Source organism: Clostridium aquiflavi (assembly GCF_031344075.1).
Classification (GTDB): Bacteria; Bacillota; Clostridia; order Clostridiales; family Clostridiaceae; genus Clostridium; species Clostridium aquiflavi.
The window spans coordinates 1-57,056 of record NZ_JAVJAN010000005.1 but is presented as its reverse complement, the minus strand read 5'-3'; the positions used below and the strand labels follow the sequence as shown (position 1 = coordinate 57,056).

Sequence of the window (57,056 nt, the reverse complement as noted above, 5' to 3'; positions counted from 1 at the left end):
TATTTGCATCTTCATGTCCTAATGTTGGTACTGCCCCCATTCCAATCATTCCATTTTCAGATTGAAAAAATACATTTTTGTCCTTTGGTACATAATTTGCAACCAATGTTGGAAGTCCTATTCCAAGATTTACAAGTTGTCCTTCCTTTAATTCCTTTGCAACTCTTTTTGCAATTATTTGTCTTGCCAATTTACTATCTGTAATCATTTAAATTGCCTCCTTTATTATATAATTTACTAATACACCTGGAGTCATTATATCTTCCCTATTTAATTCTTCAAATTTAACTAAATTTTCAGCTTCCATTATTACAGTATCAGCTGCCATTGCAATATAAGGATTAAAGTTTTTTGTAGTTCCTTTATAACAAGTGTTTCCGAATTCATCTACTATACTTCCCTTTACTAGTGAAACATCTGCTTTTAATGGAAGTTCTAATAAATATTCTTTATCATCAATTAAAATCTTACGTTTTCCCTTTTCTACAATTGTTCCTATTCCTGTTGATGTTAGTACTCCACCTAAACCAGAACCTGCCGCACGTATTCTTTCAATTAATGTTCCTTGTGGAGAAAGTTCCACTTCCATTTCACCACTATTCATTCTTCTCCCAGTCTCAGGATTTGTCCCTATATGAGAAGCTATTACCTTTTTTACCTGACCATTTACAACTAATTTACCTATGCCTTTATCTGGATATCCGGTATCGTTTCCTATTATAGTTAAATCTTTTACATTTAAATTTACCAACATATCAATTATGGTTTCAGGACTTCCACAATCTAAGAAACCACCAATCATAATTGTCATTCCATCTTTAAAAATAGACTTTAGATCTTCAAGCTTAACTATTTTATTCATGTTAATATCTCCTTCTTTTTTTTAGAATATATAATACTTCATATAAAACTGCTAAATATATTGAAATGATTGTATTGATCTATCATCTAACCTGCAAGTACACATCTTCTTTGTTTTGTAAAATTCCTTGCAGAAGCTATAACTTCACCTGTAGGTCCTGCAATAGTAAAAGTTGTAAAGCCTTCTGTACCTGGAGTATATTTATCTACCAATTCATGCTTTAATATTTTATCTTCATATCTTCCCATGTGTGTTTCATCTACAATCATTTTTGCTAATATTTCTTTATTCTCCAATGTAGCCTTTCTTATACCTTTTATAATTCTTTCCCTATCTTCTTTTGTATAATAAAGACTTAATTTCTTTTGTACATAAATTGCCTTTGTAATAGGATTTTCAACTTTTTTAAATACTCCTAAATATGATTCTTTATTATTAGATTTGTCACCTTCAGTTCTTTTTGTAATTTTTAAATCTTTTGTTTGCGATAATACTGATAAGTTTCTTTCCATATTGCTCCTCCTCATAGTTATAAAATTTTCACACAAAAACCCATAAGAGCTTTTGATTTCTATCTTTTATTAATTAGACTATATTTTTAAACCATGTAATACTGTATTATAATGGCGAGTTGGCATTTGAATTTAATTAAAACAAATCATTAATTAAAGCTTTTATTAATTTTCACTATATTGAACGACTTTAGTAAAAATTTCTATAAGATTAAAAAATTTAAGTTATTTGGATGTAGGGTACTACTTGCAAATGGTAAGATATTATAAAAAAGTTTTATTAACTCTAAAAATACGGTAGTTGTTTTATTTAATTATCACTCTGTAAATTTATTGAAATATTTGTATAAATAGTATATTATCACTAAATTATCCAAAATCAATATTTAAATTCCATAAAATTACTCACAGCTAGATAAAACGTTAACAAAACGAGAGTTGGTTATATATTTTGATATCATAAATTCTAAAGAACAATTATAAGAAAATTAAAAATAATATCGAATTTTTCTATTTTTTCTGAAAACCTTTTAATAGATATTAATAATTTTAAGAATTCTTAGTATAAATTGTAGTTTGATAATACTTTGTTATTGTTATTAAAAATGGCTATATTTTAAATATTTATTAAAATTTCTCTAATTTTGTAAATACTAAAAAAAGAATATGATCTCTATACTAAATAGAAATCATATTCTTAACTTAGATTTTTTAATTATTTATAACAGTTTGCAATTTATTTTATTTATTAATATATTAAACTACTTTTTAAGATAATCATATATAACATCGGGAGATGGAAGTGTTAAGTCTGTGAGAATATGAGAACTTGAAACTATTTCTTTTACAGGTAAGTCATTAAATGGTGCCATAGCATGATCAAATAATTGTAATCTTGCAGGACCAGTCCATGCCTCATGTACAGTAATGTCTTTAATTTGTGCAGATATTAGCTCACATATTCTTGGAGTTCCATCATAGTTAGGTATAATTTTTAACATAAAATTAGGACGACAAATTTGTTCCTTTGCTTCATTTAAATCTAATTGTTTATGCTTATATCCCATAGTTGCTATTGCTACTCTTAATTTTCCATAGTCTAATGTACCAACTAGTGTGTCTGAATCAACAAATAGCTTAGGATAACCAAGTTTTTTAGGATACGCACTAAGTTCTCTTCCAACGGCAATAGCTGGCTGATTATCTAAATACATCATATGCAAATAGTCACCCTTTTTACCATTATAGCTTACTGGTATAGCCTGTCCACATTCTGTATAAGATCCTAATCCACTTGTGTCAGGCATAGCCATCATTTCAAATCTAACTAAAGGATCATCTCCTAATTCTAAAGGTTCTGGTACAATTTTACGTAAAGCATCAGCATCAGTACGGTATATAATATTAAAATATTCACGGTTATGGAACATGTAAGGTCCTCTTGGGAATGCTGGAGCTGTTAGTGGTGTTGTAATTTGTTTAGATACTTCACTTTTTAACATAACTATTCATCTTCTTACCTTAAATATTTGACATTCTCATTTTAACTTAATTGTATTTTTAAATTACAATGTCATTATAGTATAAATGCTATAGATAGATACTAAATCTTAATACTACAATTTCATATTAATCTAAAACACAGCTTATAATTAAAATTGAGATTTAAGATTTATTAAATGGAAATGAATCTTTGGATATGTCATTACCCTTTAAAAGGATTAATACGTAATGTAGAAATAACTGAATTATAAATAAACCAATTATTTTTACATTATGAATAACCTAAAATATTAGTCTTAATAAAATATATCATACTATCCATTTAAAGTAAAATAATAAATAAATTTACAAATAAAATATCTATATTTTAAGTTAATAAACTTTATTATTCCATTCCCATAGTTTCCAAATCTGTATTCTTTCCAAAAGTGCAATAATTCAGATTATAATTATTCTATTTCCACTGCTAATTTTTCTAAAGAATATTTTTTATTGCATTTTGGACAATAATAAAAAATTTTAACTTTATACGTTTCTACATCTGATACATACCCATCTATATTTGTATTCCTTACTATACCTTTATACTCTTCACTAGTATTTTTTTTCATTTTTGCTCCACAAACTTTACAATTTTTCTTATATACTAAAAAATATTTTAATTCTCCAAATCCAAATGACCATTCTTTTCCTTTTACTTTTGGTACATTACACCTTGCATAAAACATATTGCAAACCCTAACTCCAATAAATATTAAAGTTCCCATAAGTGCAGTTGCCCCTAATATCGTCAAAAACAGCAAACCATATTGACTAAGCGTTAATCTACGTGTATTTTCAAACAACACTTTCTTTATATAGTTGATTCGAAAAATATAGAGTATAAATGTGAATTTCAAGATTTTCTTATATTCTTTATTGTTTATTATCTTCTTTATTAAATTATTCATAATTATTTTGTTCTCCCTGTTACTTCTTATAACTTTACTTAAATTGTAAGCCTTTCTCTTTTAACTGTTTATTTAATTTATAACACTCAATCTTAACTTAAAACTTATTTTTCTAATCCACATTTCTTATATATTTCTAAAATTATTGGTTGTTTTCCTTTAATATAAGAATCTATATCTTCAGGATATTTTAATGCCATCTTTTTTTTAATAACACTATACCTATCTTTATCTTCTTTATGCTTTCTTAGATAATCTCTAAAAGTAACATGACGATATAATTCTTTATTGTCTTTACCACATACATATAAATGATGTACCATCAAATGTGGTTTATTTGAATATTTAAATGCTTCTCTACCACATATTCCCAAGTCGCCTTCATGAATATAACCAAGGGTTTCCAATGCTTTTTTAACTTCATCAAAATTTCTATCAATCACAATATCAATATCTATAATTGGCTTTGCTGATAATCCTTCAACTGATGTACTACCAATATGCTCAATTGAAATAATTTTTCCAGATAAAACTGCTAATAATTCATCTTTTATACTTTTAAAACTCTCTTTCCATTTTGGATTATAATCTTCTACTATTACATGTTTAGTTATCATCAAAAATTTTCCTTCCAAATTAGAATTTATATAAATCTACTAATTTAATCCAATATCTTTGAGTTATAGTATTATCATTTGGGTCAAATACTTCGTTTTCTAATACTCCACCATTTGAAATAATAGTCTTAGCAGATGCAATATTCTCTTTATCACAAGTAATTAGAACTTCTTTTATGTTCAATTCAATGGATTTTTTTAATGCCAATTTTAACATTTCTGTTGCATATCCTTTTCTTCTTTCTAATTTTCTAACACTATATCCGATATGCCCTCCAAAATTTAATAAATATTCATTTAACCTATGTCTAATATCAATCATTCCAATTAATTTTCCACTTTCATCTAAAGCGAGATATGTTGTCGCTGGTACCAAACCATCTCTAACAGTTTCCTCATTTAAATTGTCCTTAAAAGCCTTATACCACTCTTCAAATGATTTTGAATTTGCCAATCCTGCTGAACCATCTATACTATCTCCATTTTTAATAAACTCTTTTTTATAGTCCATTAAAATTTCTTTATATTCGACATTTGGCAAAACTAATTTCAGTCTATTCATTTTATTACCTCCAAATCCATTATTACTTGTAACACTTTAAAATAATTATTGTTCGTACTTAATTAAACTATTCTACAAATTTACTATTTATATACTCAACCTAAAACTATTGTTTTAATTAGTGTCTATGGCTAACTTATCAAAAACTTTCATCACATATGGGTTTCCATCTTTTTGCTTTGAATAAAAAATAAAAGTTTCCCAAAAATCTAAATTTATAATAAACTGATACTCTCCTATTGAAAATTCCTGCAAATACTCATCTTGCATAGCCAGATTCATATCAATTGATCCTTCTAAAACTTTATTTTTATATAAAAATTGTAATACTTCTATTAATTTATTTATATCCTGATGATTTGCACTGTACTTTACAATGGAAATCGTATCACTTCCTGCAACTTTATGTACTTCCCAACCATTATTAGCTTTTTTAATTATCTTATACATGCTATATCACCTACAACTTACTGTTTGTATTTTAATAAATTATATCATATATTGTAAATTAAGGAATTAGATCTCTGTACAAAAATAAAAAGTCATAACAATTAAAAATCATTACAACTTTTTATATTTCTAATCAACTTATTTAACTTTGATAGTATCCCAACTTATGAAACCTATACCATTCATTAATTTTATCTTAAGGTTTAGCATTTAAATATAACATAATTTCTTTAGCAAATTCTAATGTATTGCTTGAATGTTTTCTATTATTCATATAACCAAATCTACAATACAATCTAAAGCACTAACTTGGAATATTATATATTCCACTTGTATACTTAGGAAATATTCCTTGATTTGGAGCAAATAATCCACCTATCCCAGGAATTCTAACTTGTCCTCCATGCCCTTGAAATATAGCACTCACCATCTATTTCTTCTATTTTGTCCATATCACTTAACATAAGGTTTCTATAATATACTCTATACCTCTCCTTCTCTATTTATAAAGTTTTGACAGATTTAAATTAAAATCTATCTCATCATTTTGAGTGTTTGTTCCAGAGGAATACATTCTGCATATCTACCATTCCAAATAAATTCATTATAATATCTGTATGTTTGCTGTGCTGACATAAACTTATTGTCAACTGTTGTATTTGAATAAGCTGGAACTATCATGTGAAATCCATGTTCAAATCCACACTTTATAGTAGCATCAATACAATAATCTATTTGAAGTCCTACAATAATTATATCCTTTTCGCCTTTACTTATTAAATATTCTAACAAACCAGTATCTTTAAAAGCACTATTTACTTTTTTATCAAATATTTTTTCTTCTTTAGATGGTATAAATTTTTCATATATTTCAAAACCTTCAGTTCCTTTTGTTAATTCATTTTTAGCACCATCATCATGGCGTACATATATTATTTCTATATTATTTTGCCTCGCTGTAGCAATTATTTTTTCTACATTTGACACAAATTCATTGAATTTATATAAATTTTCATTTGTTATTAATTTCTGTGTATCAACAACTAATAAGACCATTTATTTATCCCCCTTACAAATTGGAATTTGTATAACTATTATTTATTTATAACTTAACATAAAAATTAATAATAATTTTCTATCCAACCATTTTATATTTCAGCATACTCAAACTCGCCATTAATATTGCCAGATATATGTATACAGTGTCCACAAAACATATCTCCATCTAGGCATTCTATATAAAATTCTCCATTTGACTCAATACTTATATAAACAATCTTCATAAGATTCATAAATCTTTCTTTTGTGATTTCATCATATTTATAATACTCATCTTCTTCATCAAATTCTTCGTCAAAAGATTCATAATACTCTTCCTTACCTTCTTTAAACCAGTCATTTACAAGATCCAAGAGTTCATCAGCAGCATAACTATGGATTTTTGCATCCCACTCTTTCTGGTTATTATAAAGTGTATGAGCAGTTGAAAGATAGTCCTTTATAACATTTTCATCTTTATCATAATTAAATGATAAACTAACCCCTGAATTCATCCAGTTAATTGTTGTATCAAAACTATTAGTTGCTTTTTCAAATGTAAATTTTCCAAGAACTTCATCTTTATAAAATACAGGTTTTAATTCTTCGCGTAAAATATTTTCTAATTCAGAATCTTTATAACATGTATCAATAATTTGAATAAGCATAAAATCATGTTTAGAATTATCTTTAGACATACGTACCTTTAACCTTATAATAGAATTTCTATTTACTGTTTTTTGAAGAATCTTTAACTGTTCATAATCAACTAAAGCTTCAAGACAGTATTTTTCTTGTACTACAGGTTTATTGCTGTCATATATTTTCCAAGCTATCACATACATAGATGCGCTCCACATAATATTATCGCATCCTTGTCCTCCTCCAAAGCCTGATGGACCTGTTACAACAGCTATTTCAATAATTTCTTCTGAAAATCTACTTTCAAATCTTTCAATTTCAGATTGTTTACTCATTATAATTCCTCCATAAATTCTGAATAATAAATATAATATCACGTAGATAAATCACTATTTATCTGTTGATTATATAAATCAAGTTTTATTAAAGATAATTTTATATTAGCTTAATAAATTTAAATTTAAAAATTATTTTTTCTTTTTTACCTTTGGAGTAGGAAGTTCTTCATACATCTCCGTAATCAATCTACATAAGAATTCTTTGTTATCAACATTATCAATCAAAAGCATTGGTTTTGCACCATCATAAGGCAATTCCTCAGTTGCCTCTGTCATCAACTGTCTACTCACTTTGGTTATCTTAACCAAAAAACGATCATCATATATTCCTCCAAAAATCTTTCCTTGAAAATATAAAATATATTCTCCCATCATTTTTCTATAAGAAATATTGTTCAATATATCTAATTGTTCAATAATGAAATCTAAATATTCTTGACTAGAAGCCATATCTTATTTCCTCCACAAATTACTATTTGTCTGTGAATTATATAAAAAATATTTTATTCACACTTTATTTAAATCTACTATTCCGAATTAATTATAACATATATTGTAATTTAAATATTATTCATATATTGATTAATTATATTTATTATGTATATAATTAATCAATATATGAATAAACAAAGGGGAGGGGATCTCCATAAAAAAGAAAAATATAATTATAATTTTCTTTCCAGCAATATTAATGAGCCTATTAACAGTAATCTCATTTACTAATATGGATGTCTACAATACAAAGGGAATAGATTTTAAAGGACTTTTTATAATATCATTACTTTTACTATTTCCATTATTATTTTTAATACAAGGAATTTTATGTGCTGTAAATAATACAAATATAGTTAATCTAATATTTTCATTTGGAGTGTCTATATTAGATTATATAATATTAATGAAAATATATTTAAATGATTCAGCATTTGAATATGTTTTAATTTACTCAGTATTATGGATAATTGGATATACAATAACTTATATTGTTAAAAAAATAAAATCATCTAAAAGTAACTAAATTTACATAAGTAAAATTCTTAAAGTGGACAATCATGTGATTGTCCACTTTAATCATAATTAATTTATCAACATTGCTTTAAAATACACCCTAATTTAAAAACATTTAATTAATATTCATAACTATTCTTTTGAGTTTTCTTTAAAGCTGAAACAAGTACATTTACGCACTTTTCTATATCACTGTCACTAGACATGTTATTTCCCAAATTAATAAGTAACGCATTTTTAGATAAATCCTGATTAAAGCATAACTTACCACGATTATACGAAATTATTTCTGCTTTAATTTCATTTGAACTATTTATATTTTGTAATAAATTTTCAGAAAATATCTTATTGTTCTCATAATAAGGACTATTTTTAGCAAGAACTAATGTTATATTTTTTTGTATCACATTTAGTACTATTTACTGCATCTCCATGTATATCCAATAAAATATTATTTGAATAATCTTTAACATCTGCTTTTATTAAATCACGTGAATTTTGATATGATTCAGTATATTCTTTTGGTGCCTTGCACTTGATAAAATTAAAATATTTATTTATATATGTCGTATATATTTGACATAAAGTAATTTTTATAATAATATAGAAATATGGAGGTGATTATATGGGACGAAATATTCCTATAAAAGTTGCTCGTGCTCAACTTGATATGACGCAAAAACAACTTGCTGAAAAAGTTGGAATTTCTAGGCAAACAATGAATGCTATTGAACAGGGCGATTATAATCCAACGATTAAGCTATGCCGAGCTATTTGCAGAGCATTGGGAAAAGGACTAGATGATTTATTTTGGGAGGAAGAAAATGATGAATAAAAGAAAAAATAAATTAGATGAAATGCAAGAACAAAAACTTTTAAAAATTGAACGAAATGGCATGTGGTTTGCATTTTGGGGACTCTTTGCCACTATCCTCATTCAATCATCAATTGGTAAAGGAGATATTATAGGTGAGTTGATTGTATTCATGTGCCTTTCTATATACATTGTTTTTGCATGCTTGAAAAATGGAATTTGGGATAGAAAATTAGAAGCAAACATAAAAACTAATATAATTGTCAGTTCAATATCAGGTATTTTATGTGGTATAACATTTTTTATATCCTCATATTTAAAATATCATAAATTGCTAGGTTCAATCGCTACAGGAATAATTATGTTAAGTTCAGTTTTTGCTTTAGCTTTTGTTACATTAACTGTATTTTCATCAATCTATAAAAAAAGAATCAAAAAGATTGAAGAGAGTTGTGAATCAAAATCTGATGAGGCTAATTAAAAAAACATAAAAGGACGGTAATTAATTTCCATCCTTTTATGTTTTTAACTATATTATTTTGCCTCGCTGTAGCAATTATTTTTTCTCCATTCTCTTCAAACTCACTAATCAAACTTTCCCACTCAGTTTTATAACTACTTGTTAATGTAATAAATTTCAATTTAATACATCCCCTGCTGTAAATAATCCGTGCAATAAATTAAAAATCCTAAATTATCAAAAGGATAAAACCTAAAGATAGCTTTTCCTTGAATATCTTCTTTATCTATATAAGGATTATTCCAACGTCGTGCATCACATGAATTTGCACGATTATCACCTAAAAAGAAAAACTTATCTTCTGGTACATCAAATACTCCATCATATTTTTCATTATTTTTCACATAATCTTCTTTAATATCAGTTCCATTTATATTTGTAATACCATCATGTATTACAATATGATCTCCAGGTAATCCAATAACTCTTTTAACAAGCCTTTTTCCTAATTCATCTGAATTAAATACAATAATATTTCCTCTTTCTATATTTTCTGTATTGTATATCCTCGTTACAATTAGCTTATCCCATTTATTTATTGTAGGTACCATTGATGTAGACGGAACATATACACTTAAAAATAAATACTGTTTTATTAAAAGTGCTACTGCTATTGCCAAAAATACTGGTACTACCCAATCTTTTAAAAATTGTTTCTTATTAATATTCATAATTTATTATTCCTTTCACCTTTAAATTTACGTTTCAAGTTTCTTATGTTTATAATCTTTTATTAAGATAATTAAATACAAAAATCCCACAGAAATACTGAAAAACAAGTAAAATAACAAAAGTGATAACAATATATGTTGATAGTGGTTTAAAATCTCCAACCATATTAATTATAGAAAATATTATTATTAATATAGAATATATAAGCAGCATTATTTTATAAGTAATACATCCACTTTTATCTCTTATCATAATCTTTCTCTCATCTTCTAATTCTATCTTTTCAATCTTCAATCTTTTATTATACTCATCCTGATTTTTTGGTTTTGACCAGTGCATATATTTCAAAATAGAAACTATTCCACAACTAACACCAGCACCTCCAAATCCACATAATAATCCTTCAAATTTAAATTCAGTAAAGAGAGCAACTGCAATGAATGTAATTCCACATAGCAAATACCCAATACCTGTATATAACACAGATTTCTTCATTTATTCTCCTCCTCATAAATAAAAATTTCTTCTATACTCATATTAAAATATCTAGCAATTTTAAAAGCTAATATAATTGATGGATTATACCTTCCATTTTCAAGAGAGCCAATTGTTTGCCTTGAAACTTCAAGAGCATTAGCTAAATCTTCTTGCTTTATTCCTCTTTGCTTTCTTATTTCTTCTAAACGATTTTTCAAAGTACTCCTCCTTTCTAGGGAAAGTAAACTTTCCATAATTATTATACAAATTATTCCATTTAATGTCAAGCAAACTTTCCATAAAAAATAGCAGACTATATTCTAAGTCTGCTAAATACTATATAAATAGTCTTAATTATATATTTAGATTTTCTCTTAAACTCCCCTGCAAATTACTATTTAAATTTACTTATTTTAACTTATCTAAAAAAAATCGCACATTTATTTCTAAATAATACGACTTTTCAATAGATGTTTTATTTTTGATTATAATATTATGTTTGACTTTCATTAGTTAAATTTATATCATGTAATCTTTTTTCTGCTGCTTTAATTACTTCAACACCTGTTTTGCATAATACATTAATTCCTTTAACAATAGTTACAATTACAAACGCCTCTACTAATTCTTCCATTGTTAATCCTGCTTCTATAGCAGCAATAGCATGTGACTTTGCTCCACTTACTTCATCATCTAAGCTATCTAATATAGTAAAAATTAATTCTCTAGTCTTTTTAGACAAATGTCCACTTTCAATGGATTCACGCATCATTAAATATCCATTTAATCCATTTGGAGAATATTTAGAAAGCACCTCTGCAAATGGTGGGTTCCACTTCAATTCACTTTTATAATAGTTAAGTATACTTTCAAAATCATTCATAATTAAATTACCCCTTACTTCTATCTTATTTATTATTAGTTCTTCTATTATCTTCTTATTTCAAAAAGCATTATTCTCATATTTATTAAATATTTTATTATTTACAACAGATAACTCATTTACAATATCTGCTTCATGACTTTCATTGAATGCCTTAAATAAAGCACATTTATCACTTAAATTATTAAACTTGTAATTTGCTATTGTAAGCATGATTTTATATAATGAAATGGTACCTCTATTCTTACTGCAATCTCTTCAGCTGAAAGTCCATTTTTAGCAAACCTTTTAATAACAATTGTAATATTTTCTCCCACCTCAATTATATGCTTATCCAAATCATAAAACATTACTACTTGTTGCCTCCATTTATGCTCAATTAATCCATGTACATAATCTATATCATTAAAGGTATTTAGCTTTTTAATAAAAGCATCCATATCATCTTCTTCAAAGTATCATTCAAATGTATTATTTTTATCTTTATGAATAAAACCTTTCTACATTTCTAATGTTTGTAAAGCAATACCTCCTGTTAAAGTTACATTTGCACCAAAATCATCAATAACATCTAATCCTAGTATCTTATTATAAAACCTTTTAGATTTTTCTATATCTACTACAGCTATTAAAGTACTTGTGTATCTCATATTACAAGTTTCTCCTTTCAAATTACCATTTATCTATTGGTTAATTATAACATAACTTGTAAATATAATATTATTCAGTTTCATAAGCAAAAATAAAGAGTCATAACAATTAAAATCATTACAACTCTTTGTTTTTGCTTATAATTTTATATTTGACTTTTTAAAACTTATTTTCCTACTAAGTAAATTCTAAAATTGAAATATATCGTTTAAATTTCTAGATATATCGTTAAAAATCGTACTTACGCAACTATCTTTATTCTTTTGGATCATTAAAAAATTTTGTAATACCATTTATCCCTTTTATAGCATTAATATCAGTAATTGCTGAATTACTATTTGTATTATGACTATATACAAGTGGAAATATGTCATGTGAATTCATATGATGAAGTAAAGTACATGCTGTTTCATATGGTTTGTTTATGCTTCCATCTCCCCCACCAACGACAATAACGGCACCTTTTTTAGGCTTTTTAATTGGAATCTCTTTACGAAAGAACTTTCCACAGAAATAAGTTTGAAGCCTACTTCCAACACTCAGCAATGCTCCTGTTAATTCTGAAAAATAAATGGGAGATGCAATTAAAATATTGTCACACTCCTGTATATACTTATAAATTTCCTGCATTTCATCATTAACACAACACCCTTCATTTTTCCAACAAAACCTACAGTCAATACACGGATTTATTTTACAATTATATGCATTAACTATTCTATACTCACCATTTAACTGCTTAACCAATTCATTTATTAAACTAACAGTATCTCCATCTTTCCTTGGAGAACCATTGAATATTAATGTTTTCATAATATCCCTTTCATATTTTAATTATAAATTTAGATTTTCTCTTAGCCTCTTATTTCCTCTTAACTCATTAACATGATTAATGTACTTATTAAACTCTTTAAAAGATAACCCTTCTTTTACTTTATAAAATTCTGCTATTGGACTATCTTTTCCACCTCTTAATTCTCTGTAATAATTAACAATATGATTAATTGCTACTTCCTCATTATCATATTCATATATACCTTTTTTCTCAAAATTAGGGTGTTCCATATGATAAACCTTATTGTTTAAATAGTAAAGTAAAAAACAATGCATATGTTCATCATTTTCTAAGTTAAAATAATCATCAGGTTCATAAATTCTACAACAAAACATTTTATTTTTGACCTTTAATTTGTTTAGCAAATTATGCATTAAAGAAACCTGTTCAATGCATGTCCCTAATCCGCTATCTATTGTTTCTTCTATAGATGATATTTTATATATTTTTCTAAAATCCTTCATGGTTTTAATATGTTTTTCACCATTTATATCAATCCATCCATACTCTATGTGATCATTCATATACTGAAATATATCTTTAGGAGATTTTATTTTATTAATATCCATATATCTCTCCAATTCCCCCTCATTCAAATTACTATTTTAATTATTAAAATTGAAATTTAACGATATAATCGGAGTAGTGCTTTCAATTCTTCATTTTCACCATTTTTAATAACATAATAGTAAATATTATCTCGTTGAAGTACATGTTTCATGAAATCTAGATTTACTTTTGGTAGCACTTCTACAAGGCTTCTTTTCGTAATATTGTTTAAAACTTTTAACATTTTGGTGTCTTTTTGCTTTCTTACTGCATCTTGCTTAGGATATCCAATTCCAAATGGTTCATCAAATAGTTTTTCTAATGTACATTGCAGATTAATTTCACCAGCCCATCCAAAATTCAATCCAAGAGGAAATGAAACAGCATTACCATTATTAATCCTACCAAATAAATATGCATCTGATGGATTTTCAATATATCCACACAGAATATTTGGCAAACTATTACAAGCTAACATCATTCCTTGCCCAGATGAACACCCAGTAACTATGAAATCTATAGATTTACTTTCTAATAAAATGCTTATACAAATTGCAATTTCAATATAAGAATATTCACCTTCTTCATCTTGAAAAACACCAAAATTAATAACCTCATATCCTTTATCTTTTACAACCTTTTTTACACAATTATATAACAAATCATTTTTATTTTTTTGAGAACTAGCTTGTATAATACCAATTTTCATATAAAATACCTCATTTAAATTACTATTTATATTCTGGTTAATTATAACATAAATTGTAAATATAATATTATTCATTTTTTTGTAAAAAATAAAGAGTCATAACAATTAAAAATTATTACAACTCTTTATGTTACTAATCCCCTTATTTAAATACATTATCAAGTTATCATTAATATTAATTTTATTGATTCAATTTTCACTTACCATTACGAATAAATTGTAAATTTACTGTTTATCTTTAAAAATCAAAGATAGTAATTTAGTATTTATCTATAACAAGGCTGTGATTTTTCCACCTATTGTCAAGTATTTTCTATATTTAAATTATATTTTTTTCCTGCCAACAAAATGATAAATACTAGCAGACTCAGACAGTTAAATAATCAACTTTATAAATTAACTGAAAAATATTTAGTTATAATGGGAAGTATCGCTAATGAAATAATCAAATCTAAGAAAGTGGAGGCAAAATAAATTCCTCTATTTTTTTATAAGGTAGATACTTTCTAGATACTATGGCTGCCGCTACACTAGCAACAATATAACTAATAAGAATAGCTACCCAAATACCTGATAAACCAAAATTAAAATATGGTAATATTGATTTAATTTTCCTATTTCTCCATAACATAGTTTATTAATATAATACCTTTTCTCTCAATCTGCTGTTCTTTAATAACTTTATAACCTCGTTTTTCAAAAAAAGGTTTTGCAGTAATTGAAGCATGGGTACTAATTTTATCCGTGCAAACATATTTTTCCAGTTCATCGCAAATTGCTGTTGCAATTCCTTTGTTTTGGTAATCCTTATGAACAAACAATCTATCTAAATATCCATTATTATCGATATCTCCGAATCCGACTATAACATTATCTTCAATGGCAACAACTGTAAAATGTTCTAAAAAGGATTTATTCCATTCCTTTAAATCTATACTTCCCGTTGCCCATACATTTAACTGTTCTTCTGTATAGTCTTTTGCATTGACTAAATGAACTGTATTGTAAAATAATTCGGCTAATACCATACAATCTAATGGTTTATATTTTCTTATAATCATGTCTTTTCCTTTCCGAATACCGATTTACCAGACTAATATACTTGAATTGGCAGTTTACTGTTATGTTCATATTGTAAAACTATGAAATTAAATAATAATAATTAACTACTTTTTATTTTTTAATAATTCTAATTGGAGAAAAAATTTAAGGAGTAAATATTTTTATTCCTTTTTATATTCTTTGTAGGGCAACCGAATTACAGCTCCTGTATCATCAAATTTATAATTTGTATTCTCAATAGGAGGCTTTCTATAAGCTAGATTCATTCCAACCTTATAAAGAGCTTCAGCATTAGCACCAGGATCTTGGATAACTGTACCTGTCATATATCCTTTATTAACCAATTCAATAGCTTCTGGTATTCCATCAATTCCAACAACTGGAATAGTCATTGATTTATTACCTTTGTTATAGCCATATTTTTGTAAGGCTTCAACAGCACCTATTGCCATAGAATCATTATTTGAAATTATAGCTTCAATTTTGTTGCCATATTTTAAAAATAGAGATTCAATAGCCTCTTTAGCTAAATCTTTACTCCACTCACCATTGACTGATGCAAGTTCTTCTGTTTTTATTCCAGCTTCATTAAGTGTTGAAAGAGCATACTTTGTTCTTTGATTTACTATTGGGTCACCAATTCTACCTTTTAACATAATATACTGCAATATGTTATCGCGATTTTTATCTATAGTTTCTTTATGATCCATCCATTCATCAGCAAGAATTTTTCCCTCTAGAATACCAGAGTTTTCACCAGAACTTGCTATAAAGACACCATAACGTCCAATAAACTTTATTAAATTTTCATCTGGCTCTCCAAATAAAATTAATGGAATATTTTCTTTAATTATTTTATATAGAGTATCTCCTACTTCATCTAATTTTAAAGTATGTAAATTCACAATTAAAAGATCAAAATTTTCTTTAATAGCTTTATCAATACTTTCATTTTGTATAGCTTGATTTTCTTTTGCATTAAAAAAAGTAAATTCAACTTTATCTTGATTTTCTTTTTGAATAGTTTCTAAATTTTGTTTTACAAGAGAAAGATAGTCATCAAAGCTATGTAGGAATACTCCTATTTTAACAGGAGCTCTTTTATTAAAATTTGAATTAGCACATGCATTGTTTTTAGAAATTTCTATTGGCAAAACCATTATAATAACTAGAATCATAATAAATATTAATAATTTCTTTAAAATTTTCATTGCAATCCTCCATAATATTTATTTAATTAATCTTATAATGTGTTTTTAATGAGAAAATATTCTACTCTATTGTAATATCAATTTTACTACCTTTTTCACCGCCAAACATTATATAACCACCACCTGATAATGTTGCAGTATTATTTTTAGTTAATGCGCTTTGGTTTGTACATACACCGTCTTTTGTATATACTAAAAATCCACTATTTTCAGGTAATTCTACTGTAAGTTTTTTTCCTTCTAAATTATCATTGACCTTATACCATATATTGTATCCATCATCTTTTATAGTACAACTGCTGTTACCTTTTATGATTTCTTTTAGACCATCTTGACTAATTAATATATTTTCAGCTGCTTTCATATATTCAATATTATTTTCTTTAAAGAAATTACAATCAAATGTATCCCTTCCTGCCATTACAGGAACTTCAATAACACTAATAGAATTATTTGCATCTATGATTTTGTTAGACATTTGATAACCATTATTAAAATTAACAGTTATAAAAGCTGGCAAAGCACTAAATATTTCAGAATTATACTTATCTGTTAGATTAAAATATTTATTGTTATTTCTATCTTCCCAGGCTTTACTTACTTCTACTGTTAACTTATTTTCCTCTAATTTTTGTCCCATATATTGTGCCACTGCTGTTTCTCCAACTCCTGGCAATTTTATATACGAATCAGATCTTAAGTAAATCTTACCGTCCTTACTTTCAAAAGTAATTTTTTCACTACCATCTTGTTTCAAAAATACTCCGTTACCATTATAAATATATTCTGTATTCTGTGCTTTCGCTAAAAGTGATGTATTTGAAACTGTCATTGTACCATTTTCATTCATCTTTACATTGATAATTTGTCCTGATGCACCATATGTTCCTTCATACTTTTTAATATCATCATCTATTAAGGTTTTAGTTGGCTTATCAAAAGATTTATCACTTTTTATTTCTTGAATAATACCCTTTTCTTTTAAAGCATCAAGTAACATATTGCAAGCTAAGACCTCATTATATAAGCTACTTCCACCTGTTGAGGATACTGCTACAACCATATTATACTCTGGTAATATAACAGTAGCATTGTGATAAAGTAATGTATCTCCGCCTTTTGCAATAGCTTTTATACCATATTGACTAAATGGAAATATATCTGTTCCATCAAAGCCAAGTCCATAGTTAAAAATATTTTCAGTATTATCTATGTTATCTAACCACAAACCGTTTTTGTATTCACCACTTATCATCTGATTAACAGAATTTGCTGAAAGCAATGTACCATTCTTTGTGAATATATTCCCAAATTTACACAAGTCTTGTGTTGTTGAATATATCCCACCTGCACCAATTATGTTTGTACTATCTGGTGGTGTATCTACTGTAGGTGCAATTGTACTATAAGTTTTTGCAAGCTTATCTCTATTAAATCCATCTTGTGTAGTTTTTGTATTATCCATTTTTAATGGTATTGTTATATTATCATGAATGAAATCTGTAAAGCTTTGTCCACTTACTTTTTCAACCAATATTTCCGCAAGTGTAAATCCATCATTACAATACACAGAAAATTTACCTGGTTCAGCTTTTAACCTTTGAGTTTTTAATTGCTCTAATAATTTATCATGGGCAATTGTATCATTATCATCCCATAAGATTGTTCTTGAATATGCACTCCCCATAATTCCTGATGAATGATTAAGCAACATTCTAGTCGTTATTTTTTTATATCTTTCATCTTTCATTACAAACTCTGGAATATAATTTACAATAGGCTTGTCTAAATCAACTTTTTTCATATCTACTAATTTCATTATAGCAGCTGCTGTAAAAGTCTTAGATGTTGAACCAATCCCATACATAGTATCACTAGCTATACTCCTATTACTATTTTTACTATATACTCCACTACTTCCTGATGATATTATATTACCATCATCCATAATTGTATATTGAACACTTGTTACACCATACTTTTCAACAAGCGTATTTGCCTTTTCTTTAATTGTTCCATTTACATTAATAGAATAATTAGAATCACTCTTTTCTAATGTGTTGATTGCGGCATTAACAGGTTTATTTCTATCTCCACATACTAAAGTAAGTTGCGTTGCTAGAAGTAGTGCTAACAGTTTTGAAAATTTTTTCATTAAGTTTACCTCCGAACTTTCTATATGTTTAATTTGTTATTTAATTTTAATAATTGTATTTATTTAATATTCCATTAATTTGAGTAATTTGAATAAATACCTATATTTTTATATTATTAATTTTACCATATAATATATTTTTTGTATGTATAGGTTTATAACGTAAAAGTTATCTATGTGTATGTAAATCTATCACTATAAATCGTAAATCTATAATAAAACAAAAGGTAGAGACCTTTTATTTAATCTCTACCTTTCATTAAACGACCTTAAAAACAAATTCTTAATATATTCATTTTAATATAACAATTGTCTCTTTATCCATAAAGTTCACTACTTTCCATAAGTATCAATCATTTCTTTCTCCTCTTCTCTCAGAGATTCATAGTTCTTTATTGCCCCACGCAAATTAAAAATCTTAATTGTATTTTTCATTTCTTCTGGAAGAACTTTATTTAGCCCTTCTCTTATACCTTTTACATTAATTTCATCTTTAGGGTCAGCTAATCCACAAGTAAATCTAATATCATTTTAAATTCCTATACTCACTTTCAAGAATGCTCATATTGAGCAATGACCAATATTGTTCATTTATTTTTCTACATTCTCTAAAACTTCCTTCAATATTAAATCCTGCTTTTTTATAACACGTAATTGCAGATACATTAAAATCGAATACCCCTAAATCAATTCTATGAAGATTTAATTTATTAAATGCAGTGTCCAAAATTTCATTAATTATTTGCAATCCTATTCCTTTATTTCTATTTTCTTTTCCTCCTACAAGTACTCTACCTATTCGAGCTGACATATTTACTCTGTCTATTCTCAGTAGCTGGATATGCCCTACTGTTTCATTGCTTTCAATTAGCTTAGCACTAAACATTAAGTTTGAAGAAGTTTTTTCAAGCATATTGTTTATTTCACTTTGAAGTTGTTTTTCCAGCAATTCAAATGTATATGACGGACCTGCCCATTGAAGTAAGAATTCTTTATTAGGAATCCAGGAAATTAATTGTGGAATTTCTTCATATCTAAATCTTTCGAGTTTTATTTCCATGTTATCCCCTCCATTTACATAATTATTTACATTTATTTATGGTAGTGAAGCACTCCAAAATTTCTATCTTTTTCTTTAATATTTTTCTTCCTTAATTATATATGTTAAAAGAATTATAAATGAAAATATGATAAGTGTATTTTGAAAAATATAAAATATAGATCCCTTAGTTTCAGATTCTTCATCCAATAAATTTGAAGCTGGCCAAAATGACATAAACGTAAGAACACCATAAGTTCCTACAATTATTTTAAGAATTAAGTTCATATTAGACAAATATGTCCAAGAAAAAGCTCCAAAACTTAGAGTAAATGCAAATATATAATTTAATATTCTTACAAAAATATTAGATTTCTCTATATCTTGCCACCAAAATATTATTAAAAGTTTCTTTACAACTAAAAGTGCTCTTTTCATACTGTCCTCCATTTTTATCTAAATATTATTAGTACTATTCCTAAAATACTTACTGATTTTAAATTCACTTAACTTCTCCAATTCGTTTAGAATAAAGTTCTGCCCACGCTTTTATTTTCATCAATACTTTTATTTCACTACTGAATATGCGGTTCAGTTCCTACAATTTTATATTTACGTTCTTCTTTTATACTTAAATACATTACATTTTGTAAATATAGATAATTTACTTTTTAGTTTAATTCGCTCTATTTTTATATTACTAATTATTACAAAATATGTTATACTTGTATAGCAACTTTTTTAATTTATGTAAATACAAGGAGGTAATTATGGAAGAAAGACTTAATCAAAGCCTTCCAGAACCAGAATTAATTGCAGAAAGCAGACGAACCTTAAATATTATACAAGCTGTATTAATAGCTTTTAGGGTTATAATCATTTTATTTTATGTTATATTATCAATTTTTGGATTAGAAGATATGTATGGTGGCATTGCACAAGGCCTTTTAGAAATAGGCGTACTATTCTTCTTTTTACATACAATAAAAAATGGACATAAAAAAATTGCTATACTTCCTCTACTAGGTGGTATCGTATCTTTTAAATTTATATCCGAAAGTTTTAGTTCATCTAATGGTGATATTTTTTTAACACTTCTTAGTTGTTACATAGCACTTATGGGAATGTTCCAATTAGTATCTATGGCTTACATTCTTCTAAGTAAAAGAATTGAATTTTATTGTTATTATGTTTTATACAATAAGAAAAATTAAAAATCACATAATTTAAACTTGTTCATTATGTAAACAAGCAGTCTACTGTTTTATTTAAAACTTAGACTGCTTATTTAAATTTAAATATAAGATATGAGATAATTTTACCTATATTTATTTTTATAAACCTTAAGACATATTCACCTTATTTTCTACATTATTCAATTATAAAAAATATTTTTATATTTTGCCTAATCAAATTTAAAATTCTAAAATCATATCATACCATTCAGCTCCACCATGTACTGATTTAGATATACCTTGATTTTTATATCCAAACTTTGTGTAATAATGAATAAGCTTTTCTTTACAAGTTAAAATAACACCTTTTCTCCCTGCTAATCTTGATATTTCTATCATATAGTTCATCAACTTAGCTGCAATTCCTTGATTACGATACTCTGGTATAACATCAAGTCCAAAAACTGTTTGGTAATCTCCATATTGAATATGTAATCTAGAATCTTCAAAGAGTTCATCATATATAACAGTTCCATTTATGACACACCCATTAATAAAACCAATTATTCTTCTATCTATTTCTGCTACAAAAAAACTTTCAGGAAATGTTTTAATACGTTCTTCAAAAGATTCTTTAGTCGCTGCTTCTGTATGTGGAAAACAGATTGCCTCCACTTTTGTTACCGAATCTAAATCCTCTATAGATACTTGTCTAATTTTAATATCCATTAATGCTCTTCCTCTCATTCTTATTGTTTTATTACTAATATTATGCTTATCACTATATTTTATTAAAACTATATATTGACTAATAATTTAGATAATTCACCATCTACTATTTCTAAATGTATATACCATGAACTTTTTCCTTTATATTATCAATCTCTTTTTTCTATTCTGTAATAACATAATTTATGATTTTTTCATCTTTAATCTTAGTGCTATAAATTACTATTACAAATTGATTATAACATATATTGTAAATATATTATTATTTAATAAATATTGTGAAACAAAAAATGCAAATTCATATTATCAACTTACTTATATCGCTTACTAAAAAATACCACATTATTCATTTATAAAAATCAAATAATATGGTATCTCCCCTTATCTCTAAAAAGATTAATAATATCTTGTGCAAACTTCTCTTGTAAAACCATAATCAATTATTACAAGTCTTCCATTAATCATTCCCCAGCTACTTTCCCTCTTCAAATCATTCAATAGTAAATGATAGTGCCTCAAAATATTGTTTAGTTCTTTTAAACTAAACAATCCTCTTTTCCCTCTAACATTAAAGTACTTCCATACATCTGAAATGTTATATATCTTGTCTGCCTTTTCCATTATTAACAGATTAAAGTTATTTGAAACATCTACAACTTTTGCAAATAGACCTGAATTATCATAATGCGAAATATTATACTCAGATTTATTTTGTGCAATTCCAGCTCTATTTTTTGCTACTTTGATTACATATCCATTTCCCAAATCAAATACATCTCTACTAGAACCAGAACCAATATATCTATAATATCCTCGCTTTATATTAAACACAATTCCATTAAACATACTATTCATTTTAGACACCTGCTTTATGGTAATCACTTTATATTCATTAGTAAATATTCTATATATTATATATTATTCGGTCTACAAACAATTGGTTCAACCTGCTATTATAACACATTTTGTAAATATCACATTATTCAATTTTCCAAGAACATTTTTTGATTTACTCCACAAAATCTACATCTATTTGCTATTCCAGCACACTACACTCATATTATTTATATAATAATCATAATATCTACTATGAATTATTATTTATAAGTAGGTGTAATAATGACATTTTTAGATAATATTAAAAGTATGTATTATACCTTATTAAAAATTTCATAACATATTAATTATCTTTTACCACTCCAATTATTTCCTTAATAATATCTGTTTTTTAGATTAAACTATTATTAATAGAAATAAGTGAGGTGTCTATATTATGAAATTCTCAAAAATTATAATATTAACTATGGTATTTATGTTGATATTTTTAGATAATGTTAATGCTACTGTTATTGGTCCAACATCAGCATCTTATAAAGAAGGTGTTTATACCATTAATCACGTTAACGAATATACGATGACTGCTAAACTAATTACCCCTAATAGTATTACAAGTTTAGCAATAGTGGATGCTCATGGAAATCAAAAAATATTTAGAAAATTTAATAAAGCATATATTCCTACATCAGAAATATTACTTGAAGAAAGTGACTATATAGTTATTATTGGTAGTGGTGAAGTATCTCTTAATTTTTCTAAATAATGTTCCATTAAATTTTTTGTTTACTTAGGATTAACCTAACATAAGATGTATTTAAATTCTCCAAATCTATCTTTCAACATATATTATTAAAATACCACATTATTAAGAAATACAATATATTTATTTCTTAATAATGTGGTATTTTAAAATTTAATATTTATTATATATATTCAGTAACTAAATCAGTAAACAAAATGCCCTCTAAATGGTCAATTTCATGACAGAAACATTTTGCTAAATCTCCCGTACCTGTCAATTGAATTTCTTCCCCATTTTCATTTAGTGCTTGTACTATTACTTCATATGGTCTTTTTAGTTTTCCAAATACATTGGGATTACTTAAACATCCCTCTATAACTTGTTGACTTCCTTCCTTTTTAATTATCCTTGGATTAATCAGTTTAATAAGGCCTTGTCCCATATCTATTACAACTAATCTTTTTAGTATACCTACTTGTGGTGCTGCCAAACCTCCACCATTTTCTGTATTATACATAGTCTCTACCATATCATTTAGTATATCTCTTATCTTATCATCTACAACTTCAACTTGTTTACTTTTCTTCCTAAGAATAGGATCATCAAAAAGTCTAATTTGTCTTAATGCCATTTAAATCACACCCCTACTTTGATCTGCTCTTGATTTTCTTTTACTTTCCTCAAAAAGAAAAACTTCTTCTATTGAACAATTGAATACTTTTGAAATATCATATGCTAACCATATTGATGGTTCATATTTTTCTGTTTCAATAGCATTTATAGCTTGTCTTGATGTCCCTACAAGTTTTCCCAATTGTTCTTGAGTTAATTTATTTGTTTCACGAAATTCTTTTAATCGATTTTTCACTTACACTCACCTCTGTAATGTTTGCCTTACTTATAAGTATATTTTTATCTTATCTATATGTCAAGCTAACATTACAATAATAAAACCGTTTCTATAAAGGGCGCATTTTAGTTTATTCAATAAAACCTTTTATTTTCATTTTTTCTGCATTATAAAATAATGCCATTCCTGTTTTCATTTTTTTAAAGTTTAGTTTTTCATAAAAACTTTCTTTACCAGGTGAAGCATATAATATAAAACTACATTGTGGTAGACATTTCATAATGCTATTAACAATTGTTCTACCAACATTTTTCCCTTGATATTCTGGTAATACTGCTACATCATAGATTGCAGCTTGATAGATTCCATCTGAAATTGCACGTCCAAAACCAATAAGTTCATTATTGTCAAAAACAAAAACAACAGTGTGACTATTTTCAAATGCTTTTTTATGCACCTCTTGATCAAAATATGCCATTCCAACCTTTTTTAATATTTCAGATACATAATTCCAATTAATATTTAAACAGTTATATTGAATTCTTAATTCCATTTTATCATCTCCTTAAAATAACAATATGAATTAACTATAGTATAATTCCTTACCTTAGGTAAGATGCAAGTACAATTTCAATAAATTCATCTCTTAGTTATAATAATTTATTATATCATTTTATATTATGCAAAATAAAAATAAGTGCAAGTACTAATCATCTATACTTGATTAAGCACCTGCACTTATATAATTATATTTTAATTCAACACTGTAAACACTCTACTTATTATAGTATATAACTAATAGGGATAGTATGGATAATATGGATATGGTGGTTGGATAAGGTAAGGATAAGGTAATAATGATACTGCTGCTAAAGTAGCAAATGGAATCGATTTACGCTTAAAACGTCTAAATCTTCGTGGACGATTATAACCATAATACTGCCTTTGTTGATCAATTTGATTTTCATTTTCTGGTTCCATTACATCCTCACCAACCAACACATTAATGTAATCCATATCTACACTTTCAATAATTCCATCAACTGTACTGCCCTCTGTCATTGTTAAAGTAATGTGATAGTATAAGTACCTTTTACATTTATCTTGTAACATCTGTAAATCCCGAAAATTTCTATAACAACAATCTTTTTCTAAATTCATTTTTAAACATCTCCTTTCGAATACTATAATATTCATCTATAAGGAAAATGTTCTATTGTTTTTCTCTCTATTTGTTCCATTATATCTACAATTAGTTCCTGCTAAACATACACTTACTAAGTACATGTAGTATCATCCACTTTTGTAATATAAAAATCTTTAATCACATAATTTTACTATTATACATTACTTATAATATATAGTTAGTTTACATTAAGAAATTTTCATCTAAGCTTTCGCCTAAAGCATAATAGAATGCTATTATATCACTATCTTCATTACTCTGTATTCTTCTTCCTATACAATTGTATACAAATGCATTAACTCCATTTACTTGAATCGCTGGGCCTAAATTAGAATCTGCCCAGTTCCCTTTATAATTTGAAAGAATCACAAGGCCAAAATATCCACTGCATTTTTTTAATAGATCATTAAGTACTTCTTCTCTTAATCCATTTTTTATATACATTTGATATATATCTTCTAGTACTGTATCAAATTCACTTAGACTGTCCTCACCTAATGTAAGTTCTATTTTAAATACTTCTTTAATCCATTCAATAAAATCAATTCCATAACCAAGCATCATTAGTTCTAAAGTAGCTAATTCATTTGTTCCTTGTTTAATTAATTCTAATTGTTCATCATAATATATCGTTAATTCTTCAATTGATTTTGAATAATCAACTAGGCCCTCTTTTACTTCACCAATTTCAATATTCACTTCTTTTTTTCCGTTAAATATATTCATACTTTCTCCTCATATAAAATTATAATTATCAATAAATTTCTTAAATACATAGTAAACAACTTTTATTTATAATATTTTATAAAATTTCTTCTATATGTTCTTTATACTCGTCTACTGTATTTTTATCATTTAGCTTACTAAATATATCTATAGATTCTTCTTCATCCAAAAACTCACTAACCCAAAAATTAAGTTCGATACCTTCTTTTGAGTTATTTGCAAAAAATTCTTCTTCTTTTAATTCTAATAATGCATCTATACATACATCAAAAATTTTTTCTCTAAATTCCTGAAAAAAATATGTATAAACATTAGTCTCTGAATCACTTATTCTATCTTTATTGTCCTCTTGAAACGCTTTTAATTTGTTTCCAATTCTATAAAATTCATCATCTGCACCATTCCAAATTTTCCATTCTTCTGGGCAAAATCTATAATACCAAAAATCATTATCAGATCCATCGACAATATCATTAAGTGCACTCTTTGTATTTGCTATAATTCCAATTGATCTAACATCAGCTGAACAATTTAAAGAAAAAGCATATACAGTATCCTCTTTATTAGTTTTTACAATTTCTAAAAAAGCACTTTTTGTAGCCAAAATAATATTTTGTTTAAATTCATTAAAATCAAAATTCATCACAGTCACCCTTTCTCATATATCTCATGAAATTTTAATATTAAGCTTTGCTTATGCATATATCACCCACGCTACTTAAACATAGCCATATTCTCCTTAAACAACATTTTATTTTCTATTTTACCATAGTTAATGCTAAATATAGATTTTATTTTTCATTTATATGGAATTTCCACTAAAATATATCTATTGATAAATATATATATTTCGTGTATATTCTTATTAGATATTTAGATAATTATCTAAATATCTAATTTATTGAAAGGAGTGATTACTTGTCATTTAATGATGCTTTTAAAGCTCTTTCTGATAACACAAGAAGAAAAATTTTAGATCTACTAAATGAAAAAGATATGACTGCTGGTGATATTGCCGATTATTTTCAAATTACCAAGCCTAGTATATCTCATCATTTAAGTATTCTCAAGCAAGCTGGACTAGTAAGTGATGAAAGAAAAGGTCAATATATATATTACTCACTAAATACATCTGTTTTTGAGGATGTTGTAAAATGGTTCATATCATTTTTAGGTAATACTAATGAAGGAAAGGAATAAACTAATGAAAAATAAAACTAGTATTTATAATATTACATTAATAACTCTTGCATTTTTAGTAAGTATTGTATTATACAATAAACTACCTAATGAAATGCCTATACATTGGAATACAGCTGGTGAAATTGACAACTATGGTCCTAAACTATTTGCAGCTTTTTTACCACCTTTAATTATGCTTTTTATATGGGGTGGGATGTTATTTACTCCTAAAATTGATCCTAAAAGAAACAATTATTCAAAATTTAATACAAGTTATACTATTATCACAAATGTTATGGTAACTTTCTTTTTTATTTTACATATTGTAGTTATAATATCATCACTAGGATACAACGTTCCAATAAATAAAGTTATCCCATTTATGGTTGGTTTATTATTTATTGTAATTGGAAATTATCTTCCAAAATCCAAGAGTAACTTTTTCTTTGGAATTAAAACGCCTTGGACATTAACTAATGAAGATACTTGGAAAAAAACTCATAGATTAGGTGGAAAATTATTTGTATTATCAGGACTAGCTATAATGATAAGTTCATTATTTTTTGAAGGAAATATACAGTTTATAATTTTAATGATTTCAATATTTGTTGCAGGTATAATTCCAATAATAGCAAGTTATTTTTATTCTAAAACAGTATAAGTTAATTTTAAACATAAAAAAGATCAGGCTTTAATTTTAAAAACCTGATCTTTTTTATTTGCTTTATATAATACTATACCTATTAACAATTTCAATTTTATAATTAACGAATTTTACAATCTTATCTTTCTTTATGCTTTAAATTTCATTACATTTTTGTATAAATATTATAAAATAAATATCACCTTATTATATAATTTATAAAACATTTTCTTAATCTTTTATACTAATTAGTACTATTTCCAATAATATCATATACTATATATAGGAGTTTTTATTTAATATTTCAATTTAGAAAGAGAGGATATTATTATGAATTCTTATGATTTTTTATTTGATTTAGCCTTAATACTGTTAACTACAAAAGTTTTAGGTATTGCAAATAAAAGATTCCAACTTCCACAAGTTGTTGGAGCTTTAATGGCTGGTGTACTTTTTGGTCCTACCGTTTTTAATCTTTTAAATGAAACAGAGTTTATAACACAACTTTCTGAGATTGGAGTAATTGTCTTAATGTTTTGCGCCGGTCTTGAAACTGATATAAACGAGTTAAAGAAAAGTAGACATTCTTCATTTATTATTGCTTTAATAGGTGTTCTTATACCTCTTATTGGCGGGTTTTTAGTTAGCTTTTTCTTTAATAATGACCCTTCTATTTCAGATGCATCTTCAAGTATAATATTACAAAATATATTCATTGGAGTTATACTTACCGCCACTTCTGTTAGCATAACTGTTGAAACTTTAAAAGAAATGGGCAAGCTTAGCACAAATGTTGGCAGTGCAATTTTAGGTGCTGCAATTATAGATGATATTTTAGGCATAATTGCACTTACTATAGTTACAAGTTTTGCAGATTCAAATGTAAATGTTTGGGTGGTTTTATTTAAAATTTTCGCTTTCTTTGTTTTTGCAGCTATTTGTTGTTTTATATTTTATAAATTCTTTTCAAATGTTCAGTTAAAACATGGTAAAGGTATGCGTAGATTTGTAATACTTTCTTTTGTATATTGCTTAATACTTTCTTACTGTGCAGAAGTATTTTTTGGAGTTGCTGATATAACTGGTGCATTTATAGCCGGACTTATAATTTCAAAAACTACTTACTCTAAATATATAGCTTCGCGCTTTGAAACACTTTCTTATATGTTCCTTTCACCTGTATTTTTTGCAAGTATAGGAATAAAATTTAAATTACCAGCAATGACTTTATCAATGATTATATTTTCTATAGTTCTTGTAATAGTTGCTATTTTAACTAAAATTATAGGTTGTGGAGCTGCTGCTAAATTATGTAAATTTTCTTCTTTAGAATCTATTCAAATAGGCACTGGAATGGTATCAAGAGGTGAGGTCGCTTTGATAGTTGCAAATAAGGGTGCTGCCTTAGGACTAATGTCATCTGTATTTTTTGGTCCTATGATAATAATGATAATTGTAACAACAGTAATTACACCCTTACTTTTAAAAATAGTATTTTCAGACAAATTTAATAAACTCAAAAGCACTAAAAATGTCATTACTACTAATTCTACTATAAAATAAAAGCGTGGTTATGCCACGCTTTTATTTTATAATATACCTTCTTTTTGATATGTTTGTATAGATTTTATTATGTAACTCAATGTACAAAAATCTCTATCTGCTCTATCACAAAGAATTTTCAAGCCTGATATTAAACTTTTCTCATTAAATTTTTCTAAAAGAATCATTATGCTTAAAGTGTTAATATCTCCATCTTTATTATCCAAAAGTCTTGATCTTTTTATTTTTTCATTTTCTAGTGCTGAATCTATAGCTTTTTTTAGATTTTCACTTATATCAATTGCTGGTGCTTCTTCAAATATTCTAACTGCTGATTTATCAAATTCTAAATTTTTTGCAGTACTTAAATCAGTTCCTACAAATATTACATTTTTAAATTTTGCATCTCTAAAATCTGCTCCACTTAAATTTGCACCTTCAAATACAGTATCTTCGAATTTTGCTCTTTTAAATCTACTTTTCTTAAGATTACTTCCTACAAACTCAGCAGACTTAAATGTACATTCAAAAAAATTACAGTCTTTAAAGTGAGCTCCTCTAAAACTTGTAAAATTGAAATTTGATCCTGTGAAATCACAATTATAACAGTTACTTCTTTTTAAATCATTATACATAAAATTTTTGTTTTGTTTTATTGCCTTATTATAGTTTAATCCAATACTTGGTTTTTTATTTTTATCCATTCATTCATCCATCTCTTCTATTTATTATTTCAATATATGATAGCATAGTTTCAAACACAGTTGTAGTAAAATAATATATATTTTTAATTTATATTATTTTTTATGCTTAGTTCAAGTTCATCAATAAATTTTAAATTACTTTTCATATTTAATAAAATTTCTTCATCTTTTGGCATTTTATATCTATGCGCTAATCTATTTCTATACCTTCTAGACACACAGTAAAATTTGAAGAAATCTTCACTTATTCTATTGTTTTCTTTAATTACTTCCATTCCTTCTATTGCAGAAATGTCAATTTTATATTTGTTTATATCTTTTAAATTAATAGAAATATAGTCTTCACATAATATATGAAAATCTAAAAAATAAGCTCGAACACTATGATATAATACTTTTTTTAAAATCTCATCATCACAATTTTCCAAAGAATTTAAGCATTCACGAAAGTCTATACTCCATTCTTTAAAATCTTTTAATAATTTTATAATTCTATCTCTATTAATCAAGTAAATCTCTCTCCCTTAATTTTAAAAAATCACTATTTTCTATAAAAAAATTTTCAACGAATCGATATATATTTTCAAATGCATTATTTTTATTATAAAGAATAGTGCCCTCATTAACTATATTTTTCAATAAAATTCTATCCATATCTTCTTTCAAATTTATTACATCAATATTATTATCTAATAGTTGTTCTAACTCTGCTTCAATTTCTAACTCTTCTTCCATACTTATATCTGCTATTATAAATATATCATAATCTGAGCTATCTAAATAATCTCCTCTTGCTCTACTTCCAAACAATCCCACACATTCAATATTATGATTGCTAATTATATTAGATACAGCTTTATTTAAATCCATCATACTCACCACCATATTATATCTAGTGTATACTAAGCCACTAGATTTAAAATATATTATCTTTATTATATATTATAGGCATATCTACTACAAATTAATATTTTATTTTTACATTTTTATACACAAAAAATAAGTGTAGATGTTTAAATCATATTTCTACGATTTTCATCTACACTTATACAGTACCAAAAGACTAGCTACTTTAAATTTGTAAATAATCCTTAATGTACTTATTTATTTCTTTTTATTTTTTTCCTGCTTTATGAGTTTCTTTTTTTTCTTTATGATTTTCCTTCATTGTTTCTTTTACTTGTTTGCGAGCTTCTTTTATTGTTTCCTTTGTTTCTTTGTGAGCTTGCTTTGTTGTTTCTCTTGTTTCTTTCTGAACTTCTTTAATTTTATCTTTTGCTTCTTTATTAGTAAGTCCTGTGATATCTACTCCTAAATTTGCAGCTTTTTCAGTAACTTTTGTTAGCTCTTTTGCCTCAATAACTGCTTTTATTTTAGTTTTTAAATCTTCCTTTGATAATCCTGTAACATCTATTCCAAGTTTTGTAGCTCTTTCAGCAAATTTTGCAAGTTGTTTTGTTTCAATAGCTGCTTTTACTTTAGCTTTTGCATCTTCTTTTGATAATCCTGTGATGTCTACACCAAGCTTTTCAGCTATTTTTGCAAGTCTTTCTGGTGTATTTAAGTTATTCTCATCAATAGTTGCTTTTATTTTAGCTTTTAAATCTTCTTTTGATAATCCTGTAACATCTATTCCAAGTTTTGTAGCTGTTTCAGTAAGTTTTGCAAGCTGTTTTGCTTCCATAGCTGATTTTATTTTAGCTTTTGCATCTTCTTTTGATAATCCTGTTATATCAACGCCAAGTTTTTCAGCTATTTTTGTAATACCTTCTGGTGTATTTAATTTATTTTCGTGCATAACAGCTTTTATTTTAGCTTGTATTTCTTCTTTTGATAATCCTGTTATATCGATTCCAAGTTGTAATGCTAATGCTTCTCTTATCTTAGTTCTTGCATCTTCATTTGATAATCCTGTTATATCAACGCCAAGTTCTGTTGCTCTTTGAACTAACTTTGCATTTATTTCTGTTTCACTAATTTGTTGTACTTCTTCATCTGTTTCTACATTTGCTTCAACATCACCATCAATATTATTATAAGTATCTGATTCAATAGTTGATTCAACACTTGCCTCAGTTGTTGTTCCGGTAGTTGGTACCCCTGGCAAAGTAGTTTCAGCTACACTTATACCAGTAGTTACATCTTGAGATATAATTTCACTTGCAAATACTGGAACAACAGTTGACATTGTCATTATAGTTGCAACAGAAATTGCTAATATTTTATTTTTTTTCATAATTTTCTCTCCTTTAATCCATTATTTTACTGATTTGAATTTAAACGCATTCGTTAATGATTAATTTAAATATATAATAAAACTTTTTTGTGAAATTTATGTGAAATCTATAAATAATATACTTTTTGCTACAACTTTCAATTTATATTAGAAATATCTTGAAAATCTTCATTAACAGAAACAAGTATAAAGCGTTTATTTTTTTAGTTCATTAAATAAATACACTTTTTTAAAATAATTTTTTGACAATTCATTTGACGAATTTTATTTAAAGTCTTTATTTATCTAATTTATAATACAATTTGGTATTTCAAGAGAAAAAATTACACCATCTTCTGTATTTTTCACTTCAGTTGTACCTCCATGAAACTCTACTATTAATTTTACAATTGATAATCCTAATCCATGACCTCCATATGTTCTACCCCTTGCTTTATCCACCTTATAATATACATCCCAAATTTTTTCTAAATCTTTCATTTGTATGTGGCTTCCTGTGTTAAAAACATTTATTTTTATTCCATCTTCTTTATTTTCAACAGTTAATTCAATAATTCTTCTTTCATCTACATGATCAATAGCATTTGTAATAAAATTATTTACAGCTTTTTCTAGCATATGGCTATCAGCAGATATCACATAATTATTTACGCACTTTAAATCAAAATCAATGCATTTATCAATAAATGTTTGATTAAATCGTTCTACTATATTAGATATAAGATCACTAATATCCAAACTCGTCTTATTTATTTTAACCATTCCAGATTCCATCATAGAATGATTTAAAAGTTCCTGTACCAGTTTATCCATCCTGTCGCATTCTTCAACTAGAACTGAACAATACGTATCCATCTTTTCCTTATCATAAGCCACACCATATTTAAGTCCTTCAGCATATCCTTTAATTATACCTATTGGAGTTTTTAATTCATGGGACATATCCCTTACAAGTTGTTTTCGTTTCTCTACATCTTGCTTAAGTTCATTTATACTAGTGCTTAATTTTTCAGAAATTTTATTAATGCTTTTTCCTAAATTTCCAATTTCATCGTGTAAATTAATATCTACACGTTTATCAAAGTTAAGATTTGATATATTTTCTGCAACATTACTCATTTCTATAATTGGTTTTGTTATCTTTTTTGAAAAAATAAGTATAAATATACCTCCAATAGCAATTACTATTGCTGCTGCAAACATATAAAATTGATTTGCTATTGAGGCACTCTCATAAATACCCTTAAGAGATTTATTTAAAATAATAAATTTCCCATTATTCATTCGTGAAATAAAAATTAATTTATTCATATTATCATCATGTTTTTGCTCAATATAATATACATATTTATTTGAAAGTTTATCTTCATTTTCTAAAATAGTTTGTTTGATTTCTTTAGATAACCCTCTATCTTTATTAGGTTCTTTTTTAGGAAAAGAATTATGTTCTATGTTAAGATTTTCATTAACAATAATAGTTCTTATATTATCAATACTATCTATCATATTTATATACTCATCTATATTTTCTTTATCATCAATATACTTATTACTAATTTTTTCATTCATTGATAGAAAAATTCTTTTATTTTTATAAATATAATATGATTCTAAAAATATTGAATTTAAAAATATCCCACATAGAACTAAAAAAATCATAACTACTGTAAATATGAAAAGTAACTTTGTCCTAATTGTTTTCATTGTCTTTTCCTTCAAACATATATCCACTACCTCGTACTGTCTTTATATATTTTCCACAGTCTAAAAGTTTAGCCCTTAAAGTTTTTATATGTGTATCTACAGTTCTTGCATCTCCACAAAAGTCATATCCCCATACTTTATTTAATATTTGATCACGTGATAATACTCTTTCACTATTTTTTATAAAACAAATTAGAATATTATATTCTTTATGGTTTAACTTAACTTCCACATTATCTACTATTACTTTATGTGTTTCTTGATTTACTTTTATCTTTCCTTGAATTACTTGATAAAAGTTTTTTTTCTTTAATTTTCTTACAATTGTGTTAATTCGAGCAATAAATATTTCATAACTAAAAGGCTTTGCAATATAATCATCTGCACCTTTTTTAAGTCCAATAACCTCATGTTTTTCATCTCCCAAGGCTGTAAGCATTATTATAGGCACATCTGAATATTCCCTAATTTCTTTAAGGACTTCTAAGCCATCATATATAGGCATCATTACATCTAATATAATAAGATCAATATCCTTTGAACTAAAAAAGATATCTATTGCTTGTTTGCCATCACAAGCTTCCACTGGTATGTATCCTTCTTTTCTTACAATATCACATATAAGTTCTCTAAAGACTCTATCATCCTCTGCTATAAGAATTTTGATATCCATAATTACACCTTCTTATCTTTAGTTTTTATTACTATAATAACATAATCAAAAATATTTTTTTATCCTTTATTATTTGACTTAATTATAACTTTCTAATGAATAAAAATACCCCGATATTTCTACCGAGGTATTATATAGTCTAGATTCGTAATTTTTAACTTTTTATTTTAATCTATTATTTCTTTTTATTCTTTTTTTTATCTATTTCTTGTTTTTGGGGTTTAATTCCATAAGCATTTATATACATTTCTTTTATTTCACTCATTAATGGATATCTTGGGTTAGCTCCAGTACATTGATCATCAAATGCTTGCTCAACCATTTCATCTAGTGAATTATAGAATTTATCTTCACTTACGCCAGCTTCTTTTATTGTCATTGGCATATTAACTTTTCTTTGTAATTCTTCTACTGCCTTAATTAATAATTCAACTTTTTCGCCATCAGAATCTCCTCCTAAATGTAAATAATCTGCAATTCTTGCAAATCTATATTCAGCATTTGGATATTTGTATTGAGCAAATGCTGCTTGTTTAGTTGGAGCATCACTTGCATTAAATCTTATTACTTCATTTAATAATAATGAATTTGCCATACCATGTGGTAAGTGATGGAAAGCTCCTAATTTATGAGCCATTGAGTGACAAATTCCTAAGAATGCATTTGAGAATGCCATACCTGCCATACATGAAGCATGCGCCATTTTTTCTCTAGCTTTAATATTAGTTAAACCTTCATTATATGCTTGTGGTAAATATTTAAATACTAATCTTATAGCTTCTAAAGCTAATCCATTAGTAAATTCAGATGCCATTATTGAAACATAAGCTTCTATAGAGTGAACTAATACATCTATACCTGCACAAGCAGTTAATCCCTTAGGAGAAGTCATCATAAGTTCTGCATCAACTATAGCCATATCTGGAGTTAATTCATAATCAGCTAATGGATATTTTACTCCACTTTCTTCATCAGTTATAACAGCAAATGGTGTTACTTCTGATCCTGTACCTGCTGATGTAGCAACTGCAACCATCATAGCTTTTTCGCCTAAAACAGGGAATTTAAATACTCTCTTTCTTATATCCATAAATCTCATGGCTAAGTCTTCGAATCTAATTTCTGGATGTTCGTACATAACCCACATGATTTTAGCAGCATCCATAGCTGAGCCTCCACCAAGAGAAATTATAACATCTGGATCAAAACTTAACATTTCTTTTGCTCCGGCTTTAGCACATCTTAAAGTCGGATCTGGTTCAACCTCAGAAAATATCTTATATTGAATCTTATTTCTTTCTAATACTTCTGTAACTTTATCAGTATATCCTAAATTAAATAATACTTTATCAGTTACAATGAATGCCTTTTTCTTACCCATATCATGTAATTCTTGTAACGCTATTGGTAAACATCCATATTTAAAATAAGTTTTTTCAGGAACTCTAAACCAAAGCATATTTTCTCTCCTTTTAGCTACAGTTTTAACATTAATCAAATGCTTAGGTCCAACATTTTCTGAAACTGAGTTTCCACCCCATGAACCACAGCCTAGAGTTAAAGATGGAGCTAACTTAAAGTTAAATAAATCTCCAATAGCACCTTGAGATGCTGGCATATTTATAAGTGTTCTAGCAGTTTTCATTCTAGCGCCAAATGCAGCTATTCTGTCTTTACATTTTATTTCATCCGTATAAAGTATAGAAGTGTGACCCATACCACCTAATATTATTAGTCTATCAGCTTTTTCTAATGCCTCTTCATAAGATTTAGCTCTGTACATAGCAAGTACTGGTGATAATTTTTCATGAGAGAAAGGTTCTTCTAGTTCTACAGATTCAACTTCTGCAACTAATACCTTTGCACTTTCTGGAATATTAACACCACCCATAGCAGCTATTTTATATGCTGGTTGGCCTACCATATCAGCATTTAAGCCTCCCTTTTCATTTAAAATAATTTTTCTTACTTTATCTACTTCATCACCTTTTAGAATATAAGCTCCTCTTGCAGCTAATTCCTTTTTAACTTCATCATAAACTTCATCTAATACAACAAGTGATTGTTCTGATGCACAAATTACTCCATTATCAAAAGTCTTAGATAAAAGAATTGAGTTAACAGCCATCTTGATATGAGCTGTTTCATCTATAATTGCTGGAGTATTTCCTGCTCCAACACCTAATGCTGGTCTTCCTGATGAATATGCTGCTTTAACCATTGCAGGTCCACCTGTTGCAAGGATTATGTCACATTCTCTCATAACATTTTGAGATAATTCAACTGAAGGTTCATCTATCCAACCAATTATTCCACTTGGTGCTCCTGCTTTAACTGCTGCATCTAAAACTATTTTTGCAGCTGCAATTGTAGCATTTTTAGCTCTTGGATGTGGTGATATTATTATTGCATTTCTAGTTTTTAAAGCTATTAAAGTTTTAAAAATAGCTGTTGAGGTAGGGTTTGTTGTTGGAACAATAGCTGCTATAACTCCTATTGGTTCTGCAACCTTTGTAACTCCATATGTAAGATCTTCTTCAAGCACTCCACAAGTTTTCATATCTTTGTATTGATTATATATGTATTCAGCTGCGAAGTGATTCTTTACAACTTTATCTTCTACAATACCCATGCCGGTTTCTTCTACAGCCATCTTAGCTAACTTAATTCTATTATCATTAGCTGCCATAGCTGCTTGCCTAAAAATTTCATCTACTTGTTCTTGTGTAAACTGAGCATATTTCTTCTGTGCTTCTCTTAATTCTTTAATTTTTTGAGTTAATTCTTCAGGGTTTGTTACCTTCATTACTTATTCCTCCTAAAGCAAATATGTTTTTTTAATTTTAAAAAAAATAATAAAATATTATTATATTTTCTTATTAATTTTTAAATAATCTAATTAATTTACACTATATATTGTTCTATTATTTGCTTTTAATTATCCAAGTAAAATAAAGTTTTTATATAATTATTAGCTCTGTTTTTAATGTATTTTGATATATACAATAGGTAAAGTGGCATTGTAATTGGACTTTGAGAATTCTTAAGTGAGAATCTAAATTTTATATTTAGCTTTTTGAACTTGCTCAGCGAAGTCGAGTTTCCTTTTTATATTCACATTTACTGCTTATCTCAATTTTATATTGGGAGCAAGCTAAAATGTGACTATAATCATTTTAGTATTCCTAAGTTCAATTACTCAGTCCAGCTTTACTTATGAATATATCAACATTATCTTAAAATATACCCTTATAAAAACATTTAAGTTTTATTTTAATTTAGATAAATCTATTGTAAATTCTTCTCCTACTTGTTTGTATTCACCATCCATCTTTCCACTATTTTCTGGATATTTAGCTGCATATGGAGTTAATTTTAATAATTTTGCATTTTCATTAAGATTTCCATCAATAGTTTCTATCTTAAATAGCCCTGAATTTTTATCACCATGAGATAAATAAAACTCTACTTTATTCCCTAAATCATCACTTCCTTTTAAAGCAAGAGCATAAGTGGATTTACTATTAGAGTAATTTATTGAAGCATAAATCTTTTGACCAAGTGAATTGTCTGTATATTTTTCTAATATATATTCATTACCATTTTCTAGTGTGAATTTATTGTTAAGTGACATTTCCTTAGTATCTATTCTTAATTGATCACCATTAGTCTTAAATTCAAAATTCCACTTTCCTTTTTGTTCTTTATCATTTATCATTACATTTGAACTTACAAATTTTATATTTAACTCTCCATTTAAATCGCAATTTTTTAAACTATAAGTAATTACTGATTGTGTAGTATAGTCATCAATGTTTCTAGATCTCCCACTAGATCCAGTATTCAATTCTTTTCCATTTACAGAAATACTATTAAATCCGTGCCAAGATTCATCTTTTTCTAACTTTTTATCATAAATTACATCTAACTTTTTATCATAAATTACATTATAAGAAACTGTCATTTCATCTCCATCTAATATTACTTCATTTAATTGAACTGTTATTCCTTTATCTGTTATTGATTTATTTATAACAGTTTTATATTCATCTAAGTTTCTTTCTATTCCTAAAAAACTAGCTATATCATTACTAATTATATAACTGACCTTTGATAGTGCAGAGACTCCTATATTACTTCCCAACATCCCTATTGTTAATGCTACAATAATAGTAGCTGTTATCATCCCTCTTTTTCTAGGTTTCTTTTTTGAGATTGACTTTCTAAAATTAGATTTTATTTTTTTCTTCTCTAAGTCATTAAAGTCTTCTTTCTCATAATCATCAATATTTATATTAACTTCATTCAACATATCATATATATCTTTATTCATATTTCTACCCTCTACTTTCTAATATCTTAAATATTTTTTGAATCTTTTTCTTTCCTCTCGATAATCTGTTATATACGACTTCTCTCTTAATTCCCATTTCTTTTGTTATATCACTTATATCTTTCTCATCAACATATAACTTATAAAATAGATCTCTATCTTTTTCTTTTAAACAACTTAACATCTCTTCAATATCAGATTCTAATTCACTCTTTACAATCTCTTCATGAACATTATCTGGAGTACTTATATTTAAATCATCTATATTTTCATATTCTAATCCTTTTAAATATTTTCTCTTATAATCAATACACTTAAACTTGGCTATTCCAGCAACCCAATTTTTAAAATCACCTTTGTTTTCATCAAAACTTTCAATATTATTCCAAATACCCAAAAGTATATCGTTAATACATTCATCTTGAATACTTTGTAGATTATATAAATGCTTTTTAACTATAGATTTAATAATCCACCCATAATTATCAATGACATAATCTAAAGCTTTTTCATTTTTCTTTCTTAATTCAAAAATAAAGTTTCCTTCTTCAATTTTCATTTTTAACCTTCTCCCTAAAGCAAGCTTGCAATATTAATTTAGGCATATTAAAAATAATATTTATTCAACTAACTTTAAACATGCCTTATCCCTTACACTTAATACTTCGTTTAAAATGTACTATATCTATCATCTCTTATATAAATTTCTATTTAATTTATAGTTTTAAATAACAAAATGCATATAAAAATAGGACTATATGTATATCTTAAATATACAATATAGTCCTGTTTAGCCTTTATTATTAGTTTTATTCTCTATTTTAATAAAGTGTTGATGTATCCATAAGTAAACCATGATAAAATAATTGCATATACCAACACATATTTAAAAACAGAGCCTATTTTTTAAACTTAAATTCTTTATATACTTTCCAAGTTCCTTCAGTCCAATTATATATTGTAACATTATCAAACAAACATTCAAATTCACAGGAATATTGATTTATATATTCCCATATCTTTGTATAAATAGATCTTATTCTTTTTGATGCTAAAGTTATATGAAATGTTTTATCTTTTCCATCACTTTTGTCAAATTCAATATATGGAACTAAGCTCATTTTTTCTATTATTTTATCATGAATTATTTTACCTTCATCAGACATCTCTACATTCATATACACTACTCTATCACCAAAATGATCATAACCACTTATTTTAAAAGGTGCCATCTTTTCTGTTTGAGTTACTTCTTCGAGAATATTAATTAATTCTGTAATATCCCCATCATATTCAAAAGGAGCTTTAATAGTAAAATGAGCTGGTAATTTAGACGATTTTGCCTTTAAATTCTTAAAAAGCTCTTTCCTTAAATTATTATTAAAATCTCCTGCTTCTCCTTTTACTACGCATACTACTACATATCTCATAAAACTTCTCCTTTTCTTTGTTATTTACTTATTATTACCTCATTTCCTATTTCGTATTTATCTATTTTACTTATATTAAAATCAAAATTCACATCCATAGTTTTATCTTTTGGTACATTGTTAAATTCTACAACATATCCAAACTCATCATTTAGGTCTTTATAAAAACTCATATTCTTTCTACTATCATAACTATTTGAATAATTGACATTTTTAATGTCCAATTGATAATCCATAAATATATTAGTTACCATTAATAAACTTTCTTTTTCTGACTCTCCTTTGCAATATACCTTTATTTTATTGTCATTTCTTTCTATATTATATATTTCTCCCTTACTTCCATCATAAAAATCAAATGATTTTAAATACTTTACATTATCTTTTATTTCTTTGTAATTATTTATTTTCTCGTAGTACTCACTTCTATCTTCATTTTCACACATTTCATTTAATCTATCATAAGAAACATAACTAACTAAAGGTATTATACTTATCTTTTCTGATTCTTTAAATTTATCATAATTAAGTGATTCACAAACAAATTTTCCATTAGTTCCATTTTCTTTTGAAGCACTACTACCACCTCGTTTTGCTTTATACATTTTATCTCCAACTTGTAATATGATACAAGAATGATGTGAGTCTGATGGCTCATCCTTTTCGAATCTATTTTCTATCCATGGACCACTATAATTAATTGTTGTTCCCATAATATCTGATTCTATGTTATTTACTGTAAAATCAAATTCTGGTATTTTAGTATTCATTTTCTTTTTAACCGACTCTTTAAATGACTTTGAGAAATCTACATCTGCATCTATTCCAACATTAATTTTATAAGTAGGTATTACAATATCTACTCTTAAACTATCTTTTTCAAGAAATTCTTCTTCGTCATTTTCTTCGTTTATATTTATAAAAAATGTTTTATCATCTTTATAATCATTCCAATAGCCTGAACTATCTCTAAAATTTTCTCCAAATGTAACTATACTTATCAAATTATCTGCTTTTTCTTTATCAATAGATTCTTTACTTTCTACTTTAACTAATATTTTCAGCTTGTGTTTTGTTGCAATAGCACTATCTAAAGTTATTTTAAGTCCATTTTGCTCAACACTTTTATTTATTTTAACTGAATAGTCCTCTTCCTTATCATAACTTGTATTTTCACAAGTTACTGAAGCCTGACTTATATTATCATCCGCTAAAACCTTAACTTCTCCTACTCCTAAGCTTGTCATAAACACCATAATACCTATAACTGGTCCTAGTATTCTGCTTAATCTTTTATTTAGCATTAAAATCCCCCCATTTAAATTCAACTTTAATTTTAAGCATTAAATTATTTAGATAATTCAACTTCATTTCCTATTTTAAATTTATCTATTTGATTTATAATAGATTCAATATTTAAATTTATCATTCTATCTTTCTCCACATTATTAAATTCTACAACATATCCTAAATCCTCATTAGAATCTTTATAGAAGCTCTTACCCTTCCCATTATTATACATATGGTTAAACATAATATTGTTCTCATCGAATTCATAATTCATAAACATATTACTTGCCATTAAAAGACCTGCTTTATCTGTATTTCCTTTACAATAAACTTTTATTTTATTGTCTTTTCTTTCTATATTATATATCTCTCCCTTAGTTCCATCAGAAAATTCAAATGATTTTAAATATCTAACATTACTAAGAGTTTCTTTATTAGAATTTAATTTTTCATTATTATTTATTTCATCTTCATTATATATTTTGTTTATTTCATCTCGAGACATATAACAAACTATTGGTATTAAGCTTAAATTTTGGTTACCTTTAACTTTATCATAAGTTGCTGATTTACTTTCATATGTTTCTATAATATTTTCATGGTTTGAAGAATGACTGCCTGATTTCTCTGTTTTATACATCCTATCTCCAGCTTTTAATATAATTAAAGAATATTGAGATTCTACAGGATCTTTTCGTCTTTCATCAAAGTCTTGCCATGGTGTAGTATACTCAAATCTTGTTCCCATAACATTAGACTCCAATTTATTTAATGTAAAATCAAATTCTGGTATTTTAGACGATGATTTCATTTCTAATGTATTTTTAAATGATTCTGAAAAATCTACATAAGCATCTATTCCTACATTAATTTTATAACTTGGAATTACTATATCCACTCTTAACTCTCCCTTTTCTGGAAATTCTTCATCGTCATCAATTTCTTTTTCTATAGTTAATAATAAAGTTTTATCGTTTATATAATTCTCTGATCCACCGCCACCCCAGCAATCACTTTTTCCAAATGTAACTTCTGATATTATATTATTATAATTTTCTGTATCAAAAGGCTTGTCACTCTGAATTTTCACTTGTACTTTTAAATCATGTTTTGTTCCAGTTACCTTATCTAAAGTTACTTTAAAGCCATTTTGTTCAACAGTTTTATTAATATTGATAGAATAATCTTTCTCTTTTTCGGAAATTGTATTTTCACAAATTGCTGAAGCCTTATTTATATTATCATCTGCTAAAACCTTAACTTGTCCTACTCCTAAGCTTGTCATAAATACCATAACACCTATAACTGGTCCTAATATTCTGCTTAATTTTTTATTTAACATTAAAATTCCCCCTTAATCATTTACTTATTTTTACTTTATGATTATATTCTACCATATCAAATTTTTTTATGCATATGTCTATACACATATCTCTCACCTTTCTAATACCTTGTAATTTATATTTAGAACAATTATTTTATGATATAATGTATATATTAATGCCAATTGGAGTGAAATGTATGAATAAGATTAAGTTAAGAGATTGTCAGTTAAATTTTAATAAATTAAAAGACATTATATGTATTGCAACTTTTGGAAGTTATAATGAAACTTGTTTTGATAAAAACAGAAGTAATATAGATGTTATGATCTTATCTATTAATGAACTTGAATGGGAAGATGAAATTGAAATTGAAGATTACTTAACTCCAATTCTAAAAAATCATTTTCAACATGATAATATACATATTACATTTATAACTGGTTTTGTTTATCCATTTGGTGAACTACTTATAAATAGTAATGATAAGATAATTATTTTAGAAGAAAAATATTTAGATTACGTTCTTGGATACTCTACTTTTAAAAGAGATAGGGAGTACTTAGAAATAATACGCGAAGAAAATTTAAAAGATTTAAAGGAGTATGAAATGGTTTATTATAAATACAAAAAAGAAAAACTAGAAGAAAATTTTTCTGAAAGTAAGGTTTTTTTAGTTAGAATAAGGGAATGTCTAAAAAGAAGTCCCAATAGTGAAGATGAAATAATTGATGAAGCTATGATATCTTATTTCAATTCTTTTTGTGAATTTATAATTGAAATAATTAATTTACAAACTGCACAAAAATATCTATAGCATCATCGAAAGATTTACCATATACTATCTATTACAGAATCTATCTTTTCAATAGCTTTTTCTATGGCCTTGGTTTTTTCTTCTTCTGTTGTTCCTGTTCCATCTACTAATAATTCTTTAAATTTTTCAATCCCCATAAATTTCATTATACTTTCTATATAATGAACACCTTTATCCATCACCATCTTTAGTAATACATTCATTTTTGCTCCAGATGATTGTATATATACAGCACCTCTTGGTTTATCATTTAATAACCCCTCTGGTTTTTCTCCATCTTTTATATCAACTGTTTTTCCATCCATAACTATACAATCAATGTATTCTTTTAATGGAGCTGGAAAAGACATACTCCACATTGGTGCAGCAATTACATATACATCTGCTTCTTTAAATTGATCTGTTAGTTTAACTATTTTATGAACTTCTTCTTGTTGTTTTTTATCCAGTTTATTAAATGCGTCTTCATTTACTAGACAGCTTCTCTTTTCAAAATATTCATATTCAAGTCTTGGTATATGACACTTATACAAATCTAGTTCCTCTATTTCAAAGTCACTGTGTTTCTCTAAAAATCTATTTACAAAAGCCCTTCCTACAGTTTTACTTGCAGACAAATTTTCAGGCTTTGAGTTTACAGTTATATAAAGTAATTTTTTCATAAGAACACTCCTTGCACTCACCTATTTATTTTATTATTTGCAATTTAGTGTACTTAATACATTTAGCACAGATAAAGAAACTGTAAAAACTAAAAACTTGATAGTTCACAGTAATATACCTCATAGTTATACTATGGTAAAGGATTTTAAGAGAACATAATCTATATTTGTATAAATTTAATTTTATTTACATAATTACTGGAATTATAATCCATAAATTATGTATAATAAGAATATAAAGTATTGAACACTCGTATTATTATGCGAGTAAGTTGTTTATTAAACTATTGGATAAATTAGAATTTGGAGGTTAATCATGAAAAAATGGTATGATGAGGAGTACAAATTTGAAATTGAGGTAACTGGATTTCTTCGCAGTGACCATACAGAGCGGTACTGCCGAAACGGCGAGGAAGTGGGGGATAAGTATACCTGCACCTATGGATGTCCCATAAATTCGGATGGACAGGGTATCTGTTCCAAGGTTATGATGATTATGTTCCCAATCATGGAGTCAGTCAGAAGTGGTGGAGATTTAGAGAATATTGGTGGCAATAGTAAATATAGCAAGGATATTGTATGCCCAGATGGCTGCGTCATGTTCAGGCTGACAGCAAAGAAACTTGACAATGAGAATTTTTATAAGGGAAAGTTTTTTGATTAGTTTTGATTTTTATTGTGCTAAGTTTGAAGATAACCGAAATATATAAATTCCAATTTATCAATTAGAATTTATGAACAATTTAAAATTATTAGGATTAAGAAGTAAAGTGGACAAATTAATTTGTCCACTTTTATACATTCTATTGTCAACACTGATTTTAAACAGAGCTGTAACTCTATTGTTATCTTCTATAATGGTAACTTAATAACGACCTTTGCTCCACCCATTTCCTTTGAATTTTCTAATATAAGATTTCCACCATGTTTTTTTATAATATTTCTAGTTATATATAAACCCATACCATAATGATTTTTAGAATTTCTACTTTTATCACCTTGATAAAACTGTTCTGTTGCTGAATCTAATTCTTCCTTAGTAAAACCTCTTCCATTATCTTCAATTGTAAAACTTATATACTTATTATTAGAATCAACACTAAATAAAATTTCACCTTTTACAGGACAATAATCAATTGCATTGGTAATAATATTTATAATCGCACGTTTTAAAGATACCCTATCAACGATAATTATTTCTATATTTGTTTTAACTTCATTTATAAATTTAATTTGCTTATCTTTTATTAATAAGATTCCTTGCTCTATTATTTCATTTATAAATATCTTTAAATTCACATTTTCCTTTTTAAGCATAATTTCTTTTTCTGATTTCATAATTTCTATTAAAGATTTTATATAATACTCCATATTTTTAATTTCATTTAATATATTTTCATTAAATACCATAGCATCCGAATTTAAATTTAATTCCCTTAGTAGTTCTGAATTACCTTTAATTATAGTTAATGGTGTTTTTATGTCATGTGCTAAAGCTGCTATCTGATCTTTTCGTGATTTTTCTAAATTCCACTGTTTATTAAGTGATACATTTAATTCTAATCTCATTTTGTCTAAAGCCGATAGTACTTCGTTAACTTCAGTTATACTTGATTCTTCTGTCTCAAAATTTAGATTCTCTACCTTTATGCTTTCAGTAATATTTTTTAAAATCTTCATTTCTTTAGCTACTCTTTTACTAAAGCATTTAGATAATATTATTACTCCTAATATAAATGTTATAATAAATAAAATTACTGGACACCCTTCAGCACTTGGAAGATATTTACGTAAAATTGGATTAGAGAACTGAGCTGTTAATTTATATCTTACAGCACAAATTTCATTGCCTCTTGGTATTATCTTATAATAATTATTACCATAACTAGTTCTATCATCTTTAATCATTTTCCATATTTTTAATGCATTTTTTTCTGATACATTGCTACTAATAATTTTTCCATTTAAATCATATACTACATAGTTACATTCTTCTGGTATAAATTCTGATACTTCTTCTGTAACCATAATCTGGTTTCTGTTTTTTTCTACTGTTTGTTCATAATAATTGGCAGGTAAAATCATTCCACTTCTAAGTCCTATAATAAATACTAATGCGATTATTATAATTTGAAGAACTGTAATTACACAAAATGTAGCTATATACATAGCAAATATTTTAGCTATACTTTTTTGTTTCTTTATTCTTTCCACTTATAGCCAATCCCCCAAACAGTTTCTATGGTATTTATACCTCTTACTTTTAATTTATTTCTTATATTTTTAATATGTTCTACAATGGCAGTTGTATCACTATGACCATCAAATCCAAAGACGCTTTCATAAATTTGCTCCTTTGAAAATACTTGCCCATGATTTAATGCTAAATATTCACATATATTATATTCACTTTTGGTAAATGAAATTAACTCTTCATCATGATATACTTCTTTTGCATTCATATAAAATTTAAGTTCGGAAATATAAAAAGCATTTTGTTTTTCTCTATATTCTCTTCTTAAATGTGCATTTACTCTAGCTCTTAGTTCACTTATGCTAAAAGGTTTTGTTATATAATCATCACCGCCAAAACTAAGTCCCTTAACTATATCTTCTTCCATAGTCTTTGCAGTTAAAAATAAAATAGGGCAATCTACTAAATTCCTTATTTTATTGCACAAAGTAAATCCATCAATTTCTGGCATCATTACATCCAAAAGTATTAAATCGTATTTAGTGTATTGGTTATATGATATTTCATTAGCATTGGAAACAGTAGTTACTATATGGCCTTCTTTTTCTAATGCAACTTTTATAATATTTAATATTCCTAATTCATCATCTATAGCTAAAATAGCAGCCACATTTATTCCCCCTAAAGATTAACAATTTTCTCATTAATATATATTAATTATACTAAAATAAGATATAATTCAAAATATTATAACCATACATAAAGATGTTATTGAAATTTCAACATTATTTTAAACATACTTTGTACCTTCATAAAATTTAAACCAGATTCCAAAAAGTACTCCTAATAAAATAGTTAATACAATGCTATTTTGAGTTCCAACGTAAATGCTTGCAAACTCATTAGAGTTTATTCCACTATTTACCCAATTAACAGTAAAATAATCTACAAGTCTTATTCCCCATGCACATGGTAGCCACTGCCATATTCCATCTCCAAGTCCTGTAATCATCAATGCAGAAATTAAACTTTCAAATATACCCATTCCAATAGATCCGCCGTTGCCTAATATAAAACTTATCCATAAATGAAATAGATAAAGAAAAATCTGACTTCCAAATATAAGTAAAGTTTCATAAGCATAAAAATTTAAAGGTAATACATTTTGCTTTAAAATATATTGAAATCCAATAAAAAAGATCCCTATTGCTAATATAGTAGATAAAAATCCTGTGCAAAGTAATATAAGAACTTTACTTAAAAGGCATCTTCCTTTTCCATATTCAGTTCCTAAAATTTCTTTAAATCCTCCAGCCATAGATTCTTGTTCTACTACCATTGAAGTTACAATACCTATTACCATAGGAAATATTAAGGATATAACTTCTAAATATCCCTGTACCTTACTTAGGCTACTCCATGATGAAAAAGAAAAATACCATAAGAATATAAATGCACCTATAACTGGTACACAAATGTGAACCCAGTAAAATGAGGTACGCTTTAACTTAATAAAATCTGCTTTCATTAAACGTAAAATTGTATCCATAATTATTATACCTCTCTTCTTTCATACCATTTAGCACTTAAATAAGTTAATATTAAAAATAAACTAGTTGAAACTATTATGCTAAATGGAATAGATGAATAAGAAAGTAGTTCTGGAGTAAATGTTTCACTTTCTGGTACTGCTAATAAGCCATTAGGTAAAACCCCTAAAACTGGACACATAATTCTAAATGGATAAGAAAAAGGAATCATCCACCAATAACTTTCTACAGCCATAATTCCAAAGAAAATATTAGCTCCTAAACCTAAAATTATAGTCCCAAATAATCCAATCTTATTTTCTAAAAAAATATTTAATGGAACTTGCCACATAAAAGTAATAATAAGTAATGTTGTAGCATAGAATCTGTTTACTAAAGCAATTTCCTTTATACCATCTATATTGATTAAATATACACCTAACTGACTACATACTAAAATAATAGTACATGAAATAGATAAATTCTTTATTCCAATTAAAATCTTCGCAAACCATACTTTCTTCAAATCTATAGGAAGTGCTATTACTGCTTTATTTTTCATATTTCCATCAATTCTACTTAATAAACAACATCCTAATGACAGTGATCCTGGTAGCATCATATTATACCACCAGTTATAACTATCAACTTGAAAATAATCTACTGCAAAAAACATTGATAACAAAATGGTGAATATAGGGGCTAACCATACAAGTTTGTTAATAAAAGTGTGTTTTGTTTTTTTATTCTCTGCTAAAAAATATTTAAGCATTTTTTATACCTCCCTTCTATACTTTCCAGCAATATCTACAAATAATTTTTCTAATTCTTCACCTTTTCTTAGTTCTCCTTGATATCCTAAAACACCACCACATATAATTCCAATATGATCAGCAATTTGTTCTACTTCGCTTAATATATGACTTGATAATATAACTGTAATTCCTTTGCTAGGAAAAGATTTTATGAGTTCTCTAAGTTCTTGTATTCCAAAAGGATCTAGACCATTAGTTGGTTCATCTAAAATAAGTAGTTTAGGACTATTAAGTAATGCAATGGCAATTCCAAGCCTTTGTTTCATTCCCATTGAAAACTGTCCTGATTTTTTCTTTCCAGTATTTTTAAGCTCTACTATATCAAGGACTTCATCAATTCTTGAATCTGAAAGTCCCAGTACTATGGTTCTAACTTTTAAATTTTCTCTTGCACTTAAATTTTCATATAATGGAGCACTTTCTATCAAAGATCCTATTAACTTCAAATCCTTTCTACTCCACTTATGATCATTAAATAATATTTCTCCAAAGCTAGGCTGAATCATCCCTGTAATCATCTTTAATATAGTTGATTTTCCTGCACCATTAGGCCCTAATAAGCCATAAATAGAATTTCTTTCAACTTTAATAGATATGTCCTTAACTGCCTCTTGTTTTTTAAATGTCTTACTTAAGTTTTTTGTTTCTAATATAATATCTTTCATTTTTTTATTCCTCCCTACAATAAAAGAATAAATCCTAATTATAAGGAAACTATAAGGAAACAAAAAAAGATTCATCACTAAAAATTGATGAATCTTATTATTTTCCTATATTAAATTCTAAATTGTAGGCTTTTTATAGCTTTGTTTAAATATGTGTTTATATATGCGATAGGTAAAGTGGCATTATAATTGGACTTTGAGAATACTTAATGAGTATTGTCATATTTACTGCTTGTCGCAATTTTATATTGGGAGCAAGCTAAAATAGGACTATAATCATTTCTAGTATTCCTAAGTTCAATTACTCCGTCCACTTTACTTATGCATATATAAACAACATCACTAATTTTACTAATCTATAGTAAGATTAATTCCATTTTCTTTTAAATATTCATGACACTTCTTATAATTTGGCATGACTTCTTCTACCCTGTTCCAGAATTGTTTTGAATGATTTCTAAAATCCATATGACACATTTCATGTACAATAATATAATCAATTACTTCAAGCGGAGCCATGCTTATTCGCCAATTGAAGTAAGTTTCATTCTTTCTATTTATACTGGCATATCTTCTTTTTTGCTCTTTAACTGTTACTTTAGTTATCTTATCTTTAAACTCCAATTTGTGTACTCTTATTCTCTCTTTAACTATATCTAAAGTCTTACTTCTATACCAATTTTCTAAGGCTTTTTTTAGTTTGTCATTCTCATATGTATTAGTATTTATAAGAAACTTTGAAATTCCTTCTATATTTGTAGTTGAGCTCTCATTGATAAAATCTATAGATATTTTCTTGACTTTATCATTGAAAATCAAACAAATAGGATATTCCTTTCCTAAATACATAAAAGTACCACCATTTATAAATTCTCTTTTCACTTTCTTATTTAAAACAGTTTTTAATTCCCTCCTCTTTTCAATAATCCAGTCATGTTTTGAATTAACAAAATTTAATATATATTCTTTTGAAGTCCTCATAGGAGCTACAACTTGTACTTCTCCATTTATTTCTATTTTTATACAAATAGATTTTCTTTTTCTTCTTATAATCTGAAACTCAATAATTTCACCTTTGTATTCAAAATTCATTTAAACTCCTCCAACAGTTTAGGTTTTTATTAATCAATATAACTAAAAAGTCAGTAATAATTTTAAATTACTGACTTTTTATTCCTCGTATATTAATATAAAATTTTTTTATTAGCAATAATAAAAAATATATAATTACTACATTAATAAATAGTTCAAATATATTAATATTCATTCCTTTATTACCATTAAATAAATTAACAAATAAATTTAAATTACTCTCATTTAATTGATATATACATAAATATCTAAATGGAAATCCAAATGAATATTCAATTATACTTCCACCTTTTGTGATAGTAGCTGGTATAATAAATGTAATAATTATGGATATCATTATACTTAACTTAAACCCTATAGTTTGTATTCTCCTCATAATTACATCCTCACAGCAAGATATTTTTTCGTATTGTTAAACACCTATCTTTAAACAGTATAAATTATTAATATCTTTTTAACAATTCATTTTAAATAGCGTTACACAAGTATTTCATCTATCCATTTTATTGCCTTTTCTATATTTTCTTCTTTATTATTTTTAATTGGTTCAAGGAAATCAATTTCTCCTATAAAATTATTATTTGGAATTTCCTTCTTTATAATCTTAAAGAATTTTGATGCTCCACCGCCTCCATGGCAAGCGAATAATCCTATGTTTTTGTTTTTTATATTATAAGTATCTAAAAAAGTATTAAATGGCGGTGCATATGTTCCTACCCATATAGGTGTACCAATAAATATATTTTCGTATTTTTCTATATCAATGTCTATGTTCTTTAGCTTTGGCTTTTCTTTAAATAATACACTTTTGCCTCCCCAAAAGAACTTCTTAAATCCTGAATTACAATAATTCTTCTCTGGTATCAATTCTAAAATATCAGCATTCAATCTCCTAGCCATAGCATTTGCTATTAGCTTTGTACTTCCTTCTAATGAATAAAATACTACTAAATTTTTCATATATACTCCCTGCTTTTCACATTTATTTTAGTAAGATACTAATATTTAATTTCTACTATATTTAATATTAGAAATATGTATTAATTACTCAGTTTCTTGATAATTAAATTTTCATAATATCATATTCTTTATACTATTATATCATAAATTTAGACTTTGACTTAATGCAACACTTATATATAATTTTCTAAATTTTACCTAGATATATTTTCTTATATATGTTGTATAATCTAAAGTATATTAAGAAAAAGTATATTATTAAATACAATATATAATTTAATGGTTATTTTAAATATATCAACAAATTACTATAAGAATAAACTAATTTGAAAGATTAGTATTTTATTCTAAGGAATGAGAAAACTCTATATGTAATTTATTTTATACAAAGGAGTATTATTGATGGAGCAAATATTTAATACTATATTATCTAAGCTTGATTCCATTGAGCAAAATCAAAATTCAATAAAATTTGATATTAATGTTTTGCAATCTGATATTAATATATTAAAATCCGATGTTTCTTCTACTAAAATTGATGCAATTAAATTGCAATCTGATGTTTCAAATATAAATAAAAAACTTGATACCATTTACGATCAAACAGCAAATTTAACAGAATTCAGTACGGAAACTAAGGATAATTTAAATTCTATATCAGAAAAGGTAATCTAATATTAAATTTATAAAAATGGGTATAGTAAGTATTGCTTACTACACCCATTTTTATTTTTGCTTTCATTTTAAATATGTGTTTATATAGGCATTCTATTAAGATGTAATCTTAATCTACCTTTAGTACTCTTCCAGCATATTTCATATTAGATGTACTTAATGTACTTATCTTTATAAAATCTCCTGTATGAGGTGCATGAAGAAACTTATCATCCCCTATATACATTCCAATATGTGTTGAATTTGATGATTTATTAAATACCAAGTCCCCTGGTTTTAATTCTGATAAACTAATAGGTTTTGCAAAACTTTGTTGTTCCTCCGACACTCTAGGTAACTCTATTCCTTTTGTATTAAATACATATTGCATAAGACCTGAACAATCGAACCCTTCTGGAGTTGTTCCTCCCCATAAATACGGAATTCCTAAATACTTTTGAGCTTCATTAATTATAGCTTTTGCTTCAGCAGACATGTCAGATGGTAATGTTATTGGTATTATACTGCTTGTACTATCTACTAATATATCACTATTTTCTTGTACATAATCTATAAGTTGTTTCTTTTGGTCTTCTAAATCTGCAATATATTTTTCTATTTCCTCTTTATTTTTTTGTAACTCTTCATTTTCTTTTTCTATTTTCTTTTGCATATCATTAAGATTTTGCTCAGCATTTTTAGCTTCTTTAACAAGATTTTTATCACTCTTACACATTTGAGAAATTACTTCAACTTTCCCTACAGCATCCATTATATTTCCTGAAGTAAATAAAGCTTCTAAATATTTTAATGGTGTCACTTTAAAACCACCATTCATATGAACATTTCTTAACCTTTCAGATAACAGTTCATCCTTTTCTTCTAAATTCTTTTTAGCTATTTCTAGTTCTTCTTCATTTGCTTTTATTTCATTTTCCTTTTCTAGAATTTGCTCTTTATATTTATTTAACTTGTCCATGTTTGTTTCAATTTTACTATCATATTCTTGTATGTTTTGAATAACTTCATTTATACTTAAATTATTTGGAGCTGCAAGGACTGGTATAGTACTACTTACAGAATTTAAAAGTATAACTGCTGATATAATTATAGTTGTAAACTTCTTTTTCATCATATTCTCCTTATATAACTTTATACAATATAAAACCCTAATCTCCACTCCTTCATTTAATAACTATATGAGTAAATTTAATTTTATTAGTATAAAAGGTTACTTTTATTATAAATCAAAGTAAGTTCTTATTTTTTACGAATTTATTAATAATTTATTATTTTAAAAAAAAGTGGCTATATTAGCCACTTTCTACAAAATCTTAGCATTCCTAAGTTCAAATACTCCGCCCACTTTGCTTATGCATATATCAACACGCTACTAAAACAGAGCCATTATTTAAAATATTCTTCTAAAATTCTTCTATCAAGTTCTTCAAATTCATATTTTTCTAAATTATTTTTACTTATCCAATCTGCATCAGCATAACTTTTATCCAAAACATATCTTTCTCTCAGTACTCCAGTATATACCTTTACTGCTTCTTCTTCATTTATACTGAATTCTTTAAATTCTTCAAGTTGAAAAAGTACTGTCTTTAACATTTTATTTGCTGCTTTACTTAAAGATCTTTCACAATCTTTTTTTCCTTTTAAGGGTGTGTTAAGTAATGACCATATTTCCTGTTGTCCTCTTTTAACCTTCTTTTTTAAAACTAAAATGTTGTTAAAATCATCTTTTAATATTAATACACATCCAATAATATTCATAGCTGTATTCTCCCCACATTTAATCTCTTGTATTTTATTTATAAATAAATTATAACTCAATAGTCTAAATTATGAAACATATTTGACATAATTTTTAAATTAATAAAAGTTTTTAATAATGTGAATAGAAAATTTTTCACATCTTACTATTTTTATTAAATCCGATGCAAAATTAATAATTTAATATTATAAATTAAATTTTAAATGTATTCTTAAATATATTCTCATTTTTTTTAAAAATTTTTAATAATCTGCTAATTTAATCAAGATGTAAATATAAAAAAAATAAGTTATATTATACTTAAGAAAAGGTTTTAAACTAAAAAAATTATTATAAAATATTTTTAAAATCGGAGGGATTATTATGAACTATGGAACACTAAAAAAATCTAAATTACACTTAGTAGCTAATGCTACTAAAAATATCTCTCAAAATAAAAGTTTAGAAAATTCATTAGATTTATCAGAAATTTTAACAAAAATATGGAATCGTATTTCTAATTTATTTAATAATAACTCAGAAGCTATTTATGATCGTAACAAGTATTATTCTTATAATCATAATAATAAATATACAGTTGAAGATCCTACTGAGATAACATTAATTTCATCAAGAAGAACTTTTTATTAAAACGAATATTTTACAATTAATATAAATTTTATACAATAATTATTATTGAAGTCTCAAACTGTCTTAAAACAGTCTGAGACTTCCTTTTTTCATCTTTGAATAATCTCTGAATTTATTTAATATTTATACTTTAACTTAATATATTCCACATTTTGAGCTATCTTTTATGTAAAATCAATTGTGCAAAAACTTCCATATTCTCTGGTGTAATCGTATTAAATATGCTATAATTTAACTATACTTTAAATGAAAGGATGAATACATAATGAACGAACCAAAAATCGGACAAATATCTAAAAGAGAACTTATTGTTACAAAAGATACACTAGCAGTTAATGTTGGAAGTGGAAGCGTTGAAGTTTTTGCTACTCCAATGGTTGCAGCTATAATGGAAGGTGCTGCTGCTGATTTAGCTCAAACTTTTTTAGAAGATATTTATACTACTGTTGGTACAAAAATCACAGTAAATCATCTAGCAGCAACTGCAGAAGGTGTTAAAGTTTTTGCTGAAGCTGAACTTACAGCCGTAGACGGTCGTAAATATTCTTTTTCATTAAAGGCATTTGATAATAAAGGCTTAATTGCTACTGGTGAGCATGAGCGTGTATGTATAAAAAAAGATAGCTTTATAAACAAAGCAATTGAACGTAAAAATTCATAGTTTTGTTTTATATATTCCCAAAATCTTATTTAACCAAAAAGAGCCTAACAAAATGATTGCAAAAATCAATTTGTTAGGCTCTTTTCTACCCCTGGGGTCCAAAAAATGGTAATAAGAAAGGTTATTGCATTATATTAACAAGATCTCTAAAATCATCTCAAATTTTTTTACTCTATAATATGCTCATGATCATATATATGTTTTTCACAATATGCATAATCACCTTTACATTTACTACAATATCTAAACAACATATTAGGATCATCTTTATCCGTCATTCCACATACTGCACATTTATGTCTGTATTGTTTTTTATTTGCTTTTATTGACTTTTTATATTCACTCATTCTTATTACAGAACCTTTTCTAACTCTTGTTTCTTTATAATCACTTTTTCCAAAGAACAACAAGTAGTTAATTATTGGTACTATACATACAATTACACCTATAAATCCTCCACCATTAATTAATGAAGAAACTATATCAAATACTATTTTGGCCCATGCTAGATACCCTAACCATTTCATTTTTACAGGTATTATAAAAAATAATAATATAGTATATTCAGGAAATAGTTTTGCAAATGCTAAGAAAATTGATAATGTAACTGCTGCACCTGTTGCAGGAATTCCTGTTAAAAATGATATTATTATAGTACTTAACATTCCAACAAAAAAATAAACATTAAATTTAAATCCACCCCATACATTCTCTAATGTGGTGCCTACAATATAATCAAAATACAGACCTAATGCTACCATAAATATACTTCCACTTAAAGGCGGTATTAATACAAATGTAATAAGTCTCCAAATTTCACCATTCATTATAGCTTGTGGAGATAAAACTAATTTATTTACATAACTAAAGTTACCTAAAATAATGTATGTTACCGCATACACAAAAGCACTTAAGCTAATAACTAACCACATTAAATTAGGTATATAATATTTACCAAACTTTCTTTCTAGTTTATTAAGCCATTTCATTTGTGAACTTCCTTTCTAAAAATACTATTTGCTTTCTTATAATTTTACCATAAAGCTTTCCATAATAAAACAAAAAGCAGAGCCTTCCCAAACTCTGCTTTTCTTTTTCTATTGTATCTTAAGATACAATACTTTAAATTATGGCTATGTTTTAAATGTGTGTTGATATATGCAATAGGTAAAGTGGCATTGTAATTGGACTTTGAGAATTCTTAATGAGTATTGTCATATTTATTGCTTGT

The 57,056-nt window shown here is 26.3% G+C and carries 71 protein-coding genes and 3 pseudogenes (1 of these 74 running past the window's edge); 14 read left to right on the top strand and 60 right to left on the bottom strand.

Annotation, left to right across the window (positions count from 1 at the left end; translation table 11 throughout):
• The 12 genes and pseudogenes from RGC78_RS02685 to RGC78_RS02630 form a co-directional block, all read right to left on the bottom strand.
• On the bottom strand, positions 1 to 208 hold the 5' portion of the coding sequence (locus RGC78_RS02685) for a 3-oxoacid CoA-transferase subunit B (RefSeq protein WP_252223877.1). Its footprint begins 458 nt before the window's first position; the window shows 208 of its 666 coding nt (coding positions 1-208); the start codon lies at positions 206 to 208; the stop codon falls past the left edge of the window.
• A complete protein-coding gene (ctfA, locus tag RGC78_RS02680) occupies positions 209 to 862 on the bottom strand; it encodes a butyrate--acetoacetate CoA-transferase subunit A (RefSeq protein WP_252223874.1) in 654 nt (217 codons plus the stop codon).
• A gap of 86 nt (positions 863 to 948) precedes the next feature.
• Positions 949 to 1,374 carry an aldehyde dehydrogenase family protein gene (locus RGC78_RS02675; protein WP_309555982.1) on the bottom strand — a complete coding sequence of 142 codons (426 nt, stop codon included), beginning with the start codon at positions 1,372 to 1,374 and terminating at the stop codon, positions 949 to 951.
• 761 nt (positions 1,375 to 2,135) lie between these two features.
• The gene (gene adc / locus RGC78_RS02670) at positions 2,136 to 2,876 is read right to left on the bottom strand and encodes an acetoacetate decarboxylase (protein WP_309555980.1); all 741 of its coding nucleotides are present in this window, start codon (positions 2,874 to 2,876) and stop codon (positions 2,136 to 2,138) included.
• 450 nt (positions 2,877 to 3,326) lie between these two features.
• Positions 3,327 to 3,827, bottom strand: coding sequence for a hypothetical protein (locus tag RGC78_RS02665; protein WP_309555979.1), 501 nt, complete (start codon positions 3,825 to 3,827; stop codon positions 3,327 to 3,329).
• Between the two features lie 104 nt (positions 3,828 to 3,931).
• On the bottom strand, positions 3,932 to 4,444 hold the full coding sequence (locus RGC78_RS02660) for a GrpB family protein (protein WP_309556016.1): 513 nt from the start codon (positions 4,442 to 4,444) through the stop codon (positions 3,932 to 3,934).
• Positions 4,445 to 4,463: 19 nt separating this feature from the next.
• Positions 4,464 to 5,006, bottom strand: a complete 543-nt coding sequence (locus RGC78_RS02655; RefSeq protein WP_252215511.1) for a GNAT family N-acetyltransferase — start codon at positions 5,004 to 5,006, stop codon at positions 4,464 to 4,466.
• A gap of 114 nt (positions 5,007 to 5,120) precedes the next feature.
• Positions 5,121 to 5,456: a hypothetical protein gene (locus tag RGC78_RS02650; RefSeq protein ID WP_252215507.1), complete on the bottom strand. Its 336-nt coding sequence runs from the start codon at positions 5,454 to 5,456 to the stop codon at positions 5,121 to 5,123.
• A gap of 316 nt (positions 5,457 to 5,772) precedes the next feature.
• Positions 5,773 to 5,874 (bottom strand): annotated as a pseudogene (locus tag RGC78_RS02645) (metallophosphoesterase); the annotation flags it as partial.
• Between the two features lie 116 nt (positions 5,875 to 5,990).
• Positions 5,991 to 6,512, bottom strand: a complete 522-nt coding sequence (locus tag RGC78_RS02640; protein WP_252215505.1) for a cysteine hydrolase family protein — start codon at positions 6,510 to 6,512, stop codon at positions 5,991 to 5,993.
• A 92-nt stretch (positions 6,513 to 6,604) separates the two neighbouring features.
• Positions 6,605 to 7,471: a DUF2262 domain-containing protein gene (locus RGC78_RS02635; protein WP_252215503.1), complete on the bottom strand. Its 867-nt coding sequence runs from the start codon at positions 7,469 to 7,471 to the stop codon at positions 6,605 to 6,607.
• A gap of 132 nt (positions 7,472 to 7,603) precedes the next feature.
• Entirely contained in the window at positions 7,604 to 7,924 is a 321-nt protein-coding gene (locus RGC78_RS02630; RefSeq protein WP_252215501.1) for a TfoX/Sxy family protein, read from the bottom strand.
• Positions 7,925 to 8,165: 241 nt separating this feature from the next.
• Between RGC78_RS02630 and RGC78_RS02625 the strand changes: the two genes are divergently transcribed.
• A complete protein-coding gene (locus tag RGC78_RS02625) occupies positions 8,166 to 8,492 on the top strand; it encodes a hypothetical protein (protein WP_252215500.1) in 327 nt (108 codons plus the stop codon).
• A gap of 109 nt (positions 8,493 to 8,601) precedes the next feature.
• Here the strand turns inward: RGC78_RS02625 and RGC78_RS02620 are convergent, their stop codons facing one another.
• Complete coding sequence (locus tag RGC78_RS02620; protein WP_252215499.1) at positions 8,602 to 8,889, bottom strand: stage II sporulation protein P; 288 nt, start codon at positions 8,887 to 8,889, stop codon at positions 8,602 to 8,604.
• Positions 8,855 to 8,965 (bottom strand): hypothetical protein, encoded by a 111-nt coding sequence (locus tag RGC78_RS02615; protein ID WP_252215653.1) that lies wholly within the window; start codon positions 8,963 to 8,965, stop codon positions 8,855 to 8,857. The genes RGC78_RS02620 and RGC78_RS02615 overlap by 35 nt, the downstream gene beginning before the upstream one ends.
• Before the next feature lie 142 nt (positions 8,966 to 9,107).
• Here RGC78_RS02615 and RGC78_RS02610 point away from each other — a divergent pair, with 142 nt between their 5' ends.
• Together RGC78_RS02610 and RGC78_RS02605 are read left to right on the top strand one after the other, a co-directional pair.
• Complete coding sequence (locus RGC78_RS02610; RefSeq protein ID WP_017353070.1) at positions 9,108 to 9,317, top strand: helix-turn-helix transcriptional regulator; 210 nt, start codon at positions 9,108 to 9,110, stop codon at positions 9,315 to 9,317.
• Complete coding sequence (locus RGC78_RS02605; RefSeq protein ID WP_252215651.1) at positions 9,310 to 9,777, top strand: DUF6773 family protein; 468 nt, start codon at positions 9,310 to 9,312, stop codon at positions 9,775 to 9,777. The genes RGC78_RS02610 and RGC78_RS02605 overlap by 8 nt, the downstream gene beginning before the upstream one ends.
• Here RGC78_RS02605 and RGC78_RS02600 read toward each other — a convergent pair.
• From RGC78_RS02600 to RGC78_RS02535, 14 genes and pseudogenes are all read right to left on the bottom strand, one after another.
• A complete protein-coding gene (locus RGC78_RS02600) occupies positions 9,770 to 9,937 on the bottom strand; it encodes a hypothetical protein (protein WP_252215498.1) in 168 nt (55 codons plus the stop codon). The two genes, RGC78_RS02605 and RGC78_RS02600, sit on opposite strands and share 8 nt — an antisense overlap.
• Before the next feature lies 1 nt (position 9,938).
• Positions 9,939 to 10,487, bottom strand: coding sequence for a signal peptidase I (gene lepB, locus RGC78_RS02595; protein WP_252215496.1), 549 nt, complete (start codon positions 10,485 to 10,487; stop codon positions 9,939 to 9,941).
• Positions 10,488 to 10,536: 49 nt separating this feature from the next.
• The gene (locus RGC78_RS02590; protein WP_252215495.1) at positions 10,537 to 10,983 is read right to left on the bottom strand and encodes a hypothetical protein; all 447 of its coding nucleotides are present in this window, start codon (positions 10,981 to 10,983) and stop codon (positions 10,537 to 10,539) included.
• A complete protein-coding gene (locus RGC78_RS02585) occupies positions 10,980 to 11,183 on the bottom strand; it encodes a helix-turn-helix transcriptional regulator (RefSeq protein ID WP_061314725.1) in 204 nt (67 codons plus the stop codon). The genes RGC78_RS02590 and RGC78_RS02585 overlap by 4 nt, the downstream gene beginning before the upstream one ends.
• A 275-nt stretch (positions 11,184 to 11,458) precedes the next feature.
• Positions 11,459 to 11,848 (bottom strand): carboxymuconolactone decarboxylase family protein, encoded by a 390-nt coding sequence (locus tag RGC78_RS02580; protein ID WP_252215493.1) that lies wholly within the window; start codon positions 11,846 to 11,848, stop codon positions 11,459 to 11,461.
• A 200-nt stretch (positions 11,849 to 12,048) separates the two neighbouring features.
• Positions 12,049 to 12,498 (bottom strand): annotated as a pseudogene (locus tag RGC78_RS02575) (VOC family protein).
• A gap of 256 nt (positions 12,499 to 12,754) precedes the next feature.
• On the bottom strand, positions 12,755 to 13,312 hold the full coding sequence (locus RGC78_RS02570; protein ID WP_252225816.1) for a flavodoxin family protein: 558 nt from the start codon (positions 13,310 to 13,312) through the stop codon (positions 12,755 to 12,757).
• A 21-nt stretch (positions 13,313 to 13,333) separates the two neighbouring features.
• The gene (locus RGC78_RS02565; RefSeq protein WP_252215477.1) at positions 13,334 to 13,903 is read right to left on the bottom strand and encodes a transglutaminase domain-containing protein; all 570 of its coding nucleotides are present in this window, start codon (positions 13,901 to 13,903) and stop codon (positions 13,334 to 13,336) included.
• Positions 13,904 to 13,959: 56 nt separating this feature from the next.
• A complete protein-coding gene (locus tag RGC78_RS02560; RefSeq protein ID WP_309555978.1) occupies positions 13,960 to 14,592 on the bottom strand; it encodes an RpiB/LacA/LacB family sugar-phosphate isomerase in 633 nt (210 codons plus the stop codon).
• 614 nt (positions 14,593 to 15,206) lie between these two features.
• Positions 15,207 to 15,653 (bottom strand): GNAT family N-acetyltransferase, encoded by a 447-nt coding sequence (locus RGC78_RS02555; RefSeq protein ID WP_309555977.1) that lies wholly within the window; start codon positions 15,651 to 15,653, stop codon positions 15,207 to 15,209.
• 162 nt (positions 15,654 to 15,815) lie between these two features.
• Positions 15,816 to 16,865, bottom strand: coding sequence for a galactose ABC transporter substrate-binding protein (locus RGC78_RS02550; protein ID WP_309555976.1), 1,050 nt, complete (start codon positions 16,863 to 16,865; stop codon positions 15,816 to 15,818).
• A gap of 61 nt (positions 16,866 to 16,926) precedes the next feature.
• Positions 16,927 to 19,020, bottom strand: coding sequence for a serine hydrolase domain-containing protein (locus RGC78_RS02545; RefSeq protein WP_309555975.1), 2,094 nt, complete (start codon positions 19,018 to 19,020; stop codon positions 16,927 to 16,929).
• Between the two features lie 526 nt (positions 19,021 to 19,546).
• Complete coding sequence (locus RGC78_RS02540) at positions 19,547 to 20,080, bottom strand: GNAT family N-acetyltransferase (protein WP_309555974.1); 534 nt, start codon at positions 20,078 to 20,080, stop codon at positions 19,547 to 19,549.
• 75 nt (positions 20,081 to 20,155) lie between these two features.
• Positions 20,156 to 20,497, bottom strand: coding sequence for a hypothetical protein (locus RGC78_RS02535; RefSeq protein ID WP_309555973.1), 342 nt, complete (start codon positions 20,495 to 20,497; stop codon positions 20,156 to 20,158).
• 332 nt (positions 20,498 to 20,829) lie between these two features.
• Between RGC78_RS02535 and RGC78_RS02530 the strand changes: the two genes are divergently transcribed.
• Positions 20,830 to 21,273 (top strand): hypothetical protein, encoded by a 444-nt coding sequence (locus RGC78_RS02530; protein WP_252225833.1) that lies wholly within the window; start codon positions 20,830 to 20,832, stop codon positions 21,271 to 21,273.
• 201 nt (positions 21,274 to 21,474) lie between these two features.
• Here RGC78_RS02530 and RGC78_RS02525 read toward each other — a convergent pair whose 3' ends face one another.
• Positions 21,475 to 21,963, bottom strand: a complete 489-nt coding sequence (locus tag RGC78_RS02525) for a GNAT family N-acetyltransferase (protein WP_309555972.1) — start codon at positions 21,961 to 21,963, stop codon at positions 21,475 to 21,477.
• Positions 21,964 to 22,359: 396 nt separating this feature from the next.
• Positions 22,360 to 22,818, bottom strand: coding sequence for a hypothetical protein (locus tag RGC78_RS02520; RefSeq protein WP_252215458.1), 459 nt, complete (start codon positions 22,816 to 22,818; stop codon positions 22,360 to 22,362).
• Positions 22,819 to 23,236: 418 nt separating this feature from the next.
• On the opposite strand from RGC78_RS02520, the gene RGC78_RS02515 reads away from it, so the two are divergent.
• Positions 23,237 to 23,563 (top strand): hypothetical protein, encoded by a 327-nt coding sequence (locus tag RGC78_RS02515; protein ID WP_252215455.1) that lies wholly within the window; start codon positions 23,237 to 23,239, stop codon positions 23,561 to 23,563.
• Between the two features lie 160 nt (positions 23,564 to 23,723).
• Here RGC78_RS02515 and def read toward each other — a convergent pair whose 3' ends face one another.
• The 6 genes from def to RGC78_RS02485 form a co-directional block, all read right to left on the bottom strand.
• Entirely contained in the window at positions 23,724 to 24,173 is a 450-nt protein-coding gene (gene def / locus RGC78_RS02510; protein WP_252215453.1) for a peptide deformylase, read from the bottom strand.
• Entirely contained in the window at positions 24,174 to 24,410 is a 237-nt protein-coding gene (locus RGC78_RS02505; RefSeq protein WP_252215450.1) for a helix-turn-helix transcriptional regulator, read from the bottom strand. It abuts the gene before it with no gap.
• Between the two features lie 112 nt (positions 24,411 to 24,522).
• Complete coding sequence (locus RGC78_RS02500; RefSeq protein WP_252215448.1) at positions 24,523 to 24,945, bottom strand: GNAT family N-acetyltransferase; 423 nt, start codon at positions 24,943 to 24,945, stop codon at positions 24,523 to 24,525.
• A gap of 242 nt (positions 24,946 to 25,187) precedes the next feature.
• Complete coding sequence (locus RGC78_RS02495) at positions 25,188 to 25,553, bottom strand: hypothetical protein (RefSeq protein WP_252215445.1); 366 nt, start codon at positions 25,551 to 25,553, stop codon at positions 25,188 to 25,190.
• Positions 25,554 to 25,761: 208 nt separating this feature from the next.
• Positions 25,762 to 26,304, bottom strand: coding sequence for a hypothetical protein (locus RGC78_RS02490; RefSeq protein WP_309555970.1), 543 nt, complete (start codon positions 26,302 to 26,304; stop codon positions 25,762 to 25,764).
• 76 nt (positions 26,305 to 26,380) lie between these two features.
• Positions 26,381 to 26,947 carry a DUF4303 domain-containing protein gene (locus RGC78_RS02485; protein WP_252215442.1) on the bottom strand — a complete coding sequence of 189 codons (567 nt, stop codon included), beginning with the start codon at positions 26,945 to 26,947 and terminating at the stop codon, positions 26,381 to 26,383.
• Between the two features lie 275 nt (positions 26,948 to 27,222).
• On the opposite strand from RGC78_RS02485, the gene RGC78_RS02480 reads away from it, so the two are divergent.
• The 3 genes from RGC78_RS02480 to RGC78_RS02470 all read left to right on the top strand — a co-directional run bounded on the left by RGC78_RS02480 (position 27,223) and on the right by RGC78_RS02470 (position 29,692).
• Complete coding sequence (locus RGC78_RS02480) at positions 27,223 to 27,504, top strand: autorepressor SdpR family transcription factor (RefSeq protein ID WP_003371939.1); 282 nt, start codon at positions 27,223 to 27,225, stop codon at positions 27,502 to 27,504.
• Positions 27,505 to 27,508: 4 nt separating this feature from the next.
• Positions 27,509 to 28,147, top strand: a complete 639-nt coding sequence (locus tag RGC78_RS02475; RefSeq protein ID WP_252215440.1) for an SdpI family protein — start codon at positions 27,509 to 27,511, stop codon at positions 28,145 to 28,147.
• A gap of 312 nt (positions 28,148 to 28,459) precedes the next feature.
• On the top strand, positions 28,460 to 29,692 hold the full coding sequence (locus RGC78_RS02470; RefSeq protein WP_252215438.1) for a cation:proton antiporter: 1,233 nt from the start codon (positions 28,460 to 28,462) through the stop codon (positions 29,690 to 29,692).
• Positions 29,693 to 29,718: 26 nt separating this feature from the next.
• Here the strand turns inward: RGC78_RS02470 and RGC78_RS02465 are convergent, their stop codons facing one another.
• The 12 genes from RGC78_RS02465 to RGC78_RS02410 all read right to left on the bottom strand — a co-directional run bounded on the left by RGC78_RS02465 (position 29,719) and on the right by RGC78_RS02410 (position 43,383).
• Positions 29,719 to 30,375, bottom strand: coding sequence for a pentapeptide repeat-containing protein (locus RGC78_RS02465; RefSeq protein ID WP_252215436.1), 657 nt, complete (start codon positions 30,373 to 30,375; stop codon positions 29,719 to 29,721).
• A gap of 83 nt (positions 30,376 to 30,458) precedes the next feature.
• Complete coding sequence (locus RGC78_RS02460) at positions 30,459 to 30,884, bottom strand: hypothetical protein (protein ID WP_252215433.1); 426 nt, start codon at positions 30,882 to 30,884, stop codon at positions 30,459 to 30,461.
• Complete coding sequence (gene mntA, locus RGC78_RS02455) at positions 30,877 to 31,245, bottom strand: type VII toxin-antitoxin system MntA family adenylyltransferase antitoxin (protein WP_252225849.1); 369 nt, start codon at positions 31,243 to 31,245, stop codon at positions 30,877 to 30,879. The genes RGC78_RS02460 and mntA overlap by 8 nt, the downstream gene beginning before the upstream one ends.
• Positions 31,246 to 31,489: 244 nt before the next feature.
• Positions 31,490 to 32,611, bottom strand: a complete 1,122-nt coding sequence (locus tag RGC78_RS02450) for a hypothetical protein (protein ID WP_309555968.1) — start codon at positions 32,609 to 32,611, stop codon at positions 31,490 to 31,492.
• A 285-nt stretch (positions 32,612 to 32,896) separates the two neighbouring features.
• On the bottom strand, positions 32,897 to 34,315 hold the full coding sequence (locus RGC78_RS02445) for a sensor histidine kinase (RefSeq protein WP_252225853.1): 1,419 nt from the start codon (positions 34,313 to 34,315) through the stop codon (positions 32,897 to 32,899).
• A complete protein-coding gene (locus RGC78_RS02440; protein ID WP_252215422.1) occupies positions 34,302 to 34,988 on the bottom strand; it encodes a response regulator transcription factor in 687 nt (228 codons plus the stop codon). Before RGC78_RS02440 ends, RGC78_RS02445 begins: the two co-directional genes overlap by 14 nt.
• A gap of 175 nt (positions 34,989 to 35,163) precedes the next feature.
• Complete coding sequence (gene adhE / locus RGC78_RS02435) at positions 35,164 to 37,794, bottom strand: bifunctional acetaldehyde-CoA/alcohol dehydrogenase (protein ID WP_309555967.1); 2,631 nt, start codon at positions 37,792 to 37,794, stop codon at positions 35,164 to 35,166.
• 462 nt (positions 37,795 to 38,256) lie between these two features.
• Positions 38,257 to 39,321: a DUF4179 domain-containing protein gene (locus tag RGC78_RS02430; RefSeq protein WP_252225856.1), complete on the bottom strand. Its 1,065-nt coding sequence runs from the start codon at positions 39,319 to 39,321 to the stop codon at positions 38,257 to 38,259.
• A gap of 4 nt (positions 39,322 to 39,325) precedes the next feature.
• Positions 39,326 to 39,880 carry a sigma-70 family RNA polymerase sigma factor gene (locus RGC78_RS02425; RefSeq protein ID WP_252215409.1) on the bottom strand — a complete coding sequence of 185 codons (555 nt, stop codon included), beginning with the start codon at positions 39,878 to 39,880 and terminating at the stop codon, positions 39,326 to 39,328.
• Positions 39,881 to 40,220: 340 nt separating this feature from the next.
• Positions 40,221 to 40,751 carry a 2'-5' RNA ligase family protein gene (locus RGC78_RS02420; protein WP_309555965.1) on the bottom strand — a complete coding sequence of 177 codons (531 nt, stop codon included), beginning with the start codon at positions 40,749 to 40,751 and terminating at the stop codon, positions 40,221 to 40,223.
• 20 nt (positions 40,752 to 40,771) lie between these two features.
• Entirely contained in the window at positions 40,772 to 42,055 is a 1,284-nt protein-coding gene (locus tag RGC78_RS02415; protein ID WP_309555964.1) for a DUF4179 domain-containing protein, read from the bottom strand.
• Between the two features lie 44 nt (positions 42,056 to 42,099).
• Positions 42,100 to 43,383, bottom strand: coding sequence for a DUF4179 domain-containing protein (locus RGC78_RS02410; RefSeq protein WP_309555963.1), 1,284 nt, complete (start codon positions 43,381 to 43,383; stop codon positions 42,100 to 42,102).
• A 179-nt stretch (positions 43,384 to 43,562) separates the two neighbouring features.
• Between RGC78_RS02410 and RGC78_RS02405 the strand changes: the two genes are divergently transcribed.
• Positions 43,563 to 44,180: a hypothetical protein gene (locus RGC78_RS02405; protein ID WP_309555961.1), complete on the top strand. Its 618-nt coding sequence runs from the start codon at positions 43,563 to 43,565 to the stop codon at positions 44,178 to 44,180.
• Positions 44,181 to 44,194: 14 nt separating this feature from the next.
• Here the strand turns inward: RGC78_RS02405 and RGC78_RS02400 are convergent, their stop codons facing one another.
• Entirely contained in the window at positions 44,195 to 44,842 is a 648-nt protein-coding gene (locus tag RGC78_RS02400) for an FMN-dependent NADH-azoreductase (protein ID WP_309555960.1), read from the bottom strand.
• Between the two features lie 10 nt (positions 44,843 to 44,852).
• On the opposite strand from RGC78_RS02400, the pseudogene RGC78_RS02395 reads away from it, so the two are divergent.
• Together RGC78_RS02395 and RGC78_RS02390 are read left to right on the top strand one after the other, a co-directional pair.
• Positions 44,853 to 45,002 (top strand): annotated as a pseudogene (locus RGC78_RS02395) (IS1595 family transposase); the annotation flags it as partial.
• Between the two features lie 156 nt (positions 45,003 to 45,158).
• Positions 45,159 to 45,506, top strand: a complete 348-nt coding sequence (locus RGC78_RS02390; protein ID WP_252215398.1) for a TIGR04076 family protein — start codon at positions 45,159 to 45,161, stop codon at positions 45,504 to 45,506.
• 188 nt (positions 45,507 to 45,694) lie between these two features.
• Here RGC78_RS02390 and RGC78_RS02385 read toward each other — a convergent pair whose 3' ends face one another.
• The 8 genes from RGC78_RS02385 to RGC78_RS02350 all read right to left on the bottom strand — a co-directional run bounded on the left by RGC78_RS02385 (position 45,695) and on the right by RGC78_RS02350 (position 52,097).
• Positions 45,695 to 47,056 (bottom strand): sensor histidine kinase, encoded by a 1,362-nt coding sequence (locus RGC78_RS02385; protein WP_252215395.1) that lies wholly within the window; start codon positions 47,054 to 47,056, stop codon positions 45,695 to 45,697.
• Entirely contained in the window at positions 47,044 to 47,706 is a 663-nt protein-coding gene (locus RGC78_RS02380; protein ID WP_252215392.1) for a response regulator transcription factor, read from the bottom strand. The genes RGC78_RS02385 and RGC78_RS02380 overlap by 13 nt, the downstream gene beginning before the upstream one ends.
• 120 nt (positions 47,707 to 47,826) lie before the next feature.
• On the bottom strand, positions 47,827 to 48,585 hold the full coding sequence (locus RGC78_RS02375) for a lantibiotic immunity ABC transporter MutG family permease subunit (protein WP_252215389.1): 759 nt from the start codon (positions 48,583 to 48,585) through the stop codon (positions 47,827 to 47,829).
• A gap of 5 nt (positions 48,586 to 48,590) precedes the next feature.
• A complete protein-coding gene (locus RGC78_RS02370) occupies positions 48,591 to 49,337 on the bottom strand; it encodes a lantibiotic immunity ABC transporter MutE/EpiE family permease subunit (RefSeq protein WP_252215386.1) in 747 nt (248 codons plus the stop codon).
• Between the two features lie 3 nt (positions 49,338 to 49,340).
• Positions 49,341 to 50,045: a lantibiotic protection ABC transporter ATP-binding protein gene (locus tag RGC78_RS02365; RefSeq protein WP_252215383.1), complete on the bottom strand. Its 705-nt coding sequence runs from the start codon at positions 50,043 to 50,045 to the stop codon at positions 49,341 to 49,343.
• 351 nt (positions 50,046 to 50,396) lie between these two features.
• Positions 50,397 to 51,137, bottom strand: a complete 741-nt coding sequence (locus tag RGC78_RS02360; protein ID WP_252215380.1) for a M48 family metallopeptidase — start codon at positions 51,135 to 51,137, stop codon at positions 50,397 to 50,399.
• Between the two features lie 67 nt (positions 51,138 to 51,204).
• Positions 51,205 to 51,513 (bottom strand): hypothetical protein, encoded by a 309-nt coding sequence (locus RGC78_RS02355; RefSeq protein WP_252215378.1) that lies wholly within the window; start codon positions 51,511 to 51,513, stop codon positions 51,205 to 51,207.
• A gap of 101 nt (positions 51,514 to 51,614) precedes the next feature.
• Positions 51,615 to 52,097: a flavodoxin family protein gene (locus RGC78_RS02350; RefSeq protein ID WP_252215376.1), complete on the bottom strand. Its 483-nt coding sequence runs from the start codon at positions 52,095 to 52,097 to the stop codon at positions 51,615 to 51,617.
• A 402-nt stretch (positions 52,098 to 52,499) separates the two neighbouring features.
• Here RGC78_RS02350 and RGC78_RS02345 point away from each other — a divergent pair, with 402 nt between their 5' ends.
• Complete coding sequence (locus tag RGC78_RS02345) at positions 52,500 to 52,772, top strand: hypothetical protein (protein WP_252215374.1); 273 nt, start codon at positions 52,500 to 52,502, stop codon at positions 52,770 to 52,772.
• A 109-nt stretch (positions 52,773 to 52,881) separates the two neighbouring features.
• On the opposite strand, the gene RGC78_RS02340 is transcribed toward RGC78_RS02345, so the two are convergent.
• Positions 52,882 to 53,883, bottom strand: a complete 1,002-nt coding sequence (locus RGC78_RS02340) for a C40 family peptidase (RefSeq protein ID WP_252215372.1) — start codon at positions 53,881 to 53,883, stop codon at positions 52,882 to 52,884.
• Positions 53,884 to 54,158: 275 nt separating this feature from the next.
• Positions 54,159 to 54,533, bottom strand: a complete 375-nt coding sequence (locus RGC78_RS02335) for a hypothetical protein (protein WP_252215369.1) — start codon at positions 54,531 to 54,533, stop codon at positions 54,159 to 54,161.
• 364 nt (positions 54,534 to 54,897) lie between these two features.
• Between RGC78_RS02335 and RGC78_RS02330 the strand changes: the two genes are divergently transcribed.
• Both RGC78_RS02330 and RGC78_RS02325 read left to right on the top strand, forming a co-directional pair.
• The gene (locus RGC78_RS02330; RefSeq protein WP_252215366.1) at positions 54,898 to 55,164 is read left to right on the top strand and encodes a hypothetical protein; all 267 of its coding nucleotides are present in this window, start codon (positions 54,898 to 54,900) and stop codon (positions 55,162 to 55,164) included.
• 265 nt (positions 55,165 to 55,429) lie between these two features.
• Positions 55,430 to 55,825: a thioesterase family protein gene (locus RGC78_RS02325; protein ID WP_252215364.1), complete on the top strand. Its 396-nt coding sequence runs from the start codon at positions 55,430 to 55,432 to the stop codon at positions 55,823 to 55,825.
• 167 nt (positions 55,826 to 55,992) lie between these two features.
• Here the strand turns inward: RGC78_RS02325 and RGC78_RS02320 are convergent, their stop codons facing one another.
• Entirely contained in the window at positions 55,993 to 56,814 is an 822-nt protein-coding gene (locus tag RGC78_RS02320; protein ID WP_252215361.1) for a rhomboid family intramembrane serine protease, read from the bottom strand.
• Positions 56,815 to 57,056 lie beyond the last annotated feature (242 nt).

Bases quoted from the DNA above. Each gene is read 5' to 3' on its own strand.
- RGC78_RS02400 (WP_309555960.1), bottom strand. From the start codon at position 44,842: ATGAAAAAATTACTTTATATAACTGTAAACTCAAAGCCTGAAAATTTG.
- RGC78_RS02430 (WP_252225856.1), bottom strand. From the start codon at position 39,321: ATGAATAAAGATATATATGATATGTTGAATGAAGTTAATATAAATATT.
- RGC78_RS02650 (WP_252215507.1), bottom strand. From the start codon at position 5,456: ATGTATAAGATAATTAAAAAAGCTAATAATGGTTGGGAAGTACATAAA.
- RGC78_RS02360 (WP_252215380.1), bottom strand. From the start codon at position 51,137: ATGAATTTTGAATACAAAGGTGAAATTATTGAGTTTCAGATTATAAGA.
- RGC78_RS02530 (WP_252225833.1), top strand. From the start codon at position 20,830: ATGGAAGAAAGACTTAATCAAAGCCTTCCAGAACCAGAATTAATTGCA.
- RGC78_RS02640 (WP_252215505.1), bottom strand. From the start codon at position 6,512: ATGGTCTTATTAGTTGTTGATACACAGAAATTAATAACAAATGAAAAT.
- RGC78_RS02450 (WP_309555968.1), bottom strand. From the start codon at position 32,611: ATGAAAAAAAATAAAATATTAGCAATTTCTGTTGCAACTATAATGACA.
- RGC78_RS02535 (WP_309555973.1), bottom strand. From the start codon at position 20,497: ATGAAAAGAGCACTTTTAGTTGTAAAGAAACTTTTAATAATATTTTGG.
- RGC78_RS02675 (WP_309555982.1), bottom strand. From the start codon at position 1,374: ATGGAAAGAAACTTATCAGTATTATCGCAAACAAAAGATTTAAAAATT.
- RGC78_RS02610 (WP_017353070.1), top strand. From the start codon at position 9,108: ATGGGACGAAATATTCCTATAAAAGTTGCTCGTGCTCAACTTGATATG.
- RGC78_RS02475 (WP_252215440.1), top strand. From the start codon at position 27,509: ATGAAAAATAAAACTAGTATTTATAATATTACATTAATAACTCTTGCA.
- ctfA (WP_252223874.1), bottom strand. From the start codon at position 862: ATGAATAAAATAGTTAAGCTTGAAGATCTAAAGTCTATTTTTAAAGAT.
- RGC78_RS02630 (WP_252215501.1), bottom strand. From the start codon at position 7,924: ATGGCTTCTAGTCAAGAATATTTAGATTTCATTATTGAACAATTAGAT.
- RGC78_RS02465 (WP_252215436.1), bottom strand. From the start codon at position 30,375: ATGGATAAAAATAAAAAACCAAGTATTGGATTAAACTATAATAAGGCA.
- RGC78_RS02550 (WP_309555976.1), bottom strand. From the start codon at position 16,865: ATGAAAATTTTAAAGAAATTATTAATATTTATTATGATTCTAGTTATT.
- RGC78_RS02350 (WP_252215376.1), bottom strand. From the start codon at position 52,097: ATGAAAAATTTAGTAGTATTTTATTCATTAGAAGGAAGTACAAAGCTA.
- RGC78_RS02580 (WP_252215493.1), bottom strand. From the start codon at position 11,848: ATGAATGATTTTGAAAGTATACTTAACTATTATAAAAGTGAATTGAAG.
- mntA (WP_252225849.1), bottom strand. From the start codon at position 31,245: ATGGATTTAAATAAAGCTGTATCTAATATAATTAGCAATCATAATATT.
- RGC78_RS02340 (WP_252215372.1), bottom strand. From the start codon at position 53,883: ATGAAAAAGAAGTTTACAACTATAATTATATCAGCAGTTATACTTTTA.
- RGC78_RS02375 (WP_252215389.1), bottom strand. From the start codon at position 48,585: ATGGATACAATTTTACGTTTAATGAAAGCAGATTTTATTAAGTTAAAG.
- RGC78_RS02470 (WP_252215438.1), top strand. From the start codon at position 28,460: ATGAATTCTTATGATTTTTTATTTGATTTAGCCTTAATACTGTTAACT.
- RGC78_RS02625 (WP_252215500.1), top strand. From the start codon at position 8,166: ATGAGCCTATTAACAGTAATCTCATTTACTAATATGGATGTCTACAAT.
- lepB (WP_252215496.1), bottom strand. From the start codon at position 10,487: ATGAATATTAATAAGAAACAATTTTTAAAAGATTGGGTAGTACCAGTA.
- adc (WP_309555980.1), bottom strand. From the start codon at position 2,876: ATGTTAAAAAGTGAAGTATCTAAACAAATTACAACACCACTAACAGCT.
- RGC78_RS02485 (WP_252215442.1), bottom strand. From the start codon at position 26,947: ATGAATTTTGATTTTAATGAATTTAAACAAAATATTATTTTGGCTACA.
- RGC78_RS02425 (WP_252215409.1), bottom strand. From the start codon at position 39,880: ATGAAAATTGAAGAAGGAAACTTTATTTTTGAATTAAGAAAGAAAAAT.
- RGC78_RS02635 (WP_252215503.1), bottom strand. From the start codon at position 7,471: ATGAGTAAACAATCTGAAATTGAAAGATTTGAAAGTAGATTTTCAGAA.
- RGC78_RS02325 (WP_252215364.1), top strand. From the start codon at position 55,430: ATGAACGAACCAAAAATCGGACAAATATCTAAAAGAGAACTTATTGTT.
- RGC78_RS02335 (WP_252215369.1), bottom strand. From the start codon at position 54,533: ATGAATATTATTGGATGTGTATTAATATTAAAAGATGATTTTAACAAC.
- RGC78_RS02495 (WP_252215445.1), bottom strand. From the start codon at position 25,553: ATGAATTTAGAAAAAGATTGTTGTTATAGAAATTTTCGGGATTTACAG.
- RGC78_RS02660 (WP_309556016.1), bottom strand. From the start codon at position 4,444: ATGATAACTAAACATGTAATAGTAGAAGATTATAATCCAAAATGGAAA.
- RGC78_RS02665 (WP_309555979.1), bottom strand. From the start codon at position 3,827: ATGAATAATTTAATAAAGAAGATAATAAACAATAAAGAATATAAGAAA.
- RGC78_RS02605 (WP_252215651.1), top strand. From the start codon at position 9,310: ATGAATAAAAGAAAAAATAAATTAGATGAAATGCAAGAACAAAAACTT.
- RGC78_RS02540 (WP_309555974.1), bottom strand. From the start codon at position 20,080: ATGGAAATAAAACTCGAAAGATTTAGATATGAAGAAATTCCACAATTA.
- RGC78_RS02390 (WP_252215398.1), top strand. From the start codon at position 45,159: ATGAAAAAATGGTATGATGAGGAGTACAAATTTGAAATTGAGGTAACT.
- RGC78_RS02420 (WP_309555965.1), bottom strand. From the start codon at position 40,751: ATGAGATATGTAGTAGTATGCGTAGTAAAAGGAGAAGCAGGAGATTTT.
- RGC78_RS02445 (WP_252225853.1), bottom strand. From the start codon at position 34,315: ATGAAAACAATTAGGACAAAGTTACTTTTCATATTTACAGTAGTTATG.
- RGC78_RS02355 (WP_252215378.1), bottom strand. From the start codon at position 51,513: ATGAGGAGAATACAAACTATAGGGTTTAAGTTAAGTATAATGATATCC.
- RGC78_RS02515 (WP_252215455.1), top strand. From the start codon at position 23,237: ATGAAATTCTCAAAAATTATAATATTAACTATGGTATTTATGTTGATA.
- RGC78_RS02500 (WP_252215448.1), bottom strand. From the start codon at position 24,945: ATGGAATTAAGAATTCAATATAACTGTTTAAATATTAATTGGAATTAT.
- RGC78_RS02490 (WP_309555970.1), bottom strand. From the start codon at position 26,304: ATGAATATATTTAACGGAAAAAAAGAAGTGAATATTGAAATTGGTGAA.
- RGC78_RS02410 (WP_309555963.1), bottom strand. From the start codon at position 43,383: ATGTTAAATAAAAAATTAAGCAGAATATTAGGACCAGTTATAGGTGTT.
- RGC78_RS02655 (WP_252215511.1), bottom strand. From the start codon at position 5,006: ATGAATAGACTGAAATTAGTTTTGCCAAATGTCGAATATAAAGAAATT.
- RGC78_RS02525 (WP_309555972.1), bottom strand. From the start codon at position 21,963: ATGGATATTAAAATTAGACAAGTATCTATAGAGGATTTAGATTCGGTA.
- RGC78_RS02345 (WP_252215374.1), top strand. From the start codon at position 52,500: ATGGAGCAAATATTTAATACTATATTATCTAAGCTTGATTCCATTGAG.
- RGC78_RS02570 (WP_252225816.1), bottom strand. From the start codon at position 13,312: ATGAAAACATTAATATTCAATGGTTCTCCAAGGAAAGATGGAGATACT.
- RGC78_RS02320 (WP_252215361.1), bottom strand. From the start codon at position 56,814: ATGAAATGGCTTAATAAACTAGAAAGAAAGTTTGGTAAATATTATATA.
- RGC78_RS02405 (WP_309555961.1), top strand. From the start codon at position 43,563: ATGAATAAGATTAAGTTAAGAGATTGTCAGTTAAATTTTAATAAATTA.
- RGC78_RS02415 (WP_309555964.1), bottom strand. From the start codon at position 42,055: ATGCTAAATAAAAGATTAAGCAGAATACTAGGACCAGTTATAGGTATT.
- RGC78_RS02520 (WP_252215458.1), bottom strand. From the start codon at position 22,818: ATGAATAGTATGTTTAATGGAATTGTGTTTAATATAAAGCGAGGATAT.
- adhE (WP_309555967.1), bottom strand. From the start codon at position 37,794: ATGAAGGTAACAAACCCTGAAGAATTAACTCAAAAAATTAAAGAATTA.
- RGC78_RS02365 (WP_252215383.1), bottom strand. From the start codon at position 50,045: ATGAAAGATATTATATTAGAAACAAAAAACTTAAGTAAGACATTTAAA.
- RGC78_RS02330 (WP_252215366.1), top strand. From the start codon at position 54,898: ATGAACTATGGAACACTAAAAAAATCTAAATTACACTTAGTAGCTAAT.
- RGC78_RS02565 (WP_252215477.1), bottom strand. From the start codon at position 13,903: ATGGATATTAATAAAATAAAATCTCCTAAAGATATATTTCAGTATATG.
- RGC78_RS02440 (WP_252215422.1), bottom strand. From the start codon at position 34,988: ATGGATATCAAAATTCTTATAGCAGAGGATGATAGAGTCTTTAGAGAA.
- def (WP_252215453.1), bottom strand. From the start codon at position 24,173: ATGGCATTAAGACAAATTAGACTTTTTGATGATCCTATTCTTAGGAAG.
- RGC78_RS02370 (WP_252215386.1), bottom strand. From the start codon at position 49,337: ATGCTTAAATATTTTTTAGCAGAGAATAAAAAAACAAAACACACTTTT.
- RGC78_RS02555 (WP_309555977.1), bottom strand. From the start codon at position 15,653: ATGATTATAAGAAAATATAAACCATTAGATTGTATGGTATTAGCCGAA.
- RGC78_RS02560 (WP_309555978.1), bottom strand. From the start codon at position 14,592: ATGAAAATTGGTATTATACAAGCTAGTTCTCAAAAAAATAAAAATGAT.
- RGC78_RS02590 (WP_252215495.1), bottom strand. From the start codon at position 10,983: ATGAAGAAATCTGTGTTATATACAGGTATTGGGTATTTGCTATGTGGA.
- RGC78_RS02545 (WP_309555975.1), bottom strand. From the start codon at position 19,020: ATGAAAAAATTTTCAAAACTGTTAGCACTACTTCTAGCAACGCAACTT.